Annotated in this window: 57 protein-coding genes and 1 other RNA gene (2 of these 58 cut by a window edge); 28 read left to right on the forward strand and 30 right to left on the reverse strand. The window is 55.4% G+C overall.

What is annotated here, in order from left to right; genetic code table 11:
* From ACLIBF_RS16130 to ykgO, 4 genes are all read left to right on the forward strand, one after another.
* Positions 1-20 carry the end of an efflux RND transporter periplasmic adaptor subunit gene (locus ACLIBF_RS16130; protein ID WP_031374651.1) on the forward strand. 1,177 nt of this gene lie to the left of the window's left edge, so the window shows 20 of its 1,197 coding nt (coding positions 1,178-1,197); its start codon lies beyond the left edge, outside the window; it ends in the stop codon at positions 18-20.
* Positions 21-36: 16 nt separating this feature from the next.
* Positions 37-3,192: a multidrug efflux RND transporter permease subunit AcrB gene (locus ACLIBF_RS16135; RefSeq protein WP_046288481.1), complete on the forward strand. Its 3,156-nt coding sequence runs from the start codon at positions 37-39 to the stop codon at positions 3,190-3,192.
* A 339-nt stretch (positions 3,193-3,531) separates the two neighbouring features.
* Complete coding sequence (locus ACLIBF_RS16140) at positions 3,532-3,786, forward strand: type B 50S ribosomal protein L31 (RefSeq protein ID WP_031374652.1); 255 nt, start codon at positions 3,532-3,534, stop codon at positions 3,784-3,786.
* An 11-nt stretch (positions 3,787-3,797) separates the two neighbouring features.
* Positions 3,798-3,938, forward strand: a complete 141-nt coding sequence (gene ykgO / locus ACLIBF_RS16145; protein ID WP_031374653.1) for a type B 50S ribosomal protein L36 — start codon at positions 3,798-3,800, stop codon at positions 3,936-3,938.
* A 45-nt stretch (positions 3,939-3,983) separates the two neighbouring features.
* Here ykgO and ACLIBF_RS16150 read toward each other — a convergent pair whose 3' ends face one another.
* The 3 genes from ACLIBF_RS16150 to ACLIBF_RS16160 are packed head-to-tail and all read right to left on the reverse strand — an operon-like array spanning position 3,984 to position 6,383.
* Entirely contained in the window at positions 3,984-4,862 is an 879-nt protein-coding gene (locus ACLIBF_RS16150) for a metal ABC transporter substrate-binding protein (RefSeq protein ID WP_448310110.1), read from the reverse strand.
* 16 nt (positions 4,863-4,878) lie between these two features.
* On the reverse strand, positions 4,879-5,718 hold the full coding sequence (locus ACLIBF_RS16155; protein ID WP_031374655.1) for a metal ABC transporter permease: 840 nt from the start codon (positions 5,716-5,718) through the stop codon (positions 4,879-4,881).
* Positions 5,715-6,383, reverse strand: coding sequence for a metal ABC transporter ATP-binding protein (locus tag ACLIBF_RS16160; RefSeq protein WP_031374656.1), 669 nt, complete (start codon positions 6,381-6,383; stop codon positions 5,715-5,717). Before ACLIBF_RS16160 ends, ACLIBF_RS16155 begins: the two co-directional genes overlap by 4 nt.
* 350 nt (positions 6,384-6,733) lie before the next feature.
* Here ACLIBF_RS16160 and ACLIBF_RS16165 point away from each other — a divergent pair, with 350 nt between their 5' ends.
* The 3 genes from ACLIBF_RS16165 to ACLIBF_RS16175 all read left to right on the forward strand — a co-directional run bounded on the left by ACLIBF_RS16165 (position 6,734) and on the right by ACLIBF_RS16175 (position 7,853).
* Entirely contained in the window at positions 6,734-7,087 is a 354-nt protein-coding gene (locus tag ACLIBF_RS16165) for a hypothetical protein (RefSeq protein ID WP_031374657.1), read from the forward strand.
* Between the two features lie 147 nt (positions 7,088-7,234).
* Entirely contained in the window at positions 7,235-7,612 is a 378-nt protein-coding gene (gene tomB / locus ACLIBF_RS16170; protein ID WP_031374658.1) for an Hha toxicity modulator TomB, read from the forward strand.
* Positions 7,613-7,637: 25 nt separating this feature from the next.
* Positions 7,638-7,853, forward strand: coding sequence for an HHA domain-containing protein (locus tag ACLIBF_RS16175; protein ID WP_031374659.1), 216 nt, complete (start codon positions 7,638-7,640; stop codon positions 7,851-7,853).
* Positions 7,854-7,989: 136 nt separating this feature from the next.
* On the opposite strand, the gene ffs is transcribed toward ACLIBF_RS16175, so the two are convergent.
* Positions 7,990-8,086: signal recognition particle sRNA small type (ffs, locus tag ACLIBF_RS16180), an RNA gene on the reverse strand.
* 175 nt (positions 8,087-8,261) lie between these two features.
* On the opposite strand from ffs, the gene ACLIBF_RS16185 reads away from it, so the two are divergent.
* The gene (locus ACLIBF_RS16185) at positions 8,262-8,573 is read left to right on the forward strand and encodes an MGMT family protein (protein ID WP_448310112.1); all 312 of its coding nucleotides are present in this window, start codon (positions 8,262-8,264) and stop codon (positions 8,571-8,573) included.
* Positions 8,574-8,612: 39 nt separating this feature from the next.
* Here the strand turns inward: ACLIBF_RS16185 and ACLIBF_RS16190 are convergent, their stop codons facing one another.
* Positions 8,613-9,170, reverse strand: a complete 558-nt coding sequence (locus tag ACLIBF_RS16190) for a YbaY family lipoprotein (protein ID WP_069727947.1) — start codon at positions 9,168-9,170, stop codon at positions 8,613-8,615.
* Positions 9,171-9,359: 189 nt separating this feature from the next.
* On the opposite strand from ACLIBF_RS16190, the gene tesB reads away from it, so the two are divergent.
* Complete coding sequence (gene tesB / locus ACLIBF_RS16195) at positions 9,360-10,223, forward strand: acyl-CoA thioesterase II (RefSeq protein ID WP_031374662.1); 864 nt, start codon at positions 9,360-9,362, stop codon at positions 10,221-10,223.
* A gap of 46 nt (positions 10,224-10,269) precedes the next feature.
* Here the strand turns inward: tesB and amtB are convergent, their stop codons facing one another.
* The 5 genes from amtB to ACLIBF_RS16220 all read right to left on the reverse strand — a co-directional run bounded on the left by amtB (position 10,270) and on the right by ACLIBF_RS16220 (position 16,209).
* On the reverse strand, positions 10,270-11,556 hold the full coding sequence (gene amtB / locus ACLIBF_RS16200; RefSeq protein WP_069727946.1) for an ammonium transporter AmtB: 1,287 nt from the start codon (positions 11,554-11,556) through the stop codon (positions 10,270-10,272).
* A 33-nt stretch (positions 11,557-11,589) separates the two neighbouring features.
* Positions 11,590-11,928, reverse strand: a complete 339-nt coding sequence (gene glnK / locus ACLIBF_RS16205) for a P-II family nitrogen regulator (protein WP_003850469.1) — start codon at positions 11,926-11,928, stop codon at positions 11,590-11,592.
* Positions 11,929-12,185: 257 nt separating this feature from the next.
* Entirely contained in the window at positions 12,186-13,961 is a 1,776-nt protein-coding gene (locus tag ACLIBF_RS16210; protein WP_031374664.1) for a SmdB family multidrug efflux ABC transporter permease/ATP-binding protein, read from the reverse strand.
* Positions 13,954-15,723 (reverse strand): SmdA family multidrug ABC transporter permease/ATP-binding protein, encoded by a 1,770-nt coding sequence (locus tag ACLIBF_RS16215; RefSeq protein ID WP_031374665.1) that lies wholly within the window; start codon positions 15,721-15,723, stop codon positions 13,954-13,956. Before ACLIBF_RS16215 ends, ACLIBF_RS16210 begins: the two co-directional genes overlap by 8 nt.
* A 24-nt stretch (positions 15,724-15,747) precedes the next feature.
* Positions 15,748-16,209 (reverse strand): Lrp/AsnC family transcriptional regulator, encoded by a 462-nt coding sequence (locus ACLIBF_RS16220; RefSeq protein ID WP_031374666.1) that lies wholly within the window; start codon positions 16,207-16,209, stop codon positions 15,748-15,750.
* Between the two features lie 116 nt (positions 16,210-16,325).
* Here ACLIBF_RS16220 and ACLIBF_RS16225 point away from each other — a divergent pair, with 116 nt between their 5' ends.
* Positions 16,326-17,360, forward strand: coding sequence for a PLP-dependent cysteine synthase family protein (locus ACLIBF_RS16225; protein ID WP_448310115.1), 1,035 nt, complete (start codon positions 16,326-16,328; stop codon positions 17,358-17,360).
* A 34-nt stretch (positions 17,361-17,394) separates the two neighbouring features.
* On the opposite strand, the gene cof is transcribed toward ACLIBF_RS16225, so the two are convergent.
* Positions 17,395-18,216, reverse strand: coding sequence for an HMP-PP phosphatase (cof, locus tag ACLIBF_RS16230; protein ID WP_089562054.1), 822 nt, complete (start codon positions 18,214-18,216; stop codon positions 17,395-17,397).
* 93 nt (positions 18,217-18,309) lie between these two features.
* Here cof and ACLIBF_RS16235 point away from each other — a divergent pair, with 93 nt between their 5' ends.
* Both ACLIBF_RS16235 and queC read left to right on the forward strand, forming a co-directional pair.
* Positions 18,310-20,028, forward strand: coding sequence for an SgrR family transcriptional regulator (locus tag ACLIBF_RS16235; protein WP_279809561.1), 1,719 nt, complete (start codon positions 18,310-18,312; stop codon positions 20,026-20,028).
* A gap of 41 nt (positions 20,029-20,069) precedes the next feature.
* On the forward strand, positions 20,070-20,765 hold the full coding sequence (gene queC / locus ACLIBF_RS16240) for a 7-cyano-7-deazaguanine synthase QueC (RefSeq protein WP_159223802.1): 696 nt from the start codon (positions 20,070-20,072) through the stop codon (positions 20,763-20,765).
* A 66-nt stretch (positions 20,766-20,831) separates the two neighbouring features.
* Here the strand turns inward: queC and ACLIBF_RS16245 are convergent, their stop codons facing one another.
* From ACLIBF_RS16245 to bolA, 9 genes are all read right to left on the reverse strand, one after another.
* On the reverse strand, positions 20,832-21,230 hold the full coding sequence (locus tag ACLIBF_RS16245) for an acyl-CoA thioesterase (RefSeq protein WP_031374670.1): 399 nt from the start codon (positions 21,228-21,230) through the stop codon (positions 20,832-20,834).
* A 100-nt stretch (positions 21,231-21,330) separates the two neighbouring features.
* Positions 21,331-21,684 carry a helix-hairpin-helix domain-containing protein gene (locus ACLIBF_RS16250; RefSeq protein WP_031374671.1) on the reverse strand — a complete coding sequence of 118 codons (354 nt, stop codon included), beginning with the start codon at positions 21,682-21,684 and terminating at the stop codon, positions 21,331-21,333.
* Between the two features lie 139 nt (positions 21,685-21,823).
* Positions 21,824-23,692 (reverse strand): peptidylprolyl isomerase, encoded by a 1,869-nt coding sequence (gene ppiD / locus ACLIBF_RS16255; protein WP_448310118.1) that lies wholly within the window; start codon positions 23,690-23,692, stop codon positions 21,824-21,826.
* A 247-nt stretch (positions 23,693-23,939) separates the two neighbouring features.
* A complete protein-coding gene (hupB, locus tag ACLIBF_RS16260) occupies positions 23,940-24,212 on the reverse strand; it encodes a nucleoid-associated protein HU-beta (protein WP_014606441.1) in 273 nt (90 codons plus the stop codon).
* A gap of 215 nt (positions 24,213-24,427) precedes the next feature.
* Positions 24,428-26,782, reverse strand: a complete 2,355-nt coding sequence (gene lon / locus ACLIBF_RS16265) for an endopeptidase La (RefSeq protein ID WP_031374673.1) — start codon at positions 26,780-26,782, stop codon at positions 24,428-24,430.
* 186 nt (positions 26,783-26,968) lie between these two features.
* Positions 26,969-28,240: an ATP-dependent protease ATP-binding subunit ClpX gene (clpX, locus tag ACLIBF_RS16270; RefSeq protein WP_031374674.1), complete on the reverse strand. Its 1,272-nt coding sequence runs from the start codon at positions 28,238-28,240 to the stop codon at positions 26,969-26,971.
* 134 nt (positions 28,241-28,374) lie between these two features.
* Complete coding sequence (gene clpP, locus ACLIBF_RS16275; RefSeq protein ID WP_031374675.1) at positions 28,375-28,998, reverse strand: ATP-dependent Clp endopeptidase proteolytic subunit ClpP; 624 nt, start codon at positions 28,996-28,998, stop codon at positions 28,375-28,377.
* A gap of 334 nt (positions 28,999-29,332) precedes the next feature.
* Complete coding sequence (gene tig, locus ACLIBF_RS16280; RefSeq protein WP_046288484.1) at positions 29,333-30,637, reverse strand: trigger factor; 1,305 nt, start codon at positions 30,635-30,637, stop codon at positions 29,333-29,335.
* 294 nt (positions 30,638-30,931) lie between these two features.
* Positions 30,932-31,246 carry a transcriptional regulator BolA gene (bolA, locus tag ACLIBF_RS16285; protein WP_031374676.1) on the reverse strand — a complete coding sequence of 105 codons (315 nt, stop codon included), beginning with the start codon at positions 31,244-31,246 and terminating at the stop codon, positions 30,932-30,934.
* 286 nt (positions 31,247-31,532) lie between these two features.
* Between bolA and ACLIBF_RS16290 the strand changes: the two genes are divergently transcribed.
* The 8 genes from ACLIBF_RS16290 to ACLIBF_RS16325 all read left to right on the forward strand — a co-directional run bounded on the left by ACLIBF_RS16290 (position 31,533) and on the right by ACLIBF_RS16325 (position 40,360).
* Positions 31,533-32,111: a lipoprotein gene (locus ACLIBF_RS16290; protein WP_031374677.1), complete on the forward strand. Its 579-nt coding sequence runs from the start codon at positions 31,533-31,535 to the stop codon at positions 32,109-32,111.
* A 57-nt stretch (positions 32,112-32,168) separates the two neighbouring features.
* Entirely contained in the window at positions 32,169-33,659 is a 1,491-nt protein-coding gene (ampG, locus tag ACLIBF_RS16295) for a muropeptide MFS transporter AmpG (protein ID WP_069727941.1), read from the forward strand.
* Positions 33,660-34,102: 443 nt separating this feature from the next.
* The gene (gene cyoA, locus ACLIBF_RS16300; protein ID WP_031374679.1) at positions 34,103-35,029 is read left to right on the forward strand and encodes a cytochrome o ubiquinol oxidase subunit II; all 927 of its coding nucleotides are present in this window, start codon (positions 34,103-34,105) and stop codon (positions 35,027-35,029) included.
* 4 nt (positions 35,030-35,033) lie between these two features.
* A complete protein-coding gene (gene cyoB, locus ACLIBF_RS16305; protein ID WP_031374680.1) occupies positions 35,034-37,016 on the forward strand; it encodes a cytochrome o ubiquinol oxidase subunit I in 1,983 nt (660 codons plus the stop codon).
* Entirely contained in the window at positions 37,016-37,633 is a 618-nt protein-coding gene (locus ACLIBF_RS16310) for a cytochrome o ubiquinol oxidase subunit III (RefSeq protein WP_013356987.1), read from the forward strand. The genes cyoB and ACLIBF_RS16310 overlap by 1 nt, the downstream gene beginning before the upstream one ends.
* On the forward strand, positions 37,633-37,962 hold the full coding sequence (locus ACLIBF_RS16315) for a cytochrome o ubiquinol oxidase subunit IV (protein WP_008924889.1): 330 nt from the start codon (positions 37,633-37,635) through the stop codon (positions 37,960-37,962). Before ACLIBF_RS16310 ends, ACLIBF_RS16315 begins: the two co-directional genes overlap by 1 nt.
* A 13-nt stretch (positions 37,963-37,975) precedes the next feature.
* Complete coding sequence (gene cyoE, locus ACLIBF_RS16320) at positions 37,976-38,863, forward strand: heme o synthase (protein ID WP_046288485.1); 888 nt, start codon at positions 37,976-37,978, stop codon at positions 38,861-38,863.
* A gap of 132 nt (positions 38,864-38,995) precedes the next feature.
* A complete protein-coding gene (locus ACLIBF_RS16325) occupies positions 38,996-40,360 on the forward strand; it encodes an MFS transporter (protein ID WP_448310121.1) in 1,365 nt (454 codons plus the stop codon).
* A gap of 550 nt (positions 40,361-40,910) precedes the next feature.
* Here ACLIBF_RS16325 and ACLIBF_RS16330 read toward each other — a convergent pair.
* Entirely contained in the window at positions 40,911-41,402 is a 492-nt protein-coding gene (locus ACLIBF_RS16330) for a YajQ family cyclic di-GMP-binding protein (RefSeq protein WP_003852530.1), read from the reverse strand.
* Positions 41,403-41,537: 135 nt separating this feature from the next.
* On the opposite strand from ACLIBF_RS16330, the gene panE reads away from it, so the two are divergent.
* Positions 41,538-42,458 carry a 2-dehydropantoate 2-reductase gene (panE, locus tag ACLIBF_RS16335; RefSeq protein ID WP_069727939.1) on the forward strand — a complete coding sequence of 307 codons (921 nt, stop codon included), beginning with the start codon at positions 41,538-41,540 and terminating at the stop codon, positions 42,456-42,458.
* A complete protein-coding gene (gene yajL / locus ACLIBF_RS16340) occupies positions 42,412-43,008 on the forward strand; it encodes a protein deglycase YajL (RefSeq protein ID WP_031374683.1) in 597 nt (198 codons plus the stop codon). Before panE ends, yajL begins: the two co-directional genes overlap by 47 nt.
* Before the next feature lie 66 nt (positions 43,009-43,074).
* Here the strand turns inward: yajL and thiI are convergent, their stop codons facing one another.
* Entirely contained in the window at positions 43,075-44,523 is a 1,449-nt protein-coding gene (gene thiI / locus ACLIBF_RS16345; protein ID WP_031374684.1) for a tRNA uracil 4-sulfurtransferase ThiI, read from the reverse strand.
* Between the two features lie 232 nt (positions 44,524-44,755).
* Here thiI and xseB point away from each other — a divergent pair, with 232 nt between their 5' ends.
* The 4 genes from xseB (at position 44,756) to ACLIBF_RS16365 (ending at position 48,847) form a co-directional block, all read left to right on the forward strand.
* Positions 44,756-44,998, forward strand: coding sequence for an exodeoxyribonuclease VII small subunit (gene xseB / locus ACLIBF_RS16350; RefSeq protein WP_031374685.1), 243 nt, complete (start codon positions 44,756-44,758; stop codon positions 44,996-44,998).
* Positions 44,998-45,897, forward strand: coding sequence for a (2E,6E)-farnesyl diphosphate synthase (gene ispA, locus ACLIBF_RS16355; protein ID WP_069727938.1), 900 nt, complete (start codon positions 44,998-45,000; stop codon positions 45,895-45,897). The genes xseB and ispA overlap by 1 nt, the downstream gene beginning before the upstream one ends.
* A 19-nt stretch (positions 45,898-45,916) precedes the next feature.
* Complete coding sequence (gene dxs, locus ACLIBF_RS16360; RefSeq protein WP_046288486.1) at positions 45,917-47,782, forward strand: 1-deoxy-D-xylulose-5-phosphate synthase; 1,866 nt, start codon at positions 45,917-45,919, stop codon at positions 47,780-47,782.
* Positions 47,783-47,872: 90 nt separating this feature from the next.
* Entirely contained in the window at positions 47,873-48,847 is a 975-nt protein-coding gene (locus ACLIBF_RS16365) for an aldo/keto reductase (RefSeq protein ID WP_089562046.1), read from the forward strand.
* An 87-nt stretch (positions 48,848-48,934) separates the two neighbouring features.
* On the opposite strand, the gene pgpA is transcribed toward ACLIBF_RS16365, so the two are convergent.
* From pgpA to nrdR, 6 genes are all read right to left on the reverse strand, one after another.
* Complete coding sequence (gene pgpA / locus ACLIBF_RS16370; RefSeq protein ID WP_084227773.1) at positions 48,935-49,429, reverse strand: phosphatidylglycerophosphatase A; 495 nt, start codon at positions 49,427-49,429, stop codon at positions 48,935-48,937.
* Positions 49,419-50,396: a thiamine-phosphate kinase gene (gene thiL / locus ACLIBF_RS16375; protein ID WP_031374689.1), complete on the reverse strand. Its 978-nt coding sequence runs from the start codon at positions 50,394-50,396 to the stop codon at positions 49,419-49,421. Before thiL ends, pgpA begins: the two co-directional genes overlap by 11 nt.
* A gap of 55 nt (positions 50,397-50,451) precedes the next feature.
* Positions 50,452-50,871: a transcription antitermination factor NusB gene (gene nusB, locus ACLIBF_RS16380; protein ID WP_031374690.1), complete on the reverse strand. Its 420-nt coding sequence runs from the start codon at positions 50,869-50,871 to the stop codon at positions 50,452-50,454.
* Between the two features lie 19 nt (positions 50,872-50,890).
* Entirely contained in the window at positions 50,891-51,361 is a 471-nt protein-coding gene (ribH, locus tag ACLIBF_RS16385; protein WP_031374691.1) for a 6,7-dimethyl-8-ribityllumazine synthase, read from the reverse strand.
* Positions 51,362-51,452: 91 nt separating this feature from the next.
* Entirely contained in the window at positions 51,453-52,556 is a 1,104-nt protein-coding gene (gene ribD / locus ACLIBF_RS16390) for a bifunctional diaminohydroxyphosphoribosylaminopyrimidine deaminase/5-amino-6-(5-phosphoribosylamino)uracil reductase RibD (RefSeq protein WP_046288488.1), read from the reverse strand.
* A 3-nt stretch (positions 52,557-52,559) separates the two neighbouring features.
* On the reverse strand, positions 52,560-53,009 hold the full coding sequence (nrdR, locus tag ACLIBF_RS16395) for a transcriptional regulator NrdR (RefSeq protein ID WP_009091750.1): 450 nt from the start codon (positions 53,007-53,009) through the stop codon (positions 52,560-52,562).
* A gap of 187 nt (positions 53,010-53,196) precedes the next feature.
* Here nrdR and lysM point away from each other — a divergent pair, with 187 nt between their 5' ends.
* Together lysM and ACLIBF_RS16405 are read left to right on the forward strand one after the other, a co-directional pair.
* The gene (gene lysM / locus ACLIBF_RS16400; protein WP_031374692.1) at positions 53,197-53,634 is read left to right on the forward strand and encodes a peptidoglycan-binding protein LysM; all 438 of its coding nucleotides are present in this window, start codon (positions 53,197-53,199) and stop codon (positions 53,632-53,634) included.
* A gap of 17 nt (positions 53,635-53,651) precedes the next feature.
* Complete coding sequence (locus ACLIBF_RS16405; protein WP_069727933.1) at positions 53,652-54,221, forward strand: DUF3251 domain-containing protein; 570 nt, start codon at positions 53,652-53,654, stop codon at positions 54,219-54,221.
* 59 nt (positions 54,222-54,280) lie between these two features.
* On the opposite strand, the gene secF is transcribed toward ACLIBF_RS16405, so the two are convergent.
* Together secF and secD are read right to left on the reverse strand one after the other, a co-directional pair.
* A complete protein-coding gene (gene secF / locus ACLIBF_RS16410) occupies positions 54,281-55,249 on the reverse strand; it encodes a protein translocase subunit SecF (RefSeq protein WP_069727932.1) in 969 nt (322 codons plus the stop codon).
* Between the two features lie 10 nt (positions 55,250-55,259).
* On the reverse strand, positions 55,260-56,696 hold the 3' portion of the coding sequence (gene secD, locus ACLIBF_RS16415) for a protein translocase subunit SecD (protein ID WP_072050997.1). The gene runs 411 nt beyond the window's last position; the window shows 1,437 of its 1,848 coding nt (coding positions 412-1,848); the start codon falls outside the window, past its right edge; it ends in the stop codon at positions 55,260-55,262.

Here is a 56,696-nt window from a genome sequence, read left to right on the forward strand (position 1 = left end):
CTGATAAGTCATCGTCATAACAGGAGCCGTTGATTCATGGCTAAGTTCTTTATCGATCGCCCCATCTTTGCGTGGGTGCTCGCCATCATCATCATGTTGGCTGGTGCGCTATCGATTCTCAAACTTCCGATCGAGCAATATCCCAATGTTGCGCCGCCGGCGATTGAGATTCAGGCCACCTACCCAGGTGCGGATGCGAAAACACTGCAGGATTCGGTGACCCAGGTCATCGAACAAAACATGAACGGTATCGATGGACTGATGTATATGTCCTCGAGCAGTGACTCATCCGGTACGCTGACGCTGACCATTTCGTTTGAGTCAGGTACCGATGCGGATATCGCGCAGGTTCAGGTGCAGAACAAACTGCAACTGGCGATGCCGCTGCTGCCGCAGGAAGTGCAACAGCAGGGGATTCAGGTTAAAAAATCCTCCAGCAGCTTCCTGATGGTCGCCGGCTTCATCAGTGACGATGACAACATGACTCAGAATGATATTTCTGACTTTGTTTCATCTAACATCAAAGACCCGCTGAGCCGTACGCCTGGCGTCGGTGATACTCAGGTGTTTGGTGCGCAGTATGCGATGCGTATCTGGATGGATCCGCACAAGCTGAATAACTACAACCTGACGCCGGTTGACGTCATCAGCGCGCTGAATACTCAGAACGCCCAGGTTGCTGCCGGTCAGTTAGGCGGTACGCCGCCGGTGCCGGGCCAGCAGCTGAACGCCTCAATCATTGCGCAGACCCGTCTGACCTCAACCGATGAGTTCGGCAAAATCCTGCTCAAAGTGAATGAGGATGGCTCGCAGGTGCGTCTGCGTGACGTGGCGAAAATTGAACTCGGTGCTGAAAACTACGAGATCATCGCCCGTTATAACGGCAAACCGGCCTCCGGTATCGGTATTAAACTGGCTACCGGCGCCAATGCGCTGGATACCGCAAATGCGGTGAAAGCGGAGCTGGGAAAACTGCAGTCCTCCTTCCCGGCTGGCCTGAAAGTGGTTTATCCGTACGACACCACGCCATTCGTTAAGATCTCTATCTTCGAAGTGGTGAAAACGCTGTTAGAAGCGATCGTGCTGGTGTTCCTGGTGATGTATCTGTTCCTGCAGAACTTCCGCGCCACGCTGATCCCAACGATTGCCGTGCCGGTGGTACTGTTAGGGACCTTTGCGGTTATCAGCGCCTTTGGTTATTCGATCAACACCCTGACGATGTTCGGGATGGTGCTGGCCATCGGTCTGTTGGTGGATGATGCCATCGTGGTGGTCGAGAACGTTGAGCGTGTGATGGCGGAAGAGGGATTACCGCCAAAAGAAGCGACCCGACGTTCGATGGAGCAGATTCAGGGTGCGCTGGTTGGTATCGCCCTGGTGCTGTCGGCGGTATTTATCCCGATGGCCTTCTTTGGCGGATCGACCGGGGTTATCTATCGTCAGTTCTCCATCACTATCGTTTCGGCGATGGCGCTGTCAGTACTGGTGGCGTTGATCCTGACGCCAGCACTCTGTGCCACCCTGCTGAAGCCGGTGAAAAAAGGCGATCACGGTAAAACCACCGGTTTCTTCGGCTGGTTTAACCGTCTGTTCGACAAGAGCACCAACCATTACGTCGACAGCGTTGGCCACATCATTCGCAGCACTGGCCGTTATCTGGTGATCTATCTGGTCATTGTGGTCGGCATGGCATTTCTGTTCCTGCGTTTACCTTCTTCATTCTTACCTGAAGAGGACCAGGGCCTGCTGCTGGCACAGGCGCAGTTGCCTGCTGGCGCGACCCAGGAACGTACTCAGAAAGTGCTGGACCAGGTTACCGACTACTTCCTGACCAAAGAGAAGGACTCGGTTAAGTCGGTGTTTACCGTTAACGGCTTTGGCTTTGCCGGTCGTGGACAGAACACCGGTATCGCCTTCGTCAGCCTGAAGCCGTGGGATGAACGTAGCAGTAGCGACCTGAAGGTACCGGCGATTGCGGGCCGTGCCATGCAGGCGCTGGGCGCGATCAAAGATGCGATGGTGATTCCATTTAACCTGCCAGCGATTATCGAACTGGGTAATGCCACCGGCTTCGACTTTGAACTGATCGATCAGGCTAACCTGGGTCACGAAAAGTTAACCCAGGCACGTAATCAGCTGTTCGGCATGATTGCTCAGCATCCGGATACTCTGGTAGGCGTCCGTCCGAACGGATTGGAAGATACGCCGCAGTACAAGCTGATTGTCGATCAGGAGAAAGCACAGGCGCTGGGAGTATCGTTAAGCGATATCAATACCACGCTGGCGGCCTCGTGGGGCGGCTCTTACGTCAACGACTTCATCGACCGCGGTCGTGTGAAGAAGGTGTACGTTATGGGTCAGGCAGACTCGCGTATGCTGCCGGACGACATTGGTAAATGGTATGTCCGCAACGGCAGCGGAACCATGGTGCCCTTCTCGGCCTTCTCGTCCGCGAAATGGCAGTACGGTTCACCGCGTCTTGAGCGTTACAACGGTCTGCCGGCGATGGAGATCCTCGGACAGGCTGCGCCTGGTAAGAGCTCCGGTGCGGCAATGGATCTGATGGAAGAGCTGGCGTCGAAACTGCCTGCCGGTATCGGTTATGACTGGACCGGGATGTCTTATCAGGAACGTCTGTCAGGCAACCAAGCGCCGGCGCTGTACGCAATCTCGCTGATTGTGGTCTTCCTCTGTCTCGCCGCATTGTATGAGAGCTGGTCGATTCCGTTCTCCGTGATGCTGGTGGTACCGCTCGGGGTAGTCGGTGCGCTGATCTTCACCACGCTGCGTGGTTTAAGTAACGACGTCTACTTCGTGGTGGGGTTACTGACAACCATTGGCCTCTCGGCGAAGAACGCCATTCTGATCGTCGAATTTGCTAAAGATTTGATGGAAAAAGAGGGCAAAGGGCTGGTTGAAGCGACGCTGGAAGCCTGTCGTATGCGTTTGCGTCCTATCCTGATGACGTCACTGGCGTTCATTCTCGGGGTACTGCCGCTGGCGATCAGTACCGGTGCCGGTTCTGGTGCGCAGAACGCCGTTGGTACCGGCGTAATGGGCGGTATGGTTACCGCAACCGCGCTGGCTATCTTCTTCGTTCCGGTGTTCTTCGTGGTGGTGCGTCGCCGCTTCGGTAAGAACAAAGCGGAGATCGAAAAAGGTCATCCGGTTGAACACAACCAGACTCACTAAGATCTGACTGACAGTATAAAAGGCCGCGCAAGCGGCCTTTTTTTATGGCGGCTGTCGCTGCTCGCTGGCGGGCGCGATGATGCTGCTGTTGTTTACTGACGGGTCACGCTAGCCTTTCTGCTCTCTTCCGCCGTTCCCTTACTGACGGATCGCGCTGGTCTTTCTGCTGCCTGCTGTCGTTTCCTCACTGACGGATTGCGCTGACTCTGCCCGGAGTATGACTGCCAGCGCTGCGCTCCCCTGCCCTCACTTTTAGCTCCGCTCTTCCCGGTGGTTGCAATCTCAACAGAGCCGGCGCATAATATTGTTATATTATAACATTACAAAAGAGGCATTATTATGAAAACCGCTATTCATCCTGAGTATCGCCACGTGGTGTTTCACGACACTTCGGCTGACGTCTGGTTCAAAATCGGTTCGACTATCCGCACCGACCGTACCGTGGAATTCGAAGGCGAAACCCTGCCTTACGTGACGCTTGATGTCTCGTCAGCCTCGCACGTGTTTTATACCGGTAAACAGAAAGATTTCGCCAAAGAGGGCAGCACCGCACGCTTTAACCAGCGTTTTGGTCGCTTCCTGGGTCATAAGTAAGGGAGAGGACGATGCAGGTATTAAGCTCGCTGCGTTCAGCAAAAAAGCGCCACCGGGATTGCAAAGTGGTGCGTCGCAAAGGCCGTATTTACGTGATTTGCAAAACCAATCCGCGCTTCAAAGCGGTACAGGGAAGAAAGAAAAAACGCTAGTTTGTGTCGTGATGACTGGCCGGGCATGCCCGGCCTTTTTTATGTTTATTGCATGCTTTTCAGCATCGCTTTGACGTTATGTTTGAATGCCGCTTCATAGGTGGGCGCCGGACCCGCCGCCGGCGACAGCGCTTCAGGGTAAAGCTCCCCGCCGGGCTGTGCGCCGGTCGCGCTGGCAATCTGCTTCACCAGCCGCGGATCGGTCTGATTCTCAATGAAGTAACGCTGGATATGCTGCTGCTTCAGTTGGGTGATCAGGCTTCCCACCTCACTGGCGCTGGCCTCCGCTTCGGTGGAGAAACCGACCGGTGCGAGGAATGTAATGCCATATCGCTGGCCAAAATAGCCAAACGCATCGTGACTGGTCAGCACCTTGCGTCGTTCGGCGGGCACCTGGTCGAAAGCCGTTTTTGCCCAGCGGTCCAGCGCCTGCAACTGCTGAATATAGTTTTCACCGCGCTGACGGATCTGTGCAGCATCATCTGGGTCCGCCTTTACCAGCGCATTCATTACGTTAGTGGCGTAAATTACGCCGTTCTGCATACTGTTCCAGGCATGCGGGTCAGTGATGGTTTTGCCCTCCTCTTCCATGCTACGGGTGGTAATCCCGGTTGACGCCACCACCGGCTGGCCGCGATAACCCGACGCGCTGACCAGCCGATCCATCCACCCTTCCAGGCCTAAACCGCTGACAAACACCAGATCGGCTTTTGCCAGCGCCTGGCTGTCCTGCGGCGTCGGTTCAAAGGTATGCGGATCGCCATCCGGCCCGACCAGGCTTTTAACCCGCACATGGTCACCGCCGACCTGTTTAACGATGTCCGCCAGCACGGTAAAACTGGCGACCACATCCACCGTTTTTGCCATCGCTAATGGCGCGACAAATAGCGCAGCCAGCGCCAGACTAACCGGTAATTTCTTCATCAATACCCCTTTAAGTTTAATGGCGGCGCAAAATACCACCGCACGGCCCTGTCAGAATTGAAACAAAAAACAGCATCGCGGCACTCAGCACCACGGCGGGTCCGGCCGGCAGTGAAAAGTGCCAGGAGAATATCAGGCCAGCCAGAGCTGAGATCACGGCCATCAGGATGGCAATCGCCAGCATGGCGGCGAGATGGCGACTCCAGAAGCGTGCGCTGGCGGCGGGCAGCATCATTAAGCCGACCGACATCAGGGTGCCGAGCACCTGGAAACCCGCCACCAGATTGAGCACCACCAACATCAGAAACAGGCCATGTACCAGCGGCGCACTCCACCTGCCCTGCGCCCGCAGGAAGTCACTGTCAAAAGCATCAATTACCAGCGGCCGGTAGAGTATCGCCAGCAGGATCAGAGTGAAGGCGGCGATGCCTCCGACCAGCAGCAGCGCGCCGTTATCAACCGCCAGCAGCGATCCGAACAATACGTGCAGCAGATCCACGCTTGAACCGCGCAGTGAGACCAGCGTGACGCCAAGCGCCAGCGAACCAAGATAAAAACCGGCGAAGCTGGCATCCTCTTTTAGCGGCGTATAGCGACTGACCGCGCCGGAGAGCAGCGCCACCGCCAGCCCGGCAATTAATCCGCCCATGCCCATCGCCACCAGCGACAGCCCGGAGATCAGGTAACCGATGGCGGCCCCGGGTAACACGGCATGCGATAGCGCATCACCAATCAGACTCATGCGACGTAGCGAGAGAAACACGCCCAGCGGGGTGGCGCTGATTGCCAGCGCGATACAGGCCACCAGCGCACGCCGCATGAAACCAAATTCAAGAAAAGGCTGAATCAGCGTCACGGCGCGACCTCCTGTAACGGGAAAGGGCTGACGGGACGATGCGTGAAGGTGCCGTCATCCAGTGACAGCAGGTCGCTGAAGTAGCGCGCGACCAGCGGGCGATCGTGCAGTACCACCAGCAAGGTGGTCCCCGCCTGCTGCTGCCGCTCAAGTATCGACATCAGTAAGCTGACGGTCTGGCTGTCAATGCCGTTAAAGGGTTCGTCCAGCAACCACAACCGGCTGCGCTGCAACATCAGTCGGGCAAACAACACCCGCTGTAGCTGGCCGCCAGATAAGGTGACCGGTTGCGCATCGGCATAATCACGCATCTGCACCGCGTCCAGCGCCTGCCAGATCTCCTGACGCAGCGCCCGGTTGATGCCGCCAAACCAGCCGCAGCGCGGCCAGCAGCCGATCGATACCAGTTCATACACCGTCAGCGGAAAACGGGTTTCCAGTTCGCTGCGCTGGGGCAGCCAGCCGGTATCACGGCGGCTCACCTGCAAGCGGCACTCGCCTTTCACCGGCGGTAATAAGCCAGCGATGGTTTTCAGCAGCGTTGATTTGCCGCTGCCGTTTGCGCCCACCAGAGCGGTCATACTGCCGGGCGCAAGCCGGCCGGTTATTGCGGGCGTCACCTCCTTGCCCTGGTAACCCACCTGTAGCGCGTTAAACGCAATCATTCGCTGACACCCCACCACATTGCTGCCGCCAGTAACGCAATGAGGATCATCGCCACCGTCAGCCGTCCTGCCAGAGACATCAAAAGCCCACTCTGCTGCATCGCCATACCTATAATGTTATAACATAACACTTATTCTATCGAATGCTGCTGCGGTGAACAGAGGGCAATGTGTATCAAAAAATAACGGTCATCCGGGCAACGGATGAGGCAAATCCCGCCAGCAAGGCAAATTTTGCGGCGTCAGGGGTCGGCAAATGACAGAAATAGACAATTTCATTCGCGGCTGGCTTGCAAAGCGGTTGCAGAAAACCAATGATAGGTTTATCAACTGTTATTAGTGGATCAGTTATGCTGTCACGTATTGAATGTGATATTGCGCAGGACGAAACCGACTGCGAAAAAATAGCAGCGATTATTCAGCGGAATATTCTCAAAATATCACCCGCGCTGGTAGGCGATTTACAGTGGTATTCTCAAAATGCCCGGTTAGTTCCAGGCAGTCTGAAAATTATTTCTGTTGAAAAGCAGGGTCCGAATAGTTTTAAGTTACTTTATGATTTTGACTGGAATGTATTTAGTCCCTGCCAGGATCTAAATGAAACCGTTAGCCATTCCGACCGGGTCAGCTTTCATATTGAGCCCGGTGCGCTTGAGTTTGATGTGATCGCCAATCAGCGGCCCTCCCCCAGCGATGAATTGTAATATTTAGTAATGGAGGTGAGCAGAACTAATGGTTTTACACTATATTTGACGAATCCCGTTTAATAACTGCCTGATAAATCGCTTCCTGGCCGCTTTACCCTATATCGCCGCCCTGCGGCAACTGTGCTAGCTATGGAGGGGAAAAAGATGGACGAATACTCACCGAAACGGCATGATATTGCCCAGCTTAAATACCTGTGTGAGAGTCTGTTTGACGAGAGCATGGCAACATTAACGGATAGCCATCACGGCTGGGTTAATGATCCCACTTCTGAAAGCAATTTACAGCTCAATGATTTGATCGAGCATATCGCCTCTTTCACCATGAATTACAAAATTAAGCACGTTGAAGATGAAGCGCTGATTTCGCAAATCGATGAATATCTTGATGATACCTTTATGTTGTTCAGCAACTACGGTGTCAACACTCAGGATCTGCAACGATGGCAACGTTCAGCAAAACGCTTATTTAACCTGTTCACTGAAGAGTGCGCTTTTCTCCAGCAACCGAGCCATTCATTATAAGTACTGACGTGAGAACGGTTTATTTATGAACAAAAACCTGACTAAAACGGATTATTTGATGCGACTGCGCCGCTGTCGCTCAATCGATACCCTTGAAAGGGTCATTGAAAAAAATAAGTATGAATTACCTGAAGATGAGTTAGCGGTATTTTACTCTGCAGCCGATCATCGCCTGGCTGAACTGACGATGAACAAGCTCTACGATAAAGTCCCAGGTTCGGTGTGGAAATTTGTGCGTTAATTCGCGCAGCCCTTTCGTTCGACTGTCTCATCCTTAGCTTTATCATCTCGCCTGCCGGCAATGGATCGGCCTCAGGCGAGTTTCGCCTGTCTGCAATCTGAGTGGGGATTTTTTACGCGGGGGAAATGGGTGGGGGCCCTGCCAGCTACATCCCGGCACACGCGTCACCTGCTGCGGCTGCTTCCTTCCGGACCTGACCGAGTTCACAAGCTAGCATTGCGGGAGAACCAACAGGGCCCCCATTGACAAGCCCTCATTACGAGAGCGCAGGCATTATCGGGGAAGGCCCTGGCAATTGCAAGCGCAGTCGGGACGACCGTTGGTTTCTTGAACAACCGGTGGTTTGCCGCATCCGGCTGGCGCCGCGCGTGCTAAAGTTGAAGCCTTTTTTCCTGACGGGATAAGCAGATGGATCAACCTGACAGTTTTCAGCAACGCATCTGGCAGATTGTTGCTGCCATTCCAGCGGGTCGCGTAGCCACCTATGGCGACGTCGCTCAGCTGGCCGGTTCTCCCCGCGCCGCACGTCAGGTTGGCGGCGTGCTGAGTCGGTTACCGCAAGGCAGCACCCTGCCCTGGCATCGGGTGGTTAACCGTCATGGGGCGATCTCTTTGCAGGGGGACGGACTGTTTCGTCAGTGTGATGCGCTGGAGGCAGAAGGCGTAGAGGTGAGTGATGACGGTCACATCGATCTTGAGGCTTACCGCTGGCGCTACTAAACGCAGCGAAACGGGGCGACAGCGTCGCCCCACAAGGTATTACAGGCTGGTAGGCGCAGGAACCGCAGCCGACGGCGTCACCTGAGTCGGTGAGGTCGATGGGACGCTGGTGGCTGCACCCGGCTGGGTTGGCATCGCCATAGACGGTACCGGTACCAGCAGCAGTTCAGCTTTGGTGCCGCCCTGGTTGATCACCGGCTTCACGCCTTCAGTAATAAAGGCCAGTTTGCCATCAATCGAGATGGCGGCGCTCAGCAGAATACGCGCATTCGGCTGAATGTCGGCTGGGTTAAACGGCAGCACGAACTGGAACGGCGCCTGTTTGCCTTCAGTACGCACTACGCGCTGTGACAGCACCTTCGACGGCGCATCCGCCACGGAAGCGTCAGACAGCGTAACGGTTAATACCGCATCCGGCGGCAGCGCAATACGCTGACGAATATAGACCGAACCGCTGACGTTAGGCTGCGCAATCGCCGCCTGCTGTCCTGCCACTGCCGCTCCTAACGTCGGCGTTGGCACCGGTTTACCTTTGTCGGCGCATCCTGCAACAGCAACCGCCATAACTACCCCACTGAACACATGCCAGAGTTTCATTGATGTCGTCTCCTTTTGATCAAAATGATTTCGGCAGCGAATCCTGCGTACAGCGCTTCACTCGCCGTATGTGCTTAATACTGGCACAAAATCGGGATTTTGCCTGGCCGCAGCAAAGAGGAAAGTCTGATTGACGTAAACTGGTCGGATCTTTCACACTGAGCCGGTCACTATATTGAGGAATGCGCCATGAGCCAGGCACTGCAAAATCTGCTGAATTTATTAAATCTGGAAAAACTGGAAGAAGGGTTATACCGCGGCCAGAGTGAAGATCTTGGGCTGCGCCAGGTGTTTGGCGGTCAGGTGGTGGGACAGGCGCTCTATGCGGCCAAGCAGACGGTGCCGGAAGATCGCATTATCCACTCGTTTCACAGTTACTTCCTGCGCCCCGGCGACAGTCAGAAAGCGATTATTTATGATGTCGAAACCCTGCGTGACGGCAAAAGCTTCAGCGCTCGCCGGGTCAGCGCCATTCAGAACGGTCAGCCAATTTTTTATATGACCGCCTCGTTCCAGGCACCGGAGAGCGGCTTTGAACACCAGAATGCCATGCCGGAGGTTGCCGGCCCTGACAACCTGCTGTCTGAGCAGGTGATGGCGCAGAAAATGGCGCATCTGCTGCCGGAAAAACTGCGTGAGAAGTTTATCGCTGAACGGCCGCTGGAGATTCGCCCGGTGCAGCTCCACAATCCGCTCAAGGGTCACGTCGATAAACCTGAGCGTCAGGTATGGATCCGCGCCAACGGCACGCTGCCGGACGATCTGCGCATCCATCAATATCTGCTGGGCTATGCTTCCGATCTTAACTTCCTGCCGGTGGCGCTGCAGCCGCACGGTAAAGGCTTTCTCGAGGCGGATATGCAGGTCGCCACCATCGATCACTCGATGTGGTTCCACCGCCCGTTCGACTTCAGCGAATGGCTGCTGTATAGCGTGGTCAGCACCTCCGCTTCTGGCGCGCGCGGTTTTGTCCGTGGCGAGTTCTATAATCAGCAAGGCGTGCTGGTGGCGTCGACGGTGCAGGAAGGGGTGATGCGGCAGCGCAGCGAATAAAAAAGGGGCGATTTCTCGCCCCTGATTTCAAACTGTCGAGGAAAACTTACTGGTTATAAGCATTCTCGCCGTGGCTGTTGACGTCCAGACCTTCACGCTCATGCTCTTCCGGCACGCGCAGTCCGACAATCATGTCCGCCAGCTTGAAGCCGATGAAGGCTACTACGCCAGACCAGACGATGGTCAGGCCGACGCTGAACAGCTGCACCCACACCTGATGGCCCATGGTCACGCCCTCAGCGTAGCCCACACCGCCCAGTGAAGAAGAAGCGAAGACGCCGGTCAGGATACAGCCCACGATGCCGCAGACGCCGTGCACGCCGAACACATCGCAGGGATCGTCCACCCGCAGCCATTTCTTCAGGGTGGTGACGCCCCACAGTCCGGCCAGTCCACCAACCAGACCAATAATCAACGCCCCGCCGACACCCACGTAACCACAGGCTGGAGTAATAGCCACCAGCCCGGCAATGAAGCCAGAACAGGCGCCCAGCAGTGAAGGTTTACCGCGTACGGCCCACTCACCAAAGGTCCATGACAGCACCGCGCCCGCAGTAGCGACAACGGTATTCAGGAAGGCCAGCGCCGCAATTTCGTTAGCCGCCGAGGCAGAACCGGCGTTGAAGCCGAACCAGCCCACATAGAGGATGGCGGTACCGGTGAAGACCATTGGCAGGTTATGCGGTTTGAACGCTTCTTTGCCGAAGCCAGCACGTTTGCCAACCAGATAAGCACCAACCAGTCCGGCAACTGCGGCATTGATGTGCACCACGGTGCCGCCAGCGAAGTCCAGCGCGCCATCCTGAGCCAGGAAGCCGCCCGCCCACACCATATGTGCGATAGGCAGATAGGCCAGGGTCAGCCAGACACCAACAAAAATCAGCACGGCAGAGAAACGGATACGTTCAGCAATGGCACCGACAATCAGGCCGACGGTGATACAGGCAAACGATGCCTGGAAGGCAACGTGGATATACTGGTAGAAGCTGCCCATTACTGCGGTCAGCTGGATGTTTTTCAGCATCGCCCAGCCGAAGCCACCAAAGAAGGCGTTACCTTCGCTAAAGGCCAGTGAATAGCCGTAAACCATCCACAATACGCAGACCAGAGAAAAGGTGACCGCAACCTGTGTCAGCATGGAGAGGACGTTCTTGCCGCGAATCAATCCGCCGTAAAACAGCGCAATACCTGGAATCGACATAAACAGCACCAGCGCGGTGCAAATCATCATAAATGCGTTATCAGCCTTGTCCGCAACGGCAGGTGCAGCCATCGCGAGCGATGGTAACAGTGCCAGGCTGGTGAGGCCCAACTTAGCGAAAACTTTATTCATTTTTTTCCATCCCATCACAGTACTGAGTCTTAATTACAGAGCGGCTTCGTCGGTCTCGCCGGTACGAATACGAATGACGCGCTGCAGTTCAGCCACGAAAATTTTACCGTCGCCAATTTTGCCGGTGTAAGCCGCTTTACTGATGACATCCACCACTTCGTCTAACTGATCGTCAGCGATGGCGATGTCAATTTTGACTTTAGGCAGGAAGTTCACGCTGTATTCTGCGCCACGGTACAGCTCCGCGTGGCCTTTCTGACGACCAAAACCTTTTACTTCGGAGACGGTCAGCCCCTGAATGCCGATAGAGGATAACGCTTCACGCACATCCTCCAGCTTGAATGGCTTAATTACGACGGTAACCAGCTTCATTGGATCCCCTCCAGCGATTAAATGAGTGAGTCTCACGGACACGCAGGGATCTAAGCAAAGCCTGTGCCATAAATAAAAAAACCGTGGAATCAATCACCGAGGCGAGACGGGGCAAGGCGTGTTTTGTCGGGGGTCAGTCAGCAGCGCAGAGAATGGCGCACTGCCAGAAAAGCGAATGCACTCCTTTGGTGCGCCAGGCATCAAAGGCGTGCATTTATACAGATTATTCTGATAAAACCGCGCAAAAAAGGTGCAACTTACCCTGCGGTTGTTAAGGGGATGCCCGTCGCCAGATCATCACCTACCTGCTGCAGCTGATACATCTGCCAGTAACGGCCTTGCAGCGCCAGTAATTGCGCGTGATTCCCCTGCTCGACCACCCTGCCACGATGCAGCACCAGGATGTTATCCGCTTCGGTAATTGTTGAGAGCCGGTGGGCGATCACCACCAGCGTACTGTGCTGGCGAAGGGTTCGCAGCGTTTGCTGAATCGCCTGCTCGGTGCCCGAGTCGATATTGGCTGTCGCCTCGTCGAGGATCATCACCTGCGGCAGATCGACAAGGACTCGCGCCAGCGCCAGCAGCTGCTTTTGACCCACAGACAGATTGTTGCCCTGCTCGCCCAGCCGGGTGTGAATGCCGTCAGGCAATGCACGCGCCAGAGGGGCCAGCTGCACCTGCTCCAGCACCGTCCAGACCGCCTCTTCGCTGATCTCGCGACCAAGCCGGACGTTAGCCAGCAGCGTATCCGCCAGCACCACCGGATCCTGCTGAACCATCGCGATACCCCGCCGCAGTACTGCATGGCTGAGTTCGCCAATCGGACGATCGTCAATGCGTATCTCACCGCGGGTAATCGGGTAGTAACCCATTAACAGATTTGCCAGGGTACTTTTGCCGCTGCCGGTATGCCCGACCAGCGCCACAAAGCTGCGTGACGGCACCTCAAGATTGATTTCGCTGAGCACGTCACGATCTTCGCGATAGGCAAAGCTGAGGTTTCTCAGGGTCAGACGACCGGTGGCCAGCGGCCGCGCGTCGGGCCCATACTGCTGCTGCGCCGCATCCATCAGCTCGAAGATCCGCTCGCCCGAGACCACCGCCTGCTGCAACATCGATTGCTGGGTGGTGAGCTCAATCAGCGGCTCATTCAGCCGTCCCAGATAGGTAATAAAGGCATACAGTACGCCGACTTCAAACACGCCGGGCACGGAGAAACTGAACAGCATCAGCAATCCGCACAACACCATGGCTGAAAACAGGCTTAACAACGGGCGCAGCAGGAAACCGTCAAGCCGCAGCGTTTCCATCCGCGCCAGATAGTGCGAACGACTCGCCTCGCCCATCCGCTCGCCAAAACGCGCCTGCTGACGAAACTGCTGGATCACGCTCATGCCGCTGATCACTTCGTTGAAGCCGTTATTAATGTCGGCCAGATAGCTGCGGACCCGGCGGGCAATCGGCGTGCTGTAACGCTGGTAAATCAGCATCACGACCAGCACCAGCGGGAAAATCATCATCGCTACCAGCGCCATACGCCAGTCGAGGCTGAACATCGCCACCATCATGGCGCCTACCAGTGCCGCGCTGCGCAGTACCGTCGCCACCACCGTGACATAGAGATCACGGATTACTTCGGTGTCATTGGTGACGCGCGAAATAATCTGTCCGACCGGCTGGGTGTCGAAGGCGCTGAGCGGCTGGCACAGCGCGGCATTCATCACGTCACTGCGCAAGCGCTGCACCACCCCAATGGCGGCGCGGTTAAACAGCAGTGCCTGCCAGTAATGCAGGGCGGCCGCCAGCAGTTGCAGCAGGATAAAACTCACTACCAGCCCGGTAACCAGCCCCCACGGCATCTGATGTTTCGCCACCAGATTGTCGATGAAGTAACTGACCAGCACCGGCCCGGTCACTTCGGCGGCGGCGGCAATCCATAACATGCCCACCGCCAGCGACAGGGATTTCCGCCACGGCTTGCCGTAACTTAACAGGCGCTTCAGGGTGGGCCACAAGCGGGCAGACTTAGCCATGCGGCACTCCTTTCTCATTCTCATCGTCATCCAGCGCGGCTTCCAGCTGCTGATAACGGTACATGTCGCGATACCAGCCCGGGCGATCCGCCAGCGCTTCATGATCGCCACGCTGCGCGATGGTGCCGTGCTGCAGCACCAGAATTTCACTGGCTTCAGTCAGCGCCGATAAACGGTGGGCGCTGATGATCAGGGTCCGGCCTCGTCCCCACTGGCGCAGATTGTGCAGTATTTCATGCTCGGTACGGCCATCTACCGCCGACAGCGCATCATCAAGCACCAGGATTTCCGCGTTCAGCAGCAGCGCGCGCGCAATCGAGATACGCTGCTTCTGCCCGCCCGACAGCATCACGCCACGCTCCCCGACTTCGGTTTCATAGCCCTGCGGCAGCCGCAGAATATCCTCGTGAACGCAGGCCAGCGTGGCGGCCCGCTCAATTTCCTGCTGGGTCGCACCCGGTTTTCCCAGCGCGATGTTGTTGGCGACGCTGTCAGAAAACAGAAACGGGGTCTGACTGACCACCGCCAGCCGGCTGCGCCAGCTGTCCAGCCGCAGCTGTGGCAGCGGAATCTGGTGATAGCGGATATCGCCCTGCTGGATATCAAAATGGCGCTGGATCAGGCTGAGCAGCGTACTCTTGCCGCTGCCGGTCGGGCCGCACAGCCCCAGCATTTCGCCAGGTTTCAGTTCGAAACTGACCTGACTCAGCACCGGACCGGCACTGGCCGGATAGTGAAATTCACGGATCGCTACCTGCAGGTTGCCTGGTTCCGGTGGCAGGGTTTTATCGCCATCTTCGACCGCTGGCGCTTCCGCCAGCAGCGCGCGGATACGGCTCCAGGCGGCGCTGCCGCGCTCGACGATGTTAAACATCCACGCCAGCGCCAGCATCGGCCAGATCATCAGGCCCAGATACATCACAAAACTGGTGAGCTGACCCAGCGTCATCTGATCGTGCCAGACCAGCCAGCTGCCGCCACCGATCGCCAGCAGATTTGAAAAACCGATGGCGATATAGATGGTGGGATCAAAACGGGCATCCACTCGCGCCACCCGCAGGTTCTTTTCACCGGTATCGCGGGCGATGTCAGAGAACTGCTGCGACTGATGCTGTTCCAGACCAAAGGACTTGATCATCCGGATGCTGGTCAGGCTCTCCTGCGTCTGATCGTTGAGGCTGGAGAAGGCGGCCTGGGCCACCTTAAAGCGATGGTGCAGCTGATTACCGTAGCGATGAATGACGATTGCCATGATCGGCATCGGCACCAGCGAAAGCAGCGTCAGCTGCCAGCTGATTTGGGTGCTCATCACCAGCAGCACAACGCAGCCCATCACCAGCGAATCGACCAGCGTCAGTACCCCTTCCCCGGCGGCAAACACCACCCGATCGACATCATTAGTGGCGCGCGCAATCAGGTCACCGGTACGGTGGCGCAGGTAAAATGCGGGTTGCTGACGGCTCAGCTGGCGATAAAAATCTTCGCGCAACTCGACCGCCAGCTGGTAAGAGGCACCAAACAGCAATACCCGCCAGACGTAGCGCAGCAGATAAACCACCAGCGCGGTAGCCAGCATCACGCCGATCCACAGCATGATGCGGCTCATGCTCATGCTGTTTTGCGTCACGCCATCGACGATTACCCCGACCACATGCGGCGGCAACAGTTGCAGAATGGCAATAATGATCAGTAAGGTGACCGCGCCCAGATAGCGCCGCCACTCACGCAGAAAGTACCAACTTAATTGACTGAATAATCGCACAACGCTGTTCTCAATCTCATGCCTTTATGGGGCGACAGGTAAGGCCGTGGTGTATTTAATCTCTTCCATGGCGAAGCTGGAGGTTACATCAATCAGGCCTGGGACGCCGTTGACTAACCGCTTGTAAAAAGCATCATAACTTTTCATGTCGGCCACCTGGATGCGCAGCAGATAGTCATACTCGCCGGCCATCCGGTAAAAGGCCATCACTTCCGGCATGCTGTTGACCACCGAGACAAACGCCTGATACCAGTCGCGACTGTGCTGTTGGGTTTTCACAAACATAAACGCCGTCAGTGACAATCCGATTTTTTCGCCATCCAGCAACGCCACCCGAGCGCGAATAATGCCATCATCTTCGAGCTTTTTCAGGCGCTTCCAGCAGGGCGTGGTGGTGAGGTTGACCGCCTCGGCTAATGCCTGCAGCGACAGCGTACAATCGCGTTGCAACAACGCCAGCAGTTTCAGGTCAGTTTTATCTAACATTCGCCACTCCGAGAGAATGATTTTCTCCATTAGCGCTATTTTAGCGTCAATATTGCAATCTCTTTTTCCTGCTCGTGCCTTAAAATAGCCGCAACTCTCTCTGCCGGACGCGTAAGATGCACAGCTGCTGGATTCGCCACGCTATCAACGAAATTAACGCCGATTTTCAACGATCGGCTGAAACCCACCTGATCCGTTTCGATCTGGCGGATTATCCCGGCATCTGGTTTTACCTGAAAGATGAGAGCACCCATCCAAGTGGCAGCCTCAAACACCGACTGGCGCGATCACTGTTTCTGTATGGCCTGGTGAACGGCTGGATTAAACAGGATACGCCAATAATTGAAGCCTCGTCAGGCAGCACTGCCGTTTCTGAGGCGTACTTCGCACGGCTGCTCGGCCTGCCGTTTATCGCGGTAATGCCTGCCAGCACGGCGAAACGGAAAATTGAGCAGATCACCTTTTATGGCGGGCAGTGCCATTTCGTTGACGATCCCTGCCAGCTTTATGTCGAATCTGAACGGCTGGCGCGCGAGCTGAACGGCCACTTTATGGATCAGTTTACCTATGCCGAGCGGGCAACCGACTGGCGCGGTAACAACAACATTGCCGAAAGCATTTTCCGCCAGATGCAGCATGAGCCCTATCCGGTTCCCCATACGCTGATCATGAGCGCCGGTACCGGCGGCACTTCCGCTACGCTGGGACGTTATATCCGCTATCAGGGTTTCTCCACGAAGTTACTGGTGGTCGATCCGCAGCACTCGGTATTTTTTGATTACTGGCATCAGCGCGATGCCAGCCTGACCAGCACGCGTGGCAGCCTGATTGAAGGCATTGGTCGTCCGCGGGTGGAGCCTTCGTTTATGCCAGACGTAATAGATGAAATGATCAAAGTCCCCGATGGTGCGACGCTGGCCGCCATGCTGAAGCTGGAAAAAATTCTGGGACGCAAACCGGGTGCCTCTACCGGTACCAATTTCTGGGGCATGATGCAGGTCGCGAAACGTTTACGGGCGGCTAACCAGCAGGGCGCGCTGGTGACGCTGCTGTGTGACAGCGGCGAGCGTTATCCGGATAGTTATTATCAGCCGGAGTGGGTAGCGAAACACATCGGTGATATCACGCCGTGGCAGCGCGAGCTGGAATAAAAAACCGGACATCCTGTCCGGTACACGGCAATCCTCAGCATTCGGGGGAATACGCGAGGTGGGGTGTCGCCAGCCAGTGATTTAAATAGTGAGACACCGCCTGTGTCTCGCAATGTCCTAAGACCGGCAGATGCGGTAACGCCGCCTTTAACTGCGCCATCGCATTGCCCATGATGAAACCGTGCCCCGCCTGCGCCAGCATTTCCCGATCGTTCATCGCATCGCCAAACGCCATGCACTCTGCCAGGGTCAATGAAAGACCATCGCATAACCGTGCCAGGGCGCTGCCTTTGTTGCAGTTTTTCGGCAATACTTCGAGACAATCGGCGGCAGAGAAACAGATATTGGCCTGCTCGCCCAGCGCGGCATCCAGCTGCGTTTTTAACTGGCAGAGCGACTGATGATGATCGACAAAACAGATTTTAGTGACCTGATGTGCCGGCATGGTTTTTAAATCGCGCAGCTGATAGTGGAACCCGCTCATCTGATGGGCCGCCAGCAGATCCGGCTGCGGACGATCGGTAAACCAGCCCTGATCGTTGAAAATATGGATGCTGGCGCGGGTCTGCCAGTGGCTGTGGATCACCTCTTCCGCCACCTGAGGCGGCAGATCCTGGGCAAACAGCAGATTACCCTGCTGATCGTGTATCCGGGTGCCGTTACCCGTGATCAGCCACGCCGGCAGGATCATCTGTTGCCGCAGGATCTGCATCTCCAGCAGGTGACGACCGGTGGCCAGCGCCAGATGAATACCGCGCTGATGCAGGGCATGCAGGCTCGCCAGCGTTTGCTGGCCCAACTGATGATCGGGCAGTAACAGGGTGCCATCCATATCGAAGGCGGCTAAGCGCACCATAATCAATCCTCTGCTGTAAAGGTGAGCCTTACTATTGCCTGTTAATTACGGAACTAATAGTGAATACTTTGAAAAAACTGTTCCGGGTTTACTATGCGTCAGCTCAACCGTCTTAATCAGTTTCAGCGCCTGTGGCAGCAAAGCCAGGGCGCAGCCCAGCAAACCTGCGTTGCCGAGATGGCCCGCCACTGCATTTGTAGTGAGCGCCATCTGCGTACCCTGTTGTCACAATGGCAGCATGCCGGCTGGTTGCAGTGGCACGGCGAACCGGGTCGCGGCAAACAGGGACAGCTGCAGTTTCTGCGCTCGCCTGAGCAACTACGTCAGCAGCTGCTGCAAAGCCAGCTGGATGCCGGGGATACCGCCGACGCGCTGCAATTGCTGGATGTCCCGCCGGAACGGCTGATTAATATGCTGCGGCCGCTGATGGGCGGGCAATGGCAGAACGATTCACCGGTTCTGCGCATTCCGTACTATCGCCCGCTGGAAAGTACCGAGCCGCGACACATCACCGGCCGGGCCGAGCAGCATCTGGTGCGTCAACTCTATTCCGGGCTGACCCGTTTTGAGCAGGACGAGCCGGTCGGGGATCTGGCCCACCACTGGCAACACGATGAGTCCGCCTGCCGCTGGCTGTTCTGGTTACGCCCGCAGCTGGTGTGGCATAACGAGGAGCCAATTCGGGCCGCTCAGCTGGTCACGCAGTTGCAGCAGCTGTTACAGGACCCGCGGGTCAGCACGCTGCTGGCTGAGGTGATCGAAGTCGATGCGCCTCATCCGCTCGCGGTGCGGTTTACCCTGCGGCGCAGCGATTTCTGGCTGCCCCATCGTCTCGCTCACCTGCTGTGCCTGCTGCCCCATCCCGACGATGCCAGTATCGGCAGTGGCCCCTGGAAGCTAATGCACTTCACCCCGGAACTGGTGAGAATTGAAAGTCATGCCCGCTGGCATCTGCGTCTGCCCTTGCTGCAGGCGGTGGAGTACTGGATTACTCCGCAGCTGTTTGATCCGATGCTCGGCAGCAGTTGCCGTCATCCTGTGCAGATTGCGATTGGCGACGCCGGCGATCTGAAAGCCCTGCAACCGGTCAGCAGCAGTATCAGCCTTGGCTTTTGCTATCTGGTCTGTCGTCCACGCGCCGGTTTTACGCCTGCCCAGGCGCGACGGCTGTTCCAGCTGATCCAGCAAAGCGGCATTATCGCGCGCTTGCCGCTTGATGAAGGATTGATTACCCCCAGCCAGGAGTTACTGCCAGGCTGGCCGGTGCCGCCGATTGATGCCGAACCACTGCCACTGCCAGCCAGCCTGACGCTGTATTATCAACTGCCGGTCGAACTGCACCAGACCGCTGAGGCCCTGCGCCAGCTATTACAACAGCACGGCTGCACGTTGCGGGTGGTATTTCATGAGGTTAAGAGCTGGCACAGCGTGCCGCAGCTTGATGAAGCAGATATCGTGATGGGGGATCGGCTGATCGGGGATGCGCCGGTGTTTACTCTTGCAGGCTGGTTACAGCTCGACAGATTATGGCGCCCTTTCATGGCCACCGCTCAGGGTGAAGCGGTACAAGCGCAACTGCTGACCCTGCAGCAACTGGCCGACAGTGAGGCTCGTGATCAGGCCCTGCATCAGCTCTATCATCAGCTAATGCGCGCCGGTATCCTGCTGCCGCTATTCAATTACCGCTATCAGATTTACGCGCCGCCTGGCGTTGAAGGCATTCAGTTAAACACCCTGGGCTGGTTCGATTTCAGTCGTGCCTGGATCCCACCGCCGATTGATCGGCCGCACAGCTGTTCAGCGGCGGAGTGAGGCATTACCATAAGCGCATAACTCACCATCGGGAAAATAGCATGAAACGCGCCGTTGTCGTTTTTAGCGGTGGACAAGATTCCACCACCTGCCTTGTTCAGGCGTTACAGCAATACGATGAAGTTCACTGTGTCACATTCGATTATGGTCAGCGTCATCGTGAAGAGATCGAGGTAGCACGCGACCTGGCCATCAGGCTGGGCGCACGCGCCCATAAAGTGCTGGATGTTACGATGCTGAACGATCTGGCTGTCAGCAGCCTGACGCGAGATAACATCCCGGTTCCGACCTACGATCCCAACGCCAGCGGCTTGCCGAGCACCTTCGTACCGGGCCGCAATATCCTGTTCCTGACCCTGGCGTCAGTTTATGCCTATCAGGTTGAAGCGGAAGCGGTAATTACCGGGGTATGTGAAACGGACTTTTCCGGCTATCCCGACTGCCGCGATGAGTTTGTCAAAGCGCTGAATCATGCGGTCAGCCTCGGTATGGCGCGTGAGGTCCGTTTTGAAACTCCGCTGATGTGGCTGAATAAAGCTGAAACCTGGGCGCTGGCGGACTACTGGCAGCAGTTACCACTGGTACGCGAGCAGACCCTGACCTGCTACAACGGCGTGAAAGGCGATGGATGCGGTGAGTGTGCCGCCTGCCATTTACGCGCCAATGGCCTGCAGGGCTACCTTAACGATCGTGCCGGCGTCATGGCCGCCATGAAGGCCAAAAGCGGCCTGAAGTAAGCCTATCGGGGCGGCAATCACGCCACAGTTGCCGCCTCTGCTTCATCAGGATGCGCCACAATGTGCTCAGGCCATCAGGCGCGTCAGTCGTTCACGCAATTCTCCCTCCAGCGGTACCGCCTTCTGGGTTCTCAGGTCGATGCAAACGAAGGTCAGCGCGGCATCAGCGACCACCGTCTCTTCTCCCGCCAGCAACACCCGCTGCGCAATAATTCCGCTTTTACCGTTCAACTGGGTAATCTGGCTGTCGATTGCCAGTACGTCGCCCAGCACGGCCGGGCGACGATAGTTGATATTGATATTCACCACCACAAATGCCAGTTTCTGTTCCAGCAGCCAGTGAAATGCCTCAACTTCTTCCAGCCATTGCCAGCGCGCCTCCTCAAGGAATTCGAGATAGCGCGCGTTGTTAACGTGCTGATAGACATCAAGATGGTAGCCGCGCACTTTAATTGTGGTCTGCATGTTTATGCTCTCCTGCTGCTGCGAGTGAACTGGTTGGACCTGTTCACTTTAGCAGAGTCGTTCTGCTACAGCAGACAAAGCATCAGAGATGCGTGGCGCCTCACAATTTCAGGCGGGCCGCATTACGCTCCAGCAGCGAATTGCCAATACCCGGCACCTCATTTAACTGCTGGATGGCGCTGAACGGTCCGTACTGCTCACGGTAGCTGACGATTGATTGCGCCTTCTTCAGCCCGACACCTTGCATGGCGGCAGAGAGCTGCTCGGCTGTGGCCTGATTGATACTGACCTGCTCCTGCGGCGTGACGACCGCAGATGGTGTGGACGGCAAAATACTTTTCGCAGCTGCGCTGCTGTCCGAAGCAGGCGCAGGTGCGGCAGACAGTGAGGTCTGATAGAACGCGCCGCCCAGCGCGAGTGAAAAATAGAGGGCACATAAAGTCGATTTAGCCATGCTGTGTTTCTCCTTGTGGTTAACAGCAGCCACAGGATGGCATCCCCGCCGGATGGCTTCAAAAGCCAAATTGCAGATATGGAAAAGGCCGCGAATGCGGCCTTTGATTATTTCATTTGTTACGCAGGTTCTGCGAGGCTTACTGCATTTGTGCGGCTGCGCCGTACTTAATTTTTGCCTCTTTGCGCAGATTTTGCAGCAGGGCTTCAAACGCCAGCTGGGCATTATTCTGCGTCACGCCTTTGACCATTTCATCGATCTGCGCCTGTGGCATGCTGCCGGTAGTGACTTTATCCACCGCCACCAGCACCACATTACCCTGCATATCTTCGCTCACGCCCCACGACGGTTTATTCTCCGCCGGCTGTGGCAGATTGAAAGCCGCCTGTGCAACCGGGTCCTGGGCATTACGATCGACCGTTTTACTGGCGCTCAGGGTCAGACCTGCGGCGGTTAACGCATCCTGTTTACCGGCTTTAAGGTCGGCCAGCAGCTTGTCAGCCTGCGATTTCGCCTGTTGGGTAGCTTTATCGTGTTTCAGGGTGTCAGCAATCTGAGTTTTAACCTGATCCAGCGGCTTCACTGCTTCCGGCTTATGCTCGCTGACGCGCAGCACAAAGGCCCGGTCACCGTCGACGCTGATGATGTCAGAGTTATTGCCCGGTGCACCATTCTGCCCGACCAGTCCACCGTTAAAGATCGCCTGTTTCACCGCGTCAAAGTCGAGTTCCTTCGGCAGCGCATCCTGGCTGAACCAGCCGGTTTCTTTGGCTTTCAGGCCGGAAGCCTGCTCGGCACCCACCAGCGATTCGTTATCGTTGCTGGCCGCTTCGCTGACTTTCTGCTGCAGTTTATAGAAGGCATCGACGCCCTTCTCCTGCTTCACTTTGGCCGCAATGGCATCACGAACTTCATCCAGCGGCTTAACCTGCTCTGGCTGGATATCGTCGAGACGCACAATCAGGAAACCGACTGAGGATTTAATCACCCCGGACATCTGGCCTTTTTCGGTCAGACCGGCATTTTTCAGCTCATCTGGCGTGGTCGCAGGTTCCAGCCAGCCCATATCCCCGCCCTTACGCGCAGAGATCGGGTCGATGGATTTGCTTTTCGCCAGTTCGGTGAAGCTGGCGCCGCCTTTCAGCTGGGTCAGCAACGCATTGGCGTCCGCTTCCGTTTTGGTCTGAATAACACTGTAGCGATTACGCTGCGGCTGGGTGTAGTCAGCTTTATGCTGGTCGTACCAGGCCTGAATATCGGCCTCGCTGGCATCCTGTTGCATGCTGGCTGCATCCATCAGGATGTAGCTGACACGGAACTGCTCCGGCGCCATGAAGCTGGTTTTATGCTGCTGGTAATACTGATTTATCTCGTCATCAGTCACGGTCTGCTTAGCCGCCAGAGCATTGACGTCGAGGGTCGCCTGACGAATAACACGCTGTTGTGAAACCAGCTCCACCAGTTTGCTGGTTTCGCCCTTAAGCATGAAGTCGGTGTTTGCCACCGCATTGATCAGTTGCTGATTAGAGAGCTGCTTACGCAGCGCTTCAGCATACTGGTCGGCAGAAAAGCCCATGTTGCCGATCAGACCGAGATATTTGGCATTATCAAATTTGCCGTTGGTCTGGAAAGCCTGCTGATTAAAAATCGCCTGCTTAACCTGATCGTCACTGATGCTGAGATGTAAGTCTTTGATGTAGCTGTCGAGCAGGGCCTGATCGATTAACTGCGACAGCGCCTGCTGGCGGATCTGCTGCATATAACCATCGTTACTGGCCAGCTGAGAAAATTGATCGCCCAGCATCTGCTGCTGACGGCTGCGCTCGCTGTTGAACGCCTGTTCCAGCTGTGCCCGGCTGATTTCCTGACCGTTAACTTTGGCCGCATAATCGTTGTTGCCGCCAATCAGATAGTTGCCAACGCCGGTCAGCACAAAGGAGAGGATAATCAACCCCAAAATAATCTTGAGCACGACATGGTTCGACGCCGCGCGTAAATTGTCCATCATGGTATGACAACACTCCGCTGTAGTGTGAATGTAAAGCTCGGGCGCAATACGCCGTATCCTGACGCATCACGCAGCTGCAGACTTCGCTGTCAGCCTCAAGCCGGCTCCGGTCCATATTATGGCCTGATTATCGCCGGTTAAAACAAAAAAGGCACATCTGATTGATGTGCCCGTATGTTACATGAGAACGCGTTAACCGTCCTCTGATCCACTGAAGAAAATACGTCAATGAACGTTTTCGTTGTTATTAATTGACTGCGTCTTTCAATGCTTTACCAGCACGGAAGCCCGGTACTTTACCGGCCGGAATTGTAATCTCTTTGCCGGTTTGTGGGTTGCGGCCAGTGCGTGCAGCACGCTCGCGCACGGAGAAAGTGCCGAAACCGACCAGCGCCACTTCGTCGCCGCCTTTCAGCGCGTCAGAAACAGAACCCATGAATGCATCTAAAACACGTCCCGCTGCTGCTTTAGAAATATCAGCATCCGCAGCAATTTTGTCGATCAACTGTGACTTATTCACTCTCTTCATCCCCTCTTTTATTATTTCACATCGTACCCGCGCTTCCCGCCGGATACGCACGCGCAGCAAGTTATATCAAGCCTGTGGAGCCGAAACAACGGAATTTCTCTGAGAACACCGCGTCGGCAGCCACCTAAATTAGCGGCACAAAAAAAAGCTGGCAAGCGCCAATTGCCTTGCCAGCTTCGCTTTTTAACGGTTTATGCCGTTAATCACTATTTTGCGGTCGCAACCTGCATACCGTACGGCGCATTTTCCAGTGCCAGATTCAGCACTTCTTCGATGCGTTTGACCGGATGGATGTCGAGATCGGCAATCACGTTCTGTGGAATCTCTTCCAGATCGCGTTTGTTGTCGTCCGGGATCAGCACCGTTTTAATGCCACCGCGGTGGGCTGCCAGCAGCTTCTCTTTCAGTCCGCCAATCGGCAGTACCTGTCCGCGCAGGGTGATTTCACCGGTCATGGCGACATCAGCACGGACCGGGTTACCGGTCAGGCAGGAGACCAGCGCCGTACACATCGCAATACCGGCGCTTGGACCATCTTTCGGCGTTGCCCCTTCCGGAACGTGAACGTGGATATCACGTTTCTCGTAGAAGTCGCCGTTGATGCCCAGCTTCTCGGCACGCGCACGCACCACGGTTAAGGCGGCCTGAATTGACTCCTGCATCACCTCACCCAGTGAACCGGTATAGGTCAGCTTGCCTTTACCCGGTACGCAGGCGGTTTCAATCGTCAGCAGATCGCCACCCACTTCGGTCCACGCCAGACCGGTTACCTGGCCCACGCGGTTTTCACTGTCAGCACGACCGTAGTCGAAGCGTTGCACCCCGAGGAAATCCTTCAGGTTTTCACCATTGATAGTGATGTGCTTTTTCGTCTTGTCCATCAGCAGCGACTTGACCGCTTTACGGCACAATTTCGACAGCTCACGCTCAAGGCTACGCACCCCGGCTTCACGCGTGTAGTAACGGATAATGCCGACAATCGCACTGTCTTCGACCGTGATCTCATTGGCTTTCAGCGCGTTACGCTCAATCTGTTTCGGCAACAGATGCTGTTTGGCGATGTTCAGTTTTTCATCCTCGGTGTAACCCGATAGACGAATCACTTCCATACGGTCCAGCAGCGGTGCCGGAATGTTCATGGAGTTCGAGGTCGCCACGAACATCACATCTGACAGGTCATAATCGACTTCCAGATAGTGATCGTTGAACGCAATGTTTTGTTCTGGATCAAGCACTTCCAGCAATGCTGAAGCCGGATCGCCACGCATGTCGGACGACATTTTGTCAATCTCATCCAGCAGGAACAGCGGGTTTTTAACCCCGACTTTAGCCATTTTCTGGATCAGCTTGCCCGGCATCGAACCGATATAGGTACGACGGTGACCACGGATCTCGGCTTCGTCACGTACGCCGCCCAGCGCCATACGTACATATTTACGTCCGGTCGCTTTCGCGATCGACTGACCGAGGGAGGTTTTACCTACCCCTGGCGGTCCGACCAGGCAGAGGATCGGGCCTTTGATTTTGCTGACGCGACTCTGCACCGCAAGATATTCAAGGATACGATCCTTCACGCGCTCAAGGCCGTAATGGTCGATATCCAGCGTCTCCTGGGCTTTACGCAGATCTTTTTTGACTTTGCTGCGCGCGTTCCATGGAACCTGCACCATCCAGTCGATGTAGCCACGTACCACGGTCGCTTCCGCTGACATCGGAGACATCATTTTCAGCTTCTGCAGCTCAGCTTCGGCTTTTTCACGCGCCTCTTCCGGCATTTTGGCCGCGTCGATTTTGCGTTTTAACGCTTCGTACTCGTCAGGCGCATCGTCCATCTCGCCCAGCTCTTTCTGAATCGCCTTCATCTGCTCATTCAGATAGTACTCACGCTGGCTCTTCTCCATCTGCTTTTTAACGCGGTTGCGAATACGCTTCTCAACCTGCAGCAGATCGATTTCAGACTCCATCATCGCCATCAGATATTCCAGACGTTCGTTAACGTCGGACATCTCCAGCACAGACTGTTTGTCTGCCAGTTTCAACGGCATATGTGCAGCGACGGTGTCAGCCAGACGGGCCGCATCGTCAATGTTGTTCAGCGAGGTTAAAACCTCAGGCGGGATCTTTTTATTAAGTTTGATGTAGCCTTCAAACTGATTGATTGCGGTGCGCACCAGCACTTCCTGCTCGCGCTCTTCAATCTCTGGCGACACCAGATATTCAGCCTCGGCCACAAAATGATCACCGTTATCCGCCAGCGTGGTGATGTGGGCGCGCTGCAAACCTTCGACCAGCACTTTAACCGTACCGTCCGGCAGTTTCAGCATTTGCAATACAGATGCAACGGTCCCTACCGAGAAGAGATCGTTAATGCCAGGTTCATCCGTTGAAGCCTCTTTCTGTGCGACCAGCATGATCTTCTTATCATGATCCATTGCGGCTTCGAGGCACCGAATTGATTTTTCCCGGCCAACAAACAACGGAATTACCATGTGCGGATAAACCACCACGTCGCGCAGCGGCAACACGGGGATTTCAATGCGTTCAGAACGCTCAGGATTCATAGAGCTCTCTCTTAGTTTAATGTCCGCCAGGTGATGGGAACCGCATCAGGCAGGTATGCAGTTAAACCCACAGGTATCTGAGTATATGGGGATGATCGTCCGACATTCAACGTCACAGAGGCGAGAAAAGCAAAAGGGGAAACATTTTCCCCTTTTTTAAGATGACAACCTGGATGATCTGTTTATTTATTCGCCAGAAGCCTGCGCTTCGTGCTTACCGTAAATCAGCATCGGCTCAGACTGGCCTTCAATAACTGATTCATCAATCACCACTTTTTCGACATCGTCCATCGACGGCAGGTCGTACATCGTTTCCAGCAACGCCCCTTCGACGATTGAACGTAAACCACGTGCGCCGGTTTTGCGTGACATCGCTTTTTTCGCGATAGCGGTTAACGCCTCGTCACGGAATTCCAGCTCAACGCCTTCCAGGTTAAACAGCGCCTGGTACTGTTTGGTCAGGGCGTTTTTCGGTTCACGCAGAATCTGTATCAGCGCTTCTTCACTCAGTTCGCTCAGGGTAGCGACTACCGGCAGACGACCGATGAATTCGGGGATCAGACCAAATTTGATCAAATCTTCCGGTTCACACTGTGAAAGCAGTTCGCCTTCGGTGGCTTTCTGCGATTTGCCTTTTACGGTGGCGCCGAAACCGATACCCGATCCGGTCTCCACACGCTGGGCAATCACTTTATCCAGTCCGGCAAATGCGCCGCCGCAGATAAACAGAATCTTAGAGGTATCAACCTGCAAGAATTCCTGCTGCGGATGCTTACGTCCACCCTGCGGTGGAACGGCAGCCACGGTGCCTTCAATCAGCTTCAGTAATGCCTGCTGCACGCCTTCGCCTGAAACGTCACGGGTAATCGACGGGTTATCAGACTTACGTGAGATTTTGTCGATTTCATCAATATAAACGATGCCGCGCTGCGCTTTCTGCACGTCGTAGTCGCACTTCTGCAGCAGTTTCTGAATGATGTTTTCCACATCTTCACCCACGTAACCCGCTTCGGTCAGCGTGGTGGCGTCAGCCATGGTGAACGGCACATCCAGCAAGCGTGCCAGTGTTTCTGCCAGCAGCGTTTTACCGCTACCGGTCGGGCCAATCAGCAGAATGTTACTTTTGCCCAGTTCGATGCCATTGCTGGTATCGCCGTTACGCAGGCGTTTGTAGTGGTTATACACCGCCACAGCCAGCACTTTCTTCGCCTTTTCCTGGCCGATTACATAATCATCGAGGTGATGGCGAATTTCATGCGGTGTAGGCAGCGCGCTACGTTCGCGATGCGGGGCAACTTCTTTAATCTCTTCGCGAATGATGTCGTTACACAGATCAACACACTCATCGCAGATATACACTGACGGCCCGGCAATCAGCTTTCGCACTTCATGCTGGCTTTTGCCGCAAAAAGAGCAGTACAGCAACTTTCCTGAACCGTCTTTGCGCTTATCTGTCATCAGTTAACCTCTTCTTGTTCTCAGGCCATACCGGCGTACGGCGCTGGCCGTGCGGAGACGGCCGAAATTCATTCAACCCAAACTGGTACCCTTATCCCGTTAACTATAGCGTAAGGACAAGGGTAAGTCGGGTCTTATTCTCGATGCGTCAGAATTGAATCGACTAATCCATACTCTACCGCTTCACTCGCCGAGAGGAAACGGTCACGCTCGGTATCACGCTCAATTTCTTCCAGCGTTTTACCGGTATGCTCAGCCATCAGTTCGTTCATACGCTGCTTAACTTTCAGGATTTCACGCGCATGGATTTCAATGTCTGACGCCTGACCCTGGTAGCCACCCAGTGGCTGGTGGATCATCACGCGGGAATTTGGCAGGCAGAAACGCTTACCTTTGGTGCCCGCAGTCAGCAGGAAGGCGCCCATAGAGCAGGCCTGTCCCATACAGATGGTGCTGACATCTGGTTTGATAAATTTCATGGTGTCGTAGATCGACATCCCGGCGGTAATCACCCCGCCTGGCGAGTTGATGTAGAGATAGATATCTTTTTCCGGGTTCTCAGCTTCCAGAAACAGCATCTGCGCCACGATCAGATTGGCCATGTGATCTTCAACCTGGCCGGTCAGAAAGATGACGCGCTCTTTGAGCAGACGGGAGTAAATGTCGTAAGAACGCTCACCGCGCGAAGTTTGTTCGACCACCATTGGCACCAGCGCATTGTGCGGTGCAGTATATTCACGATCGCCACTGTATGACATTACCGTCTCCTGGATAAATTTCATTGGCAACATTCTGTACCGATTCTACGTAAGACGAGCGGAAAAAACCACGCTCAGCCTGTTTCCGACACCTCAGGACGGCTAATCAGTCAGCATAACTGTTTTCTTGCATACTCCCTGTATCTGGGGATGCTGCCCAGTTGTTTCAAGCATAACAACCTTTTCTTCAATCGCTAACCCGGAAAAAGCGATGCGTGAATAATTTGCCGAATAATTAGGCAAATAGCGCCAAAGAGTGTGCGCTCAAACGCGAAACACAAAAAAGCCCGCGACTTTTCAGTCACGGGCTTAGCACAGACGGTTAAATCGGTGATCAGGCCTGAGCGGTCTGATTCATCAGATCCTGGAAGTTGGTCTCTTTCTCGGTCACTTTGGCTTTCGCCAGAACCGCTTCAACCGCTTGCTCTTCCAGTGCGACGTTGCGCATGTTGTTCATCAGCTCGTTATTCTTGCTGTAGAACTCGATCACTTCCTGCGGATCTTCATACGCAGACGCCATCTCTTCAATCAGCGCGTTAACGCGGGCTTCGTCAGCTTTCAGCTCGTGGGTACGAATCACTTCGCCCAGCAGCAGGCCAACTACCACACGGCGTTTCGCCTGCTCTTCAAACAGTTCGCGTGGCAGTTCCAGCGCTTGCTGCTCGTTGCCACCGAAACGCTGTGCAGCCTGGCGACGCAGAACGTCGATTTCGCTGTCGATCAGAGCGGCGGGCACGTCGATGTCGTTCGCCGCGACCAGGCCATCAATCGCCTGCGTTTTCACGCGGTTACGGATTGCACCTTTCAGCTCACGATCCATGTTCTTACGCACTTCAGCACGCAGACCGGCAACGGAACCATCTTCAACGCCGAAACGCTTGATGAACTCTTCGGTCAGTTCTGGCAGTTCGCGCGTCTCAACTTTCTTCAGCACGATCTCGAACTTCGCGTCTTTGCCTTTCAGGTTTTCCGCGTGGTAGTCGTCCGGGAATTTCACGTCGATAGTGAAAGTCTCGCCCGCTTTGTGACCCACAACGCCTTCTTCAAAGCCTGGGATCATGCGGCCCTGGCCCATTGCCAGTACGAAATCAGAGGCTTTTCCGCCTTCGAATTCTTCACCGTCAACAGAACCGTTGAAATCGATAGTGGCACGATCTTCCGGACCGGCTGCTGCATCGCTTTCGATCCAGTTAGCCTGCTGCTTACGCAGGGTGTCCAGCATGGTGTCAACATCAGCATCAGTCACTTCAACCAGTGGTTTTTCGACTTCGATGTTTTCCAGGCCTTTCAACTCAACTTCTGGATAAACTTCGAATTCAACCGAGTAGGTGAAATCCTGACCTTCTTTATATTCGCCCGGCACATAGTTTGGTGCGCCAGCCGGATTGATCTTCTCTTTGATGATGGCGTCAACGAAGTTACGCGTCATCAGATCGCCCAGCACGTCCTGACGGACAGAAGCGCCGTAACGCTGCGCAACGATGTTCATCGGCACTTTGCCTTTACGGAAACCATCGATACGGACTTTCCTGGCAACGTCAACCAGTTCTTTTTTTACAGCGCTTTCGATGCTGTCAGCAGCGACAGTAATCGTAATGCGACGGCCCAGGCCCTGAGTGGTTTCTACAGAAACTTGCATCTTGTTACCTCAAAAAATCACGTGCTCGGTCAACTTCAGACACCACACATAGTGAAATGCGCCGTATCCAACAACCGGGACGGCTTCCGTGAAGAGAACCTGATCCCTGTTACCAGAAGCGTCCCGAAGACATTCCGGAAAAATAGACGCAGCATTATAGCGACATCGCCGGAATGAGTCGAGGACGCTAACTCACCACTTTTCAGCAGCTTTGCTGCTTTTTTGAGCCGGAGATCGCGTTTCTGGCTAAATAAGCAAAAAAAACGGCCCGCAGGCCGTTTTCGTGAGGGGTGATCAGGCGAGCGTTCCGGCACCGCGACAGTTCGGCGACGCCAGTACCGTATCCTGCAGTCCTTCCCACTCTTTCAGGGTATAGGTATGAAGTGCTAAGGCGTGCACGCTGCCGGCTAATTCGGCCGCGAGTTCACCGTAGATGGAGCGATGACGCGCCAGGAAACGTTGGCCCGCAAAGCAATCACTGACAATGACCACTTTGAAATGGCTCTCAGACCCGGCAGGAACATTGTGTCGATAACTTTCGTCATGCACTTCCAGATGAGCCGGCTCAAAAGCCAGGCGCAGCTTTTCTTCTATTTGTTCGCGAATCATGGGTATTACTCCTCAATGGCGAGCGCTGTGCCCCATCTCTTTCAATATTAGTCGCTTTTACCGCGCTTTCCCGTAGCCGGACGGTAAATATTCGATTTGCGGCCCGCGCTTCGTCGGCGCGCATGATAACGCAGAGGAAAGCATCAGCAAACCCGGCGCTGAACGATCCAATCTAAAATCCGCCTGATACGCATTTTCCACTTTGACGGGGCTTTTTTCACTGCCGGGCAATGCTATGATGGCGGCAGTTTTTGCAAACCAACCCCCGACACCAACGAGAAAAAGTATGTTGAAAAAACTGTTATTCCCGCTGCTGGCTGCGTTCATTTTGGCCGGCTGTGCAACCAGCAATAATACCCTCACTATCCAGCCAAAAATTCAGTTGCCGCAGCAGGATCCCGGCCTGATGGGCGTTACCGTCAGCATTAACGGTGCCGATCAGCGTAGCGATCAGGCGCTGGCGAAAGTGAACCGTGATGGTCAGTTAGTGACCCTGACGCCATCGCGCGATCTGCGTTTCCTGCTGCAGGAAGTGCTGGAGAAGCAAATGACCGCACGCGGTTATATGGTGGGTCCGAATGGCGCAGTTGATTTGCAGATTGTGGTGAACAATCTGTATGCCGACGTGACGCAGGGCAATGTGCGCTACAGCATCACCACCAAAGCGGATATCTCGATCATCGCCACCGCCAAAAACGGCAACAAGCAGGTTAAAAACTACCGCCAGACCTACAGCGTAGAAGGTGCGTTCAGCGCCAGTAACCAGAAGATTACTAACGCAGTGAACTCCACCATGAGCGATGTCATCGCTGATATGGCGCAGGACACCAGCGTCAATGACTTCATCAAGCAAAACGCCCGTTAATTCCGCTTCACGCCTGCCCGGCTCTGTGCCGGGCACATCGCTACATTCAGGGTCAGCATGAACCACTATCTTCGTCTCTTCAGTCAAAAAAACGCCGCCGTATTACTGTTACTCGGTTTTGCTTCCGGGCTGCCGCTCGCGCTGACTGCCGGGACGCTGCAGGCGTGGATGACGGTAGAAAATGTTGACCTGAAAACCATCGGCTTTTTTTCGCTGGTGGGTCAGGCTTACGTGTTTAAGTTTCTCTGGTCGCCCATGATGGACCGCTATACTCCGCCGTTTCTCGGACGGCGTCGTGGCTGGTTACTGCTCAGTCAGCTGGCGCTGATTGGCGGCATTGTGGCGATGGGTTTTCTGCAACCCAGCAGGGATCTGACCCTGATGGCCGCACTGGCGGTCGTGATCGCCTTCTGCTCTGCTTCGCAGGATATCGTTTTTGACGCCTGGAAAACTGACATCCTGCCGCCGGAAGAGCGCGGTAGCGGTGCGGCAATCACCGTGCTGGGCTACCGGCTGGCGATGTTGATTTCGGGCGGACTCGCGCTGTGGCTGGCCGATCGCTATCTGGGCTGGCAGGCGACCTACTGGCTGATGGCGCTGATGCTGGTGCCCGGCATTATCGCCACCCTGCTGGCCAGCGAACCGGACACTCACATCACCACGCCACATACGCTGCGTCAGGCGGTGGTCGATCCGTTAAAAGATTTTTTCCAGCGCAACAATGCCTGGCTGCTGATCACCCTGATCATCCTTTATAAGCTGGGCGATGCGTTTGCTGCCTCGCTGACGACTACCTTCCTGATTCGTGGCGTGGGCTTCAATGCCGGTGACGTCGGACTGGTCAACAAAACGCTTGGCCTGCTGGCGACGATTATCGGTGCGTTATATGGCGGGGTGCTGATGCAGCGCCTGAGCCTGTTCCGGGCGTTGATGATTTTTGGCCTGCTGCAGGCGATATCGAATTTTGGCTACTGGCTGCTGGCGGTAACCGACAAGCAGTTGTGGAGCATGGCGAGCGCGGTATTTGTTGAAAATCTGTGCGGCGGCATGGGGACAGCGGCATTTGTGGCGCTGCTTATGACGCTGTGTAACAAATCCTTTTCCGCCACCCAGTTTGCGCTGCTGTCGGCGCTCTCCGCCGTTGGCCGGGTCTATGTCGGTCCGGCAGCTGGCTGGCTGGTTGAGCTGTGGGGATGGCCGACGTTCTATGCCTTTACCGTAGTCGCCGGTCTGCCGGGCTTGCTGCTGCTAGCGTTCTGCCGCCAGACGCTGGATCAGGTACAGCAAAGCGGCACTTTCCTGGTCCGCAGCTGCTACCCGCAGGGTTATCGCTGGACCAATCGTCTGTTTGCTGCCGGATGCAGCCTGCTGGCACTGTGGTTGCTGGCGCTGGCGATCGACGCGCTCGGCGTGCTGACGCTGACGCTGTGGCTGCCGCGGCTGTTTGAAATCGGGATGGCGCTGACCTTGCTGGCGGTGCTGTCTGGTGTGGTGCTGGACTACCGGGCGCTAAAAAACAGCGGCGCATCGCCTGCCACCAGTCATTAGCAGAATCAATGTTTCACCGCTGATTGCTTATTGTTTTACCGAAGCGCGGCGGGCAGCTGGTTTTATCATCGCGTGTTATTTTTAAAAAAAACATTCTTGCGATAATAGGATCCTCTGAAATACTAAAAACCGGTGAGCAATTAGTTTGGTTAAATTTCATCGATCAAATGATGCGAATTTGTTAAATAATCTGGAGATAAAAGTAAGGGTTATTCCTTTCCCTGATTTTTTAGCGGTTACTTCCATTGGTTTTTGTTATATTGGCCCCAACTGCTTGTCTGCGTTAATAATTTGTCACCTGAAGCAACATCTGTGACACCCTTAGCAAAAGGTGTCAACACGCCTCTGACACATCCTTAAGCTGGTTTACACTGCATAAACCTTCCCGTAAAATGCGCGCACACTTAAACGACAATAGAGCCCTTTGTCATTGAGGTCGTTAAATGAGACTCAGTAAATACAATAAAAGTTTGGGGATTTTGTCATTAATTGCAGGCACTTTATTAATGAGTGGCTGCGATAGTGCATTGTTAAATCCCAAAGGACAGATTGCACTGGAGCAACGTTCGCTGATACTGACTGCCTTTGGCCTGATGTTGATCGTCGTGATTCCCGCAGTCTTGATGGCCGTGGTGTTTGCCTGGAAATATCGGGCGTCCAACACGAATGCGAAGTACAGCCCGAACTGGTCACACTCTAACAAAGTGGAAGCCGTGGTCTGGACCATTCCGATCCTGATCATTCTCTTCCTCAGCGTGCTGACCTGGAAATCAACCCACGCACTGGAGCCCAGCAAACCGCTGCAATCCGATGTGAAACCGGTTGAAATCGATGTGGTTGCACTGGACTGGAAATGGTTGTTCATTTACCCGGAACAGGGTATTGCGACCGTCAACCAGATTGCCTTCCCGGCAAATACGCCAGTGAACTTCAAAATCACGTCCAACTCCGTCATGAACTCTTTCTTCATCCCGACACTCGGCAGCCAGATTTATGCAATGGCTGGTATGCAGACCAAGCTGCATCTGATTGCGAATGAGCCAGGGACTTTCGACGGTATCTCTGCGAACTTCAGTGGTCGCGGTTTCTCTGGCATGAAGTTCAAAGCCATTGCAACCAAAGACGATGCGGAATTCCAGCAGTGGGTGGCTAAAGTTAAAGCAGCCCCTAACACGCTGAACACTATGGAAGATTTCGAGAAAGTGGCTGTGCCAAGCGAAAATCATCCGGTGGAATATTTCTCTTCAGCTGATCCGAAACTGTTCTTGCAAGTCATTAACAAGTTCAAGATGAGCCACGGGAAAATGGACATGCCTGAGCACGAAGGTATGGACATGAGTCACGCCGCTTCCGCGGGAGCCGAGGAATAATACGATGTTCGGAAAATTAACACTGGATGCAGTGCCGTACCATGAGCCGATTATCATGGTTACGGTCGCCGGTATCATCTTAGGTGGTCTGGCGCTGGTTGCTGCCATCACCTATTTTGGTAAATGGCAATATCTGTGGTCAGAATGGCTAACGTCTGTTGACCACAAAAAACTGGGTATCATGTATATCATCATGGCCTTTGTCATGCTGCTGCGTGGCTTTGCTGATGCGATCATGATGCGTACCCAACAGGTACTGGCTTCGGCCGGGGAAGCGGGCATATTACCACCGCACCACTACGACCAGATCTTTACCGCGCATGGCGTGATTATGATCTTCTTCGTGGCGATGCCGTTCGTGGTTGGCCTGATGAACATCGCCGTACCGCTGCAGATTGGCGCACGCGACGTGGCGTTCCCGTTCCTGAACAACCTGAGCTTCTGGTTTACTGCGGTCGGTGTGATCCTGGTTAACCTGTCGCTGGGTGTGGGCGAGTTCGCACAGACCGGCTGGCTGGCATATCCGCCGCTCTCCGGCGCGGAGTACAGTCCCGGCGTCGGGGTCGATTACTGGATCTGGAGTCTCCAGCTTTCCGGTATTGGTACGACCTTAACCGGTATTAACTTCTTCGTGACCATTCTGAAGATGCGCGCACCGGGCATGAGCCTGTTCAAAATGCCGGTATTTACCTGGACCGCGCTCTGCACCAACGTCCTGATCATCGCTGCGTTCCCGGTTCTTACCGTTACGCTGGCACTGTTGACCCTTGATCGTTATCTCGGCTTCCATTTCTTCACCAATGAAATGGGCGGGAACATGATGATGTACGTCAACCTGATCTGGGTCTGGGGACATCCGGAAGTTTACATTCTGGTTCTGCCGGTGTTTGGTGTGTTCGCAGAAATTACGGCGACCTTCTCCAAAAAACGTCTGTTTGGTTACACCTCGCTGGTGTGGGCGACCATCGCCATTACCGTACTGTCGTTCATCGTCTGGCTGCACCACTTCTTCACCATGGGTGCGGGAGCCAACGTTAACGCCTTCTTCGGTATCATGACGATGATCATCGCGATTCCGACCGGGGTTAAAATCTTTAACTGGCTGTTCACCATGTATCAGGGCCGCATTCAGATGCACTCTGCCATGCTGTGGACCGTTGGCTTCCTGGTAACCTTCTCCGTAGGGGGTATGACCGGCGTACTGCTGGCCGTTCCGGGCGCTGACTTCATTCTGCACAACAGCCTGTTCCTGATTGCACACTTCCATAACGTGATTATCGGTGGTGTGGTGTTCGGTTGTATGGCGGGCGTGACCTACTGGTTCCCGAAAGCCTTTGGCTTCACCCTGAACGAAACCTGGGGTAAGCGCGCATTCTGGTTCTGGATCATTGGCTTCTTCGTTGCCTTTATGCCGCTGTACGCACTGGGCTTCATGGGTATGACCCGTCGTCTGAGCCAGGATATCGATCCACAGTTCCACTCCTTACTGGTGGTTGCTGCGGTCGGTGCGGGTCTGATTGCAATGGGTATCCTGTGTCAGCTGACCATGTTCTACGTTTCGGTACGTGACCGTGACCAGAACCGCGATGTGACCGGTGACCCGTGGGGCGGCCGTACGCTGGAGTGGGCAACCTCTTCACCACCACCGTTCTACAACTTTGCTGTCATCCCGCATGTCCATGAGCGTGACGCTTTCTGGGAAATGAAAGAGAAAGGCGAAGCGTACAAACAGCCGGAAAAATATGAAGAAATTCATATGCCGAAAAACAGCGGTGCTGCACTGATCATCTGTGCATTCGCCACGGTTATGGGCTTCGCGCTGATCTGGCATATCTGGTGGCTGGCTGGCCTCTCATTCCTCGGCATGATCGTTACCTGGATTGTGAAGAGCTTCGACGAAGACGTGGATTACTACGTACCGGTTGCCGAAGTTGAGAAGATTGAGAAGCAGCACTTTGACGAAATCAGCAAAGCAGGTCTGAAATAATGTCAACTGAAACTCTGATTAAGCATCACCACGACGCCCATGCGGAGCATGGGCATCACGATGCAGGAGCCAATAAAGTCTTTGGCTTCTGGATCTACCTGATGAGTGACTGCATTATCTTCGCAACCCTGTTTGCGACCTATGCAGTTATGGTCAACAACACTGCCGGTGGCCCGGCAGGTAAAGATATCTTTGAACTGCCGTTTGTTCTGGTAGAAACCGCCCTGCTGCTGTTGAGTTCGATCACTTACGGCATGGCTGTTATCTCGATGAACAAGGAGCAAAAAGGTGCCGTTATCGGCTGGCTGGCGCTGACCTTCCTGTTTGGTCTGGGCTTCATCGGCATGGAAATCTATGAATTCCATCACCTGATTGCTGAAGGCTTCGGTCCGGATCGCAGTGGCTTCCTGTCTGGCTTCTTTACGCTGGTCGGTACCCACGGTCTGCACGTGACCTCCGGTCTGATTTGGATGCTGGTACTGATGTTCCAGGTGTCTAAACGCGGCCTGAATGCCACTAACCGTACTCGTATCATGTGTCTGAGCCTGTTCTGGCACTTCCTGGACGTGGTCTGGATTTGCGTCTTCACCGTTGTTTACCTGATGGGAGCCATGTAATGAGTCATTCTGTTAACGAACATGGCGCTTCTCACGGTAGCGTGAAGTCTTACATGATCGGCTTCATCCTCTCTATCATCCTGACGGCAATCCCGTTCTGGATGGTAATGGATGGCAGTGCATCTCACGGTACCATTCTCGGTGTTGTGCTGGTCTGTGCAGTAATTCAGGTGCTGGTGCACCTGGTCTACTTCCTGCATTTAGACAGCAAGTCTGAGGGTGGCTGGAACATGGTGGCCATTGTCTTCTCGGCAATTATCATCCTGATTGTCGTAGTAGGCTCACTGTGGATCATGTGGAACCTCAACTACAACATGATGCCTCACTAAAGAGTCGCGCGTAATGTTTAAGCAATACCTGCAAGTTACAAAACCAGGAATTATTTTCGGGAATTTAATTTCTGTGATCGGCGGATTTCTGCTGGCCTCTAAAGGCAGCATTGATTACGCCCTGTTTCTCACCGCACTGGTTGGCGTGTCACTGGTAGTCGCATCAGGTTGTGTCTTCAACAACGTGATTGACCGCGACATCGACATCAAAATGGAGAGAACCAGGAATCGGGTGCTGGTAAAAGGCCTCATCTCCGCGAAAGTAAGCCTGGTTTATGCCACTGTATTGGGTATTGCTGGCTTTGCGTTGCTCTATTTCGGCGCTAACCCGCTGGCCATGTGGCTGGCGGTGATGGGCTTCGTGGTGTACGTCGGCGTTTACAGCCTCTATATGAAGCGTAATTCAGTCTACGGAACGCTGATCGGTAGTCTGTCTGGTGCCGCGCCACCGGTGATCGGTTATTGTGCGGTCTCCAACGAGTTTGATGCAGGCGCGTTAATCCTGCTGGCGATCTTTAGCCTGTGGCAGATGCCGCATTCGTACGCGATTGCCATCTTCCGTTTTAAAGATTACCAGGCAGCGAACATCCCGGTTCTGCCGGTGGTGAAAGGCATCTCGGTAGCGAAGAATCATATTACGCTCTACATTCTGGCGTTTATGATTGCCACGCTGATGCTGACGCTGGGCGGATACGCCGGCTACAAATATCTGGTGGTGGCTGCTGCCGTCAGCGTCTGGTGGCTGGGCATGGCGTTATCGGGCTACAAGACCGCTAACGATCGGGTCTGGGCACGTAAGCTGTTCGTCTTCTCCATCGTCGCCATCACCGCTCTCAGCGTGATGATGTCGGTAGATTCGATGGCTCCGGCCTCGAAAGACCTGCTGACCTACGTCTGGTAACCGATACCGCAACAGCATGATAAGGGCGCGATTTTCGCGCCCTTTCTTTTTGTTACCACTGCTTAAAAACTATTATTTTACCCGCCCTGCCCCGCCCCCTAGAATAAACGCAGCACATTAACAGAGGTTGGAATGAACGATAATAAAATGACTCCGGTGGAGCTGCGCGCCACATGGGGCCTCGGTACGGTCTTTTCCCTGCGCATGTTGGGAATGTTCATGGTCCTGCCGGTATTGACCACGTATGGCATGGCGTTACAGGGCGCGAGTGAAACCTTAATCGGCCTGGCCATTGGTATTTACGGCCTTGCTCAGGCCATATTTCAGATTCCTTTTGGTCTGCTTTCCGATCGTATTGGTCGTAAGCCGCTGATCGTCGGCGGACTGCTGCTGTTTGTGCTGGGCAGCGTGATCGCGGCCTGCACCGAATCGATCTGGGGAATTATTCTGGGCCGCGCCTTACAGGGGTCCGGTGCCATTGCCGCCGCCGTGATGGCGCTGCTGTCGGATCTGACGCGCGAACAGAACCGCACCAAAGCGATGGCCTTTATCGGCATCAGTTTCGGCATTACCTTTGCGATTGCAATGGTGGTCGGTCCCATCGTCACCCACGCGCTGGGTCTGCATGCGCTGTTCTGGATGATTGCGATCCTGGCGTCGCTCGGCATCGTGATTACCCTGCTGGTGGTGCCGTCCGCCTCACACCACGTGCTGAACCGCGAATCCGGGATGGTGAAAGGCAGCTTCCGTAAAGTGCTGGCCAACTCCCGACTGGTTAAGCTGAATATCGGTATTTTCTGCCTGCACGTCCTGTTGATGTCGAGCTTTGTCGCCCTGCCCGGCCAGTTTGAACAGGCGGGCTTCCCGGCACCTGAGCACTGGAAAGTCTATCTCGCCACGATGCTGATCGCGTTTGCTGGCGTGGTGCCGTGTATCATCTACGCCGAAGTGAAGCGTCGTATGAAGCGGGTATTTGTCGGCTGCGTCGGGATGATCGTGGTGGCAGAAATTGTGCTGTGGGGCGCGGCGGGCCACTTCTGGACGCTGGTCGTCGGCGTGCAGCTGTTCTTCTTCGCCTTCAATCTGATGGAAGCGATTCTGCCGTCGCTGGTGAGTAAAGAGTCCCCTGCCGGTTATAAAGGCACGGCGATGGGCCTCTACTCCACCAGCCAGTTCCTCGGCGTGGCGGTGGGCGGCAGCATGGGTGGCTGGGTCTTTGGTCACTTCGATGCGCAAACGGTATTCCTGGTCGGTGCTATAGTCGCCGCCGCCTGGCTGTTTGTCAGTATGACGATGCAGGAGCCGCCGTATGTCAGCAGCCTGCGGCTGGTGCTGAGCGATGCGGCACTGGCAGCGCCGAATCTGGAGCAGCGTCTGAAAGCCCAGCCGGGCGTTAACTCTGTGTTTATCGTGCCCGAAGAGAAAAGCGCCTACATCAAAATTGATAGCAAGGTTACCAGCCGCCCTGAGCTGGAAGCTCTGCTGGGTAGTTGCTAGCTTAAAAAATTTTAGTGATAACGTCAGCTCGTTTCGCTTCAGGATCGAGCTGGCTCAGGGAACACGGTCAGATCGGAAAGTCGCAAGAGCCGCCATCCATGGCACGCTCGGCCCGCGCCGTCCTGGTGCGGGACGCTTTCTTCCTCTGACCGTGTTCCCTGCGCCCCTGAGCTTTTGAATTGCTGCCAGGAGCAACCGCATTTAAATTTGTGAGTAGCCTCAAACCCAGTTCAATCCTGGCTCCAGAAAGTTCATAACTTAAGCAATATTGGTCAGCCCCCACTCAACAGCTTCAAACCCGGCACAAGCCTTACTTACAGACGACTCATAAATTGAAAGCGATGGGAGCCTGTGCCTGTAGCAAAGCATCGCGGGCCAAGGATGGCCCGCGCTGAGCCGCCATGGATGGCGCTTTTGCGTCTTTGCGAAAGGCACAGGCTCCCTGAGCCGGAACGCTATCATCCAGACGACCTCTCGCTCAACAACAAAAAACCGGCCTTAGCCGGTTTTTTTCACTACCTTCAGGCTGAGGAAACGCAGCCTGTCCCGCTTAGTCGCGGAAGTTTTTAAACTGGAACGGCTGTCCAAGGTTGCTGCCGCGCACAATCGCCATAGCACCCTGCAAGTCATCACGCGCTTTGCCGGTAACGCGTAACGCTTCACCCTGAATCTGGGTCTGCACTTTCAGCTTGCTGTCTTTGATCAGCTTCACCAGCTTTTTCGCCACGTCGCTTTCAATGCCTTTTTTCAGTTTGGCATCGACTGCCCAGCTTTTACCGCTGTGCTCAATCTCTTCCGGCACCTCTAAGGCACCGCCTTCAATTCCGCGCTTCAGCAGTTTCTCACGCAAAATATCGACCAGCTGTTTGACCTGAAAATCGGACTCGCTGGTGATTTTGATGGTTTCATTCTTTTCGTTGAGCTCAAATTCGGCGCTCACGTTGCGGAAATCAAAGCGGGTAGACACTTCACGGTTGGCATTTTCCACCGCATTGCGAATTTCCTGCAGATCGACTTCTGAAACGATATCGAAAGATGGCATCTCTTCTTCTCCTGACGCTAAAGTGACATGCATAATACGCGTCTTACGGTGCTAAATAAAATCAGGCTGCACACAACGCTATACTTGTTCTGTGACAGTGAAGAATAAATAGATAGCCCGCCAGCGGGAGGCAGTATGAAAATTACCGTGTTAGGTTGCGGTGCTCTGGGTCAGGTGTGGCTCACAGCGCTGGCTCGCCAGGGACACGAGGTTCAGGGTTGGTTGCGGGTACCACAGCCCTATTGCTCAGCCAATGTCGTCGATCCGCAAGGCAACATTTCAAACCGCACCTTTATAGCTAACGATCCGCTGTTTCTGGCTGAGAGCCAGTTACTGCTGGTGACACTGAAAGCGCCGCAGGTCTCGCCTGCGGTTAAAAACCTGGAAAGCGTGCTGGCGGAAAACTGCCCGGTGCTGCTGCTGCATAACGGTATGGGTACGCTGGAGGAGCTAAAAGGGCTGACCCAGCCGCTGCTGCGCGGTGTTACTACCCATGCGGCAATGCGCGACGGGACGGTAATCAAACACATCGCCAGCGGTATCACTCACATCGGGCCGGGCAACCGTAAAAGCGCCGCTTACAGCGATATCGCCGACATCCTGCATCATGCCCTGCCCGACGTCGCCTGGCACGACAATATCCGCGCCGCCTGCTGGCGTAAGCTGGCGGTTAACTGCGTCATCAACCCGATGACGGTGGAATATGATTGCCAGAACGGTGCCTTACGCGCCTATGCCGATCAGATCGCGCGGCTGTGCGATGAGATCAGTTGGGTGATGGAGCGTGAAGGTCAGAACGTCGCCAGCGAAAGCCTGCAGGATATTATTTTCGATGTAATTGAAAGCACCGCGGCCAATACCTCTTCGATGCTGCAGGACGTTCGCGCCCAGCGCCTGACCGAAATTGATTATATCAGCGGCTTTCTGCTGCGCCGCGCCCGAACTCACGGCCTGGTGCTGACGGAAAACAGCCGGCTGTACGACATTGTTAAACGTAAGGAGTCCTATTATGTCCGCGAACGCATCGGTACTGGTTTGCCTGGCACATGGCAGTGAAGAGACCGAAGCCGTCACCACCATCGATCTGCTGGTGCGGGGTGGATTAAAGGTGGTTACCGCCAGCGTTGAGAGTGATGGCAGCCTTGAAATCCGCTGCTCGCGCGGCGTGCGTTTGCTGGCCGATGCCCCGCTGGTTGAAGTAGCCGACAACGATTATGCCGCGATTGTGTTGCCCGGCGGACTGAAAGGTGCCGAGACGTTTCGCGACAGTCCGCTGCTGGTTGAAACGGTGCGCCAGTATCACCTCAACGACAAAATCGTGGCGGCCATCTGTGCCGCGGCCGGTACGGTACTGGTGCCGCACGACCTGTTCCCGGTCGGCAACATGACGGGCTTTCCCGGATTGAAACAGACGATACCTGAAGAGAAATGGATGGAACGACGGGTGGTCTGGGATCCGCGGGTGAAACTGCTGACCAGTCAGGGTCCCGGTACGGCAATGGATTTTGCCCTGAAGCTGATCGATCTGCTGGTGGGAAAAGAGAAAGCGCGCGAGGTGGCCGCACAGCTGGTGCTGGCACCGGGCATTTACGATTATCAGGCCTGATAAGATTGAAGGCGGCCAGTCAGGACCGTGCTGGTCCCGACTGGCCGTGTTACCGGCGTAGATCGACTATGGACGGTAAACTTTGACGTTCTTATAGCCCTGCTCGTGCAGGTAAAGAGCCTGCAGACGACTCATCACGCCGCGATCGCAGTAAAGCAACCAGGTACGGTTCTGGTCGAGATCGCCAAACTGGCTGCTGAGTTTATAAAACGGCAACGATTTCACTTCGGTGGCGTTGAGCTTTAATGGATTCTCTTCCTGCTCGTCGATCGCCCGGATATCCAGCACGATATCATTATCGCCCAGCGAGGCCACGGTTTCGACTTCCACCACCTCTTCTTCGGTCTGTTCGGCGATGGTCCGGATATCGACGTTGGTCGCTTCTTCCACTACCCGATTGAGGATATCGAAGTCGAAATTCTGCTCTTCTGCCTCAATCTTCGCCTTAACCGCTTTCACCGTCGGGCTTTTTGAGATCACGCCGCAATATTCCGGCATAGTGCTGGCAAAATCTTCGGTGCCGATTTCACGCGCTATCTTGATGATGTGTTCTTTATCATGCGAGATCAGCGGACGCAGAATCAGGGTGTCCGAGGCGTTATCAATCAGGCGCAGGTTAGTCAGCGTCTGGCTGGAAACCTGGCCGACCGCTTCACCGGTCACCAGCGCCTGTACGCCGTAGCGCTCAGCAATCATCGACGCGGCACGCACCATCATGCGTTTCAGCACCACGCCCATCTGGCCGTCATCCACTTTTTCGAGGATTTCACCTACTACCGGCTCGAAGTTAATCGCCACGAAGCGAACGCGGTGCGAACGGCCGAAGCGATTCCACAGATAGTGCGCGACCTGACGGACGCCAATTTCATGCGCTGCGCCACCCAGATTAAAGAAGCAGTAGTGCACACGACTACCGCGACGCAGCAGCATGTAGCTGGAGACGCCGGAGTCGAAGCCGCCGGATATCAGCGACAGCACATCTTCCTGGGTACCGATCGGGAATCCGCCCAGCCCTTCGTAACGCGCTGTCACCAGCGTCAGACGGTTCTCTTCCACTTCAAGGTTCACCGTCACGTCCGGATTTTTAAGCTGTACCCGGGCGCTCTCGATGTGCTGGTTCAGCCCGCCGCCGACATAACGTTCCACGTCCTGCGAACTGAAGCTATGCTTACCACGACGTTTAACGCGGACGCAGAAGCTTTTTCCTTCCAGGCTGTCGCGATACTGGGCTAAGGTCTGTTCAAAGATGTGATGAATATCGGTGTACTCACGATCTTCAACCGCCAGAACGTGATGAATCCCTGGAATGCGCGTCAGCTCATCAGGAATAATTTCCCCGAGCGCCGGATTTTTCGAACGCACTTCAATGTGATCCCAGTAACGCACTACCGCGATCTCATCACTGACCGTCTTCAGGACATTGCGGATATTGCTGGCAAGAATCTTAATAAAGCGCAAACGCACCGACGGACTCTTGATGGTGATTTCAGGAAATAACTTGATGATAAACTTCATGGCGACACAGCTTCGTTGGGCAAATAAGTGCTAAAACAGGCAGCACTTAGCTGGTAAAATCACAAAATTGCGGGCTGCATGGCGCAACCGCATCCGAGGCGCAGGAGTATATCACCTTTGTCAGGTGACTGCTTCTTCAACAGCCGCCGCATTGATTATTTTGCTAATCATTTGGTCTCAGCTACCATGACCGATTGCAGGATAATGTCCCAACCGTGAGTCGACCCGAAATATGCCGAAAAAAGCCGAACAGCCAGCCAGCTTTGAAACGTCATTGCAGCAGCTGGAACAGATAGTCAGCCGTCTGGAAAGTGGTGAACTGCCGTTGGAAGAGGCGTTGAATGAGTTTGAACGGGGCGTGCAGCTGGCGCGTACCGGTCAGCAAACGTTGCAACAGGCTGAACAGCGTGTGCGCATTTTGCTGAGCGATGATAAAGATGCCGACCTCACCTCTTTTACCCCGGAAAACGACTAATGGATTTTGCCCAGATGCTCAACGGGTATCACCAGCAGGTGAATGCCGCGTTGACGCGCTTTATAGAGCCACTCCCTTTTCAGAGTTCTCCTCTGGTTAATGCCATGCATTATGGGGCATTATTAGGCGGTAAACGTCTGCGCCCTTTTCTGGTTTATGCCACCGGCGAAATGCTCCATGCCGACCCGGCGAGTCTGGATGCGCCCGCTGCGGCGGTTGAATGCATCCACGCGTACTCCCTGATTCATGACGATCTCCCTGCAATGGACGACGACGCACTGCGTCGCGGGCAGCCGACCTGCCACATTAAATATGGCGAAGATACCGCGATACTGGCTGGCGATGCATTACAGACGCTGGCCTTCTCGATTCTGACGGATGAGCCGATGCCTGGCGTCAACGCGGAGTATCGGCTGATGATGCTGTCAGAACTGGCGCGGGCCAGCGGCGTGGCAGGCATGTGTGGCGGCCAGGCGCTGGATCTGGCGGCAGAAGGTCAGTCGGTCGATCTGGTGCAGCTGGAGCAGATTCATCGCCATAAAACCGGCGCACTGATTCGGGCTGCGGTGCGGCTGGGTGCGCTGGCGGCGGGCGAAGCAGGTCGTGCAGCATTACCGGCACTTGACCGCTATGCTGATGCTATCGGGCTCGCCTTTCAGGTGCAGGACGATATTCTGGATGTGGTGGGCGATACCGCGGTTATCGGAAAACGTCAGGGTGCCGACCAGCATCTCGGTAAAAGCACCTATCCTTCACTGTTAGGATTAGAACAGGCCCGTGCCAAAGCGCGGGATTTGTATCAGGAAGCCCTTGATGCATTAGAAATTCTCGCAGCGCAATCTTATAACACCACAGCATTGCAGGCGCTGGCGAGCTTCATAATTGAACGCGACAAATAACTTCCATAATGAGTCTCTGATGAGTTTTGATATTGCGAAATACCCGACACTGGCGCTGGCAAATACGGTTCAGGAGCTGCGCGCCCTGCCGAAAGAGAAGCTGCCGGCGCTCTGTGATGAACTGCGTCAGTACCTGTTAGACAGTGTGAGTCGCTCAAGTGGCCACTTTGCATCGGGTTTGGGCGTGGTCGAACTGACGGTTGCGCTTCATTATGTCTATAACACCCCGTTCGATCATCTGGTGTGGGATGTCGGCCATCAGGCTTATCCGCATAAAATTCTGACCGGTCGTCGCGATCGCATCGGCACCATTCGCCAGAAAAATGGCGTGCATCCGTTTCCGTGGCGCGGCGAAAGCGAATATGACGTACTGAGCGTTGGCCACTCATCGACCTCGATCAGCGCCGGTCTCGGCATGGCGGCGGCGGCAGAGCGTGAAGGCCTCGGTCGTCGCACCGCCTGTATTATCGGCGATGGCGCGATCACCGCTGGTATGGCGTTTGAAGCGATGAACCACGCGGGCGATATCAAACCTGACATGCTGGTGATCCTGAATGATAACGAGATGTCGATTTCAGAGAACGTCGGCGCGTTAAACAACCGGCTGGCGCAGATCCTGTCGGGCAAAACCTATGCGCGCCTGCGCGAAGGCGGTAAGCGGGTGCTGACTGGCCTGCCGCCGATTAAAGAGCTGGTGCGCCGCACCGAAGAGCATCTGAAAGGCATGGTGGTGCCGGGTACGCTGTTTGAGGAGCTGGGCTTCAACTATATTGGTCCGGTCGACGGCCATGACGTGCTGACGCTGGTCAATACCCTGAGCAACATGCGTAGCCTGAAAGGGCCGCAGTTCCTGCACATCATGACCAAAAAAGGCAAAGGCTACGCCCCGGCGGAAGAAGATCCGATCGCCTGGCATGCGGTGCCAAAATTCGATCCCGCCAGCGGTGAACTGCCTAAAAGCGCAGAAGGCCTGCCGAGCTACTCAAAAATCTTCGGCAACTGGCTGTGCGAGATGGCAGCCGACGATCCGAAACTGATGGCGATTACCCCAGCGATGCGGGAAGGCTCCGGCATGGTCGGCTTCTCTCGCGAATATCCCAACCAGTATTTTGATGTGGCGATCGCCGAGCAGCATGCGGTGACCTTCGCGGCCGGGATGGCAATTGGCGGCTACAAGCCGATCGTCGCCATCTACTCCACCTTCCTGCAGCGCGCCTACGATCAGCTGATCCATGACGTGGCTATCCAGAAACTGCCGGTCCTGTTTGCTATCGATCGCGGCGGCATTGTTGGCGCGGATGGCCAGACCCATCAGGGCGCGTTTGATCTGGCGTATCTGCGCTGCGTGCCGGATATGGTGATCATGACGCCAAGTGATGAGAACGAATGCCGGCAGATGCTCTACACCGGCTACCACTATCAGGATGGCCCGAGTGCGGTACGTTATCCGCGCGGCACCGGCATCGGCACGCCGCTGGCACCGCTGCAAAGTCTGCCGCTGGGTAAAGGCGTTGTGAAGCGCCAGGGCGAAAAACTGGCGATCCTTAACTTCGGTACTCTGTTACCCGAGGCCGCTGCGGCGGCGGAAGCGCTCAATGCCACGCTGGTGGATATGCGCTTCGTTAAGCCGCTGGATGAGGCGCTGATTGCTGAGCTTTCGACCCGTCACGAGGCGTTAATCACGCTGGAAGAAGGCGCGATCAAAGGCGGCGCGGGTAGCGGCGTCAACGAACTGGTGATGGCAAAACGTCTGCGCATTCCGGTGCTGAACATCGGTCTGCCCGACGAGTTTATCCCGCAGGGTACGCAGGACGAAATCCGTCATGACTATTTGCTGGACGCCGAAGGCATTCAGCAACAGATCGCCGCCTGGCTGGCACAGTAACCTCCCTTCCCTGCGCTTCCCTTTGGGGAGCGCAGCCCCTGCTATGCTTATTCACTGCTAAAAATCATGCGCTATGCCGCGGGAGTCATTATGAAAACCATTCAACTGGGTAATACCGATCTGCAGGTTTCACGTCTCTGTCTCGGCTGTATGACCTATGGTGAGCCGACGCGCGGGAATCACGCCTGGACGCTGCCGGAAGCCAGCAGTCGCCCGCTGATTCAGCAGGCGCTGAATGCCGGCATCAACTTTTTTGACACCGCCAACAGCTACTCCGATGGCAGCAGTGAAGAGATCCTCGGCCGGGCGCTGAAAGATTTTGCCCGCCGCGATGAGGTCGTGGTCGCCACCAAAGTCTACTTCCCGCTGACTAATCTGTCGCAGGGCCTGTCACGCCATAATATCCTGCAATCGATTGATGACAGCCTGCAACGCCTTGGCATGGAATATGTCGACCTGCTGCAGATCCACCGCTGGGATTACGACACGCCGCTGGAAGAGACGCTGGAAGCGCTGCACGATGTGGTGCAGGCCGGTAAAGCGCGCTATATCGGCGCCTCATCAATGCATGCCAGCCAGTTTGCCCAGGCACTAAGCCTGCAGAAGCAGCAGGGCTGGCATCGCTTCGTCAGCATGCAGGATCAGTACAACCTGATTCAGCGTGAAGAGGAGCGCGAAATGCACCCGCTCTGCCTGCAGGAACAGATCGCGGTGCTGCCGTGGAGCCCGCTGGCACGCGGCAAGCTGACCCGTCCGTGGGGCGAAACCACGGCGCGATCGACCTCGGATAAGGTGATGGCCTCGCTGTATGCCAATACCGAAGAGAACGATGCGGCGATTGCGCAGCGGCTGGCGCAGGTGGCTGAGGATAAAGGCGTCACCCGGGCGCAGGTCGCACTGGCGTGGCTGCTGAGTAAACCCGCCGTGACGGCTCCGATTATCGGTGCCTCGCGGGCTGAGCAGTTCGATGATTTGGTTAAGGCGGTGGATGTGACGCTGAGTGAGGCTGAGATTGCTACGCTGGAAGAGGTCTATCAACCGCATCAGGCGGTCGGATTCGAATAAACGCTGACGCCCGCACCTGACCGCAGAGTTCGCGGAGTTAAGGTGCGCGGCGATAACGGCATCCCATGCGGGATGCCGACCACCGTTTTAGCCGGCCAGCCAGATACCGATGCCGTACAGCATCGCGGCGGCAATCACGCCAGCAATAATATCGTCAACCATGATGCCCATGCCGCCATGCACGTTGCGATCGAACCAGCGTATCGGCCAGGGTTTCCACATATCCAGAATGCGGAACAGCACAAAGCCGCCCAGCACCCACTGCCAGCTGTTGATCGGGATCGCCATCAGGGTGATCCACATGCCGATAAACTCATCCCAGACAATGCTGCCGTGATCGTGAACGCCCATATCTTTGGCGGTGCGATGGCAGAGATAGACGCCGACGCAGATCCCCACCAGCACCACCAGCGAATAGAGATCCTGCGGCAGATGCGTCATCAGCCACCAGAAGGGGATCGCCGCCAGCGAGCCCATGGTGCCCGGTACCACCGGGCTGAGTCCGCTGCCAAAACCGGTTGCCAGCAGATGCCACGGATTGCTCATCCGCAGGCGGCCTTTTGCCACGTCGTTATTTAGTATCAAAGTGATCAAACCCTTTATGGCGGAACGTCGCTGGCTTGCCGTTTTCCAGCAGCATCAGCCCTTCCGACTCCGGTGCCATCTGACCAATGCAGGTATAGGGCACGCCAAGGTGGCCGAGCGCCACATCCAGCGCGCCGCGGTTCACCTCGGGTACGGTGAAGCAGAGTTCATAATCTTCGCCACCGCTCAGCGCCCAGCGTAAAACCTGCTCGGGTTCGAAGTGATCGCGTAGCGCGGCGGAAAGCGGTAACGCGTCGAGATTAAGGCGCGCGCCACAGCCGCTGGCTTTCAGCACATGGCCGAGATCAGAGATCAAACCGTCCGAAAGATCGACCGCTGAGGTGGCCAGAGAACGCAGCGCCTGCCCCTGCAGAATGCGCGGCATCGGCCGCAGATGGCGTTTAATCAGCGCTTCATGAACCGCCGGATCGCTGATGCGGCAGTGATGTTGCAGCAGCGCCAGGCCGGCCGCACTGTCACCCAGCGTGCCGGTGACGTAGATCCAGTCACCCGGTTTTGCGCCCGAACGTTTCAGGGCGCGGCCCTGCGGCACCAGGCCGTGAATCGCCAGCGTCAGGCTCAGAGGGCCACGAGTGGTATCGCCGCCCACCAGCTGCATATCGTAATATTCCAGCAGCTCGAACAGGCTGGCGCTGAAGGCAGCGAGCCAGCTCTCATCGACCTGCGGCAGGGTCAAGGCCAGCGTCAGCCACGCCGGATCGGCGCCCATAGCGGCAAGGTCGCTGAGGTTAACCGCCAGCGCTTTGTAGCCTAAGTCGGCAGGATGAATATCCCGTAAGAAATGCACGCCCGCGACCAGGGTATCGGTACTGATCGCCAGCGTCTGTTTTTCCGGCACGCTAAGTAACGCACAATCGTCGCCGATACCGAGTTCGACATCACGACGGCTGCGCGTTCTGCGGTTGAAGTAGCGTGCGATGAGTTCGAATTCACCACAAGACATAATTACGTTCCGCTTAACCCTTTATGAAAAAAGGCCGGCAAGCCGGCCTTTTTGTTTATTTGCGATGGGGTCGAATCTGTGGACCGGCTTTATCCAGTACGCCGTTAACAAATTTATGACTGTCTTCAGCGCCGAACACTTTCGCCAGCTCAATCCCTTCGTTGATGGCCACTTTATAGGGCACATCAGCGCGTTTGCTCAGCTCATACAGCGAGATACGCAGGATAGCTTTTTCGACCTGGCCCAGCTCTTCGAGCTGACGCGACAGGTAAGGCTTCATCAGTCCATCCAGATACGCACTGTTGGTCGCCACACCGGACAGCAGTTCGCGGAAATAGCTAATATCGACGTCTTTGACGTCTTGTTCCGCCAGAAACTGGTATTCCACATCGGCAATGTCGTTGTTGGACAACTGCCAGGAGTAAAGCGCCTGAACAGCGCACTCACGGGCGCGACGACGAGCAGCAGGTTTCACAAAATTCCCCTTACAAAAATCAGGCTTTGATGGCTTTCAATACGTTGATCATTTCGAGCGCGGTCAGGGCCGCTTCGGCACCTTTATTACCGGCTTTGGTGCCAGCACGCTCAATGGCCTGCTCGATATTTTCGGTGGTCAGCACGCCGAACGCGACAGGAATCTCGCTGTTCATGGCAACGCTGGCGATACCGGAGCTGGCTTCACCGGCCACATATTCGAAGTGAGCTGTGCCACCACGAATTACCGTGCCCAGTGCAATAACGGCGTCATATTTGCTGGTGTTTGCCAGTGCGCGCGCTGCCAGCGGCAGTTCATACGCACCCGGAACCCAGACTACGGTGATATTGTCATCTTTGACCTGGCCAATACGTTTCAGGGCATCAACTGCACCATCCAGCAGGCTGTCATTAATGAAGTTGTTAAAACGCGCAATAACGATGGCAACATTGGCCTCAGGCGTTGCAACAGCAGCTTCGATAACTTTCATACTTATCCTTTCAGGGGGTTTGTTTGGCCCCGCGCAGGGGGGCGGATTCTATCATACTCTTCGGCGGCGTGCTCTCGCTTTTCCGTCCGTGTTATTGCGGCGTCAGGGTCAGGCGTAAATCCTCACCGACCTGGCGAACGTCGCGGAAAATCAGGCCTGGCGCATCAGCCAGACGATCAAGGCCCGGTAACTGGCACAGGCCGCGTCCCTGGTCGCCGAGTAATTTCGGTGCCAGATAGACAATCAGTTCATCGACCAGTCCGGCCTGCAGCAGCGCGCCCGCCAGGCTGGCACCCGCTTCGACCCAGACGCTGTTCACCTGACGCTGACCCAGCAGCATCATCATCGCCACCAGATCCAGCTGCTGTTCGCGCAGCGGCACGGCGATCTGACTGACGCGCTCTGGCCAATGCTGCTGATCGGGTTGATGGCGCATCAGCCAGGTTTCACCCGGCTGGTCAATGAGCCGATGCTGCGGCGTCACGCGGTTCTGGCTGTCGACAATCACCCGCAGCGGCTGCCGCAGTTGCTGTTGATCAAGTAACGCCTGGGTGTCCGGGTTGAGTTCGGACCAGCGCACCGTCAGCGACGGATCGTCAGCCAGCACCGTGGCGCTGCTGCTGAGGATCGCGGCACTTTGCGCCCGCAAGCGCTGCACATCGCGACGGGCGGCCGCCGAGGTGATCCACTGGCTTTCGCCATTCGCCATCGCGGTGCGGCCATCCAGCGAGGCACCCAGCTTAAGCTGGATCCACGGAAAACCGGTACGCATCCGCTTCAGGAAACCGCGATTCAGCGCTTCCGCCTCTTCCATCATTAGCCCGTGGCTGACCGCAATCCCGGCCTGATGCAGCCGGTGCAATCCGCGACCGGCAACCTGCGGGTTGGGGTCCTGCATCGCGGCGACCACCCGGCTCACGCCAGCAGCAATCAGCGCGTCGCTGCAGGGTGGCGTGCGACCATGATGGCTGCACGGCTCCAGCGTTACATAGGCGGTGGCACCGCGTGCTTTATCACCGGCCATCCGCAGAGCATGCACTTCTGCATGAGGCTCGCCGGCGCGCTGATGCCAGCCTTCGCCCACCACCTGACCGTCACGGACAATCACACAGCCCACATTCGGATTGGGCATGGTGGTAAAGCGGCCGCGGCGCGCCAGTTCCAGCGCGCGCGCCATGTAGATTTCATCGGTCATGGCTTAATCCTGTAACCGGGCGATCTCTTCGCCAAAATCACGAATATCTTCGAAGCTGCGGTAAACCGAGGCAAACCGTATATAGGCGACTTTATCGAGCTTTTTCAGCTCGTCCATCACCAGATTACCAATCAGTTTACTGGGAATTTCGCGTTCGCCAGTGGCGCGCAGCTGGGTTTTAATGTGGTTCACCGCGCTCTCGACCGCATCAGCACTGACCGGACGTTTCTCAAGCGCTTTCATCATCCCGCTGGCCATTTTGTCTTCATTGAAAGGCTCACGCACGTCATTACTTTTTACCACGCGCGGCATCACCAGTTCCGCCACCTCAAAGGTGGTAAAGCGTTCATGGCACATCAGACACTGGCGCCGGCGTCGCACCGACGATCCTTCACTAACCAGACGAGAATCAATCACTTTGGTGTCCACAGCGGAGCAGAATGGGCAATGCATGACGTTTCCTGACGCGAGATAGATGGGCCTGACAGTGTAGCGCGAACTGCCGGTCAACAAAATCTCTTCCGTGCCATTCCGTTGGCCAGCACCCAGCATAAACGGTGTTAAATCGCGGCTGCGGCAAAAGGGTCTACGCTTATAGAGCCGCAAGACGGCGTATATCCACTAACACACTGGAGGTTGTATGGGACTGTTTAATTTCGTCAAAGAAGCGGGTGAAAAGCTTTGGGATGCCGTGAACGGTGGCGACGATCAGAGTAAAAAACTGCAGGACCACATCAACAAGCTGGGATTACCGGACAGCGACAAGGTCGATGTAAAAGTGAATGGCGATACCGTCACGGTAAGCGGTGACGGCCTGTCACAGGAGCTGAAAGAGAAGATTCTGATCGCCGCCGGTAACGTTGCCGGCATCACCAAAGTTGAAGACAAGGTGACAACCAGCGACAGCGCTACCGAGTCTGAACTTTACACCGTGAAAAAAGGCGACACGCTGAGCGCTATTTCCAAACAGGTTTATGGAAATGCTAACGAATACAACAAGATTTTCGAAGCTAACAAGCCAATGCTGTCGCATCCTGATAAGATCTATCCTGGCCAGGTTTTACGCATTCCAAAATAACCGACAAGGATAAACTTATGATCAGGACGGTTTGGGCGCCAGCAGCACTTTCACTGGCGTTACTGAGCGGTTGCAGTACTCCCGCGACCAACCCGCAGGTTAAGCAGTTGCATCAGGAAGTGAGCCAGCTCAATCAGCAGATGCAACACTTAACCACCCAGGCCAGTGCGCTGGAGATACAGGGGCAGCTCAACAGCCATTCCAGCAACGGTGCATGGCTGGTACCGCAGGCGAATACCCCGGTCGCATTGCAGACTCAGCTCGGCACCCTGCGACTGACATTGTCGCCGGTGGTAGCCGAAGCCAGTGGATCGCGGACCACATTGTCGATCCGCGCAATGGGCGATCAACCGTTGCCTGCGTTGCATGCCACGGTAATCTGGGGCGAACTGGACCCGGCAACCGGCAAACCGCTCAACAGCGATAGTCTGAGTCAGAACATCGCCGTGCCCGCCTCACTGTTACCGCAACATACCGTTGAGGTTCCGCTGCGGCTGAGTGGCCTGACGCCGGATCAGCTCGGCTTTATCCGGGTGCACCAGGTTACCGCTGACGCACCGGCTCAAACCGTTCCTGCTGCGCCTTAACTGGCGCAAAAAAAACGGGCCGCCATCACTGGCAGCCCGTTTTTATCATCCCACCGCGCTTACGGCAGGATAGAAGGCTGATCGGCGCCCTCTTTCTCAACTTTCTGCACCAGCATATGTTCACGCTTCATGCCCAGCTTCAGCGCCAGCGCCGAAGAGACATAAATTGATGAAATCGTACCGATGGTCACACCAATCAACATGGTCAGTGAGAAGCCTTTCAGCAACGCGCCACCAAAGATGAACAGGATCAGGATCATCGCCAGCGTGGTCAGTGACGTAATCAGGGTACGGCTTAACGTCTGGGTCAGCGACACGTTGGTAATGTCGTAAGAGCTGCCGCGGCGAATCTTGCGGAAGTTCTCACGAATACGGTCGGAAACCACGATTTTATCGTTAAGCGAGTAACCAATCACCGACATCAGCGAGGCGACAATCGTCAGGTCGATCTCAATCCGGAACAGCGCCAGCAGACCGCAGGTGATGATCACGTCGTGCGCCAGCGCCAGCACGGTGCCCAGCGCCAGACGCCACTCAAAGCGGAAACCGATATAGATCAGAATCGCAATCAGCGCTGACAGCAGCGCCATCGCCCCCGCCTGCGCCAGATCGCTGCCGACGCTCGGGCCGACGAACTCAATGCGCTTAACGGTCGCGTTCTGCTGGGTGGTCTGGTTGATTACCGACACCACTTTGTTGCCTAACTCGGTGCCTGCCGGGCCGGTGACGGGCGCCATGCGCACCATCACGTCACGGCTGCTGCCGAAGTTCTGCACCAGCGGCTCGTCGAAGCCCGCTTTCACCAGATCGCCACGCAGCGTATCAAGGTCGGCCGGTTTTTCCAGCGCGATCTCAATCACCGTACCGCCGGTGAAATCGAGACCCCAGTTGAAGCCACGAATGCCGACAATCGCAATCGCGGCTACGATCAGCAGCCCCGAAATGATGAAGGCCAGCTTATCCCAGCGCATAAAGTCGACGACTTTACGCCCGTGGTTCAACTGCTCAATGTTATATTCCTGTGCCACAACGCACTCCTCAGATAGACAGCTTGTTGATGCGTTTGCCACCGTAAACCAGGTTAACAATGGCACGGGTACCTACGATCGCGGTGAACATTGAGGTCGCGATACCAATTGCGGTGGTAATCGCAAAGCCTTTGATCGAACCGGTGCCGACCGCATAAAGAATGATGACTTTGATCAGGGTGGTCACGTTCGCATCGACAATACTGGAGAAGGCGCCTTTATAGCCCTCATGAATTGCCTGCTGAACCGATCGCCCGTTACGCAGTTCTTCTTTAATACGTTCGTTAATCAGTACGTTAGCATCAACTGCTACCGCCAGCGTTAACACAATACCGGCAATACCCGGCATGGTCAGGGTTGCACCAGGCAGCAGGGACATGACGCCGACGATCAGCACCAGGTTCACCAGCAGCGCACTGGTCGCAATCAGACCAAACTTCTTGTAGAACACCACCATAAACAGGATCGACGCAAGCAGGCCCCACAGGCAGGCTTCCAGACCCTGAGTAATGTTCTGCTGACCCATGGTCGGACCGATAGTGCGCTCTTCCACAATCTGGATAGGCGCAATCAACGCACCGGCACGCAGCAGCAGCGACAGCTGACGTGCTTCGTTCGGGTTGTTGATACCGGTGATGCGGAAGCTGTTCCCCAGACGAGACTGGATGTTGGCGACGTTAATTACCTCTTCCTGTTTCACCAGAATTGAACGGCCATTGGCATCTTTTTTACCGCTGTCTTTGTACTCCACAAACAGGGTCGCCATCGGCTTGCCGATGTTGTCCTTGGTGAAGTTCGACATGATGTTACCGCCCGCGCCATCCAGTGAAATGTTCACCTGTGGCTGGTTGTATTCATCCATGCTGGAGGTCGAGTCGGTGATGTGGTCACCGGTCAGGATCACCCGCTTGTAGAGCACCACCGGCTGGCCGTCACGCATATCTTTGACTTCAGAGTCGCCCGGCACCCGGCCACTGGCCGCCGCGGTAGGATCAACGCTGGTATTAACCAGACGGAATTCCAGCGTCGCGGTCGCACCCAGAATCTCTTTGGCGCGTGCAGTGTCCTGAATACCTGGCAGCTCAACCACAATGCGATCGGAACCCTGACGCTGTACCAGTGGTTCGGCCACGCCCAGCTGGTTCACACGGTTACGCAGAATCGTGATGTTCTGCTGGACCGCATATTCACGCGCTTCGCTCAGGCGCGCATCGCTCATGGTGGCACGCAGCGCATCATTGCCGCTGCTTTTGATCACCAGATCCTGATGACGTGAGGTCAGCCAGGAGACAGCAGCATCGCGGCTGGCGGCGTCACGGAAACGAATTTCCACCCCGTAGTTCGCGATTTTGTTGACGTTGGTATAAGGAATATTTTTGGTGCGCAGGTCGCTACGCAGCGTATCGGCATTCTGCTCCTGCAGCTTGCCTAAGGCGGTGTCCATGTC

The organism is Pantoea sp. PGP6 (assembly GCF_053474785.1).

Bases quoted from the DNA above. Each gene is read 5' to 3' on its own strand.
- ACLIBF_RS16225 (WP_448310115.1), top strand. From the start codon at position 16,326: ATGCACAGCTGCTGGATTCGCCACGCTATCAACGAAATTAACGCCGAT.
- ykgO (WP_031374653.1), top strand. From the start codon at position 3,798: ATGCAGGTATTAAGCTCGCTGCGTTCAGCAAAAAAGCGCCACCGGGAT.
- cyoA (WP_031374679.1), top strand. From the start codon at position 34,103: ATGAGACTCAGTAAATACAATAAAAGTTTGGGGATTTTGTCATTAATT.
- ACLIBF_RS16245 (WP_031374670.1), bottom strand. From the start codon at position 21,230: ATGCAGACCACAATTAAAGTGCGCGGCTACCATCTTGATGTCTATCAG.
- dxs (WP_046288486.1), top strand. From the start codon at position 45,917: ATGAGTTTTGATATTGCGAAATACCCGACACTGGCGCTGGCAAATACG.
- clpX (WP_031374674.1), bottom strand. From the start codon at position 28,240: ATGACAGATAAGCGCAAAGACGGTTCAGGAAAGTTGCTGTACTGCTCT.
- tesB (WP_031374662.1), top strand. From the start codon at position 9,360: ATGAGCCAGGCACTGCAAAATCTGCTGAATTTATTAAATCTGGAAAAA.
- ACLIBF_RS16315 (WP_008924889.1), top strand. From the start codon at position 37,633: ATGAGTCATTCTGTTAACGAACATGGCGCTTCTCACGGTAGCGTGAAG.
- ribH (WP_031374691.1), bottom strand. From the start codon at position 51,361: ATGAAAGTTATCGAAGCTGCTGTTGCAACGCCTGAGGCCAATGTTGCC.
- ACLIBF_RS16365 (WP_089562046.1), top strand. From the start codon at position 47,873: ATGAAAACCATTCAACTGGGTAATACCGATCTGCAGGTTTCACGTCTC.
- ACLIBF_RS16175 (WP_031374659.1), top strand. From the start codon at position 7,638: ATGAACAAAAACCTGACTAAAACGGATTATTTGATGCGACTGCGCCGC.
- thiI (WP_031374684.1), bottom strand. From the start codon at position 44,523: ATGAAGTTTATCATCAAGTTATTTCCTGAAATCACCATCAAGAGTCCG.
- ribD (WP_046288488.1), bottom strand. From the start codon at position 52,556: ATGACCGATGAAATCTACATGGCGCGCGCGCTGGAACTGGCGCGCCGC.
- ACLIBF_RS16140 (WP_031374652.1), top strand. From the start codon at position 3,532: ATGAAAACCGCTATTCATCCTGAGTATCGCCACGTGGTGTTTCACGAC.
- ACLIBF_RS16310 (WP_013356987.1), top strand. From the start codon at position 37,016: ATGTCAACTGAAACTCTGATTAAGCATCACCACGACGCCCATGCGGAG.
- ACLIBF_RS16250 (WP_031374671.1), bottom strand. From the start codon at position 21,684: ATGGCTAAATCGACTTTATGTGCCCTCTATTTTTCACTCGCGCTGGGC.
- xseB (WP_031374685.1), top strand. From the start codon at position 44,756: ATGCCGAAAAAAGCCGAACAGCCAGCCAGCTTTGAAACGTCATTGCAG.
- ACLIBF_RS16290 (WP_031374677.1), top strand. From the start codon at position 31,533: ATGTTGAAAAAACTGTTATTCCCGCTGCTGGCTGCGTTCATTTTGGCC.
- amtB (WP_069727946.1), bottom strand. From the start codon at position 11,556: ATGAATAAAGTTTTCGCTAAGTTGGGCCTCACCAGCCTGGCACTGTTA.
- yajL (WP_031374683.1), top strand. From the start codon at position 42,412: ATGTCCGCGAACGCATCGGTACTGGTTTGCCTGGCACATGGCAGTGAA.
- ACLIBF_RS16330 (WP_003852530.1), bottom strand. From the start codon at position 41,402: ATGCCATCTTTCGATATCGTTTCAGAAGTCGATCTGCAGGAAATTCGC.
- queC (WP_159223802.1), top strand. From the start codon at position 20,070: ATGAAACGCGCCGTTGTCGTTTTTAGCGGTGGACAAGATTCCACCACC.
- clpP (WP_031374675.1), bottom strand. From the start codon at position 28,998: ATGTCATACAGTGGCGATCGTGAATATACTGCACCGCACAATGCGCTG.
- ACLIBF_RS16185 (WP_448310112.1), top strand. From the start codon at position 8,262: ATGGATCAACCTGACAGTTTTCAGCAACGCATCTGGCAGATTGTTGCT.
- panE (WP_069727939.1), top strand. From the start codon at position 41,538: ATGAAAATTACCGTGTTAGGTTGCGGTGCTCTGGGTCAGGTGTGGCTC.
- ispA (WP_069727938.1), top strand. From the start codon at position 44,998: ATGGATTTTGCCCAGATGCTCAACGGGTATCACCAGCAGGTGAATGCC.
- ACLIBF_RS16165 (WP_031374657.1), top strand. From the start codon at position 6,734: ATGCTGTCACGTATTGAATGTGATATTGCGCAGGACGAAACCGACTGC.
- ACLIBF_RS16210 (WP_031374664.1), bottom strand. From the start codon at position 13,961: ATGGCTAAGTCTGCCCGCTTGTGGCCCACCCTGAAGCGCCTGTTAAGT.
- ACLIBF_RS16135 (WP_046288481.1), top strand. From the start codon at position 37: ATGGCTAAGTTCTTTATCGATCGCCCCATCTTTGCGTGGGTGCTCGCC.
- cof (WP_089562054.1), bottom strand. From the start codon at position 18,216: ATGGTGCGCTTAGCCGCCTTCGATATGGATGGCACCCTGTTACTGCCC.
- lon (WP_031374673.1), bottom strand. From the start codon at position 26,782: ATGAATCCTGAGCGTTCTGAACGCATTGAAATCCCCGTGTTGCCGCTG.
- ACLIBF_RS16405 (WP_069727933.1), top strand. From the start codon at position 53,652: ATGATCAGGACGGTTTGGGCGCCAGCAGCACTTTCACTGGCGTTACTG.
- lysM (WP_031374692.1), top strand. From the start codon at position 53,197: ATGGGACTGTTTAATTTCGTCAAAGAAGCGGGTGAAAAGCTTTGGGAT.
- ACLIBF_RS16235 (WP_279809561.1), top strand. From the start codon at position 18,310: ATGCGTCAGCTCAACCGTCTTAATCAGTTTCAGCGCCTGTGGCAGCAA.
- ACLIBF_RS16190 (WP_069727947.1), bottom strand. From the start codon at position 9,170: ATGAAACTCTGGCATGTGTTCAGTGGGGTAGTTATGGCGGTTGCTGTT.
- ACLIBF_RS16160 (WP_031374656.1), bottom strand. From the start codon at position 6,383: ATGATTGCGTTTAACGCGCTACAGGTGGGTTACCAGGGCAAGGAGGTG.
- thiL (WP_031374689.1), bottom strand. From the start codon at position 50,396: ATGTCTTGTGGTGAATTCGAACTCATCGCACGCTACTTCAACCGCAGA.
- cyoB (WP_031374680.1), top strand. From the start codon at position 35,034: ATGTTCGGAAAATTAACACTGGATGCAGTGCCGTACCATGAGCCGATT.
- bolA (WP_031374676.1), bottom strand. From the start codon at position 31,246: ATGATTCGCGAACAAATAGAAGAAAAGCTGCGCCTGGCTTTTGAGCCG.
- ppiD (WP_448310118.1), bottom strand. From the start codon at position 23,692: ATGATGGACAATTTACGCGCGGCGTCGAACCATGTCGTGCTCAAGATT.
- ampG (WP_069727941.1), top strand. From the start codon at position 32,169: ATGAACCACTATCTTCGTCTCTTCAGTCAAAAAAACGCCGCCGTATTA.
- tomB (WP_031374658.1), top strand. From the start codon at position 7,235: ATGGACGAATACTCACCGAAACGGCATGATATTGCCCAGCTTAAATAC.
- cyoE (WP_046288485.1), top strand. From the start codon at position 37,976: ATGTTTAAGCAATACCTGCAAGTTACAAAACCAGGAATTATTTTCGGG.
- glnK (WP_003850469.1), bottom strand. From the start codon at position 11,928: ATGAAGCTGGTTACCGTCGTAATTAAGCCATTCAAGCTGGAGGATGTG.
- tig (WP_046288484.1), bottom strand. From the start codon at position 30,637: ATGCAAGTTTCTGTAGAAACCACTCAGGGCCTGGGCCGTCGCATTACG.
- nrdR (WP_009091750.1), bottom strand. From the start codon at position 53,009: ATGCATTGCCCATTCTGCTCCGCTGTGGACACCAAAGTGATTGATTCT.
- ACLIBF_RS16325 (WP_448310121.1), top strand. From the start codon at position 38,996: ATGAACGATAATAAAATGACTCCGGTGGAGCTGCGCGCCACATGGGGC.
- ACLIBF_RS16220 (WP_031374666.1), bottom strand. From the start codon at position 16,209: ATGTTAGATAAAACTGACCTGAAACTGCTGGCGTTGTTGCAACGCGAT.
- ACLIBF_RS16150 (WP_448310110.1), bottom strand. From the start codon at position 4,862: ATGAAGAAATTACCGGTTAGTCTGGCGCTGGCTGCGCTATTTGTCGCG.